The 56,397-nt window shown below is 68.9% G+C and carries 57 protein-coding genes (2 of these 57 cut by a window edge); 32 read left to right on the top strand and 25 right to left on the bottom strand.

The window, feature by feature from the left end; all coding sequences use genetic code 11:
* Positions 1-2,883, top strand: the 3' portion of a protein-coding gene (smc, locus tag ACFVM3_RS09690; RefSeq protein ID WP_378437228.1) for a chromosome segregation protein SMC. 717 nt of this gene lie to the left of the window's left edge; only the last 2,883 of its 3,600 coding nucleotides appear in the window; the start codon falls outside the window, past its left edge; the stop codon is at positions 2,881-2,883.
* 71 nt (positions 2,884-2,954) lie between these two features.
* On the opposite strand, the gene ACFVM3_RS09685 is transcribed toward smc, so the two are convergent.
* Both ACFVM3_RS09685 and ACFVM3_RS09680 read right to left on the bottom strand, forming a co-directional pair.
* On the bottom strand, positions 2,955-4,538 hold the full coding sequence (locus ACFVM3_RS09685; protein ID WP_378437226.1) for a sodium:solute symporter: 1,584 nt from the start codon (positions 4,536-4,538) through the stop codon (positions 2,955-2,957).
* Positions 4,539-4,547: 9 nt separating this feature from the next.
* Complete coding sequence (locus tag ACFVM3_RS09680) at positions 4,548-5,756, bottom strand: anhydro-N-acetylmuramic acid kinase (RefSeq protein WP_378437224.1); 1,209 nt, start codon at positions 5,754-5,756, stop codon at positions 4,548-4,550.
* 152 nt (positions 5,757-5,908) lie between these two features.
* On the opposite strand from ACFVM3_RS09680, the gene ftsY reads away from it, so the two are divergent.
* A complete protein-coding gene (ftsY, locus tag ACFVM3_RS09675; protein WP_378437222.1) occupies positions 5,909-7,216 on the top strand; it encodes a signal recognition particle-docking protein FtsY in 1,308 nt (435 codons plus the stop codon).
* 29 nt (positions 7,217-7,245) lie between these two features.
* On the opposite strand, the gene ACFVM3_RS09670 is transcribed toward ftsY, so the two are convergent.
* The gene (locus tag ACFVM3_RS09670) at positions 7,246-8,022 is read right to left on the bottom strand and encodes an IclR family transcriptional regulator (RefSeq protein WP_126733446.1); all 777 of its coding nucleotides are present in this window, start codon (positions 8,020-8,022) and stop codon (positions 7,246-7,248) included.
* Between the two features lie 103 nt (positions 8,023-8,125).
* On the opposite strand from ACFVM3_RS09670, the gene aceB reads away from it, so the two are divergent.
* Both aceB and ACFVM3_RS09660 read left to right on the top strand, forming a co-directional pair.
* Entirely contained in the window at positions 8,126-9,703 is a 1,578-nt protein-coding gene (aceB, locus tag ACFVM3_RS09665; RefSeq protein ID WP_378437220.1) for a malate synthase A, read from the top strand.
* Between the two features lie 4 nt (positions 9,704-9,707).
* Positions 9,708-10,904: a DUF6986 family protein gene (locus ACFVM3_RS09660; RefSeq protein ID WP_378437218.1), complete on the top strand. Its 1,197-nt coding sequence runs from the start codon at positions 9,708-9,710 to the stop codon at positions 10,902-10,904.
* Between the two features lie 59 nt (positions 10,905-10,963).
* Here the strand turns inward: ACFVM3_RS09660 and ACFVM3_RS09655 are convergent, their stop codons facing one another.
* The gene (locus tag ACFVM3_RS09655; protein ID WP_378437217.1) at positions 10,964-11,272 is read right to left on the bottom strand and encodes a hypothetical protein; all 309 of its coding nucleotides are present in this window, start codon (positions 11,270-11,272) and stop codon (positions 10,964-10,966) included.
* Positions 11,273-11,640: 368 nt separating this feature from the next.
* Between ACFVM3_RS09655 and ACFVM3_RS09650 the strand changes: the two genes are divergently transcribed.
* Entirely contained in the window at positions 11,641-11,886 is a 246-nt protein-coding gene (locus tag ACFVM3_RS09650; protein WP_340687303.1) for a hypothetical protein, read from the top strand.
* 134 nt (positions 11,887-12,020) lie between these two features.
* Entirely contained in the window at positions 12,021-12,470 is a 450-nt protein-coding gene (locus ACFVM3_RS09645) for a hypothetical protein (RefSeq protein WP_378437215.1), read from the top strand.
* Positions 12,471-12,632: 162 nt separating this feature from the next.
* Here ACFVM3_RS09645 and ACFVM3_RS09640 read toward each other — a convergent pair whose 3' ends face one another.
* The 5 genes from ACFVM3_RS09640 to ACFVM3_RS09620 all read right to left on the bottom strand — a co-directional run bounded on the left by ACFVM3_RS09640 (position 12,633) and on the right by ACFVM3_RS09620 (position 17,140).
* Complete coding sequence (locus tag ACFVM3_RS09640) at positions 12,633-13,874, bottom strand: DUF222 domain-containing protein (protein ID WP_378437214.1); 1,242 nt, start codon at positions 13,872-13,874, stop codon at positions 12,633-12,635.
* A gap of 228 nt (positions 13,875-14,102) precedes the next feature.
* Entirely contained in the window at positions 14,103-14,582 is a 480-nt protein-coding gene (locus ACFVM3_RS09635) for a GNAT family N-acetyltransferase (RefSeq protein WP_378437212.1), read from the bottom strand.
* 9 nt (positions 14,583-14,591) lie between these two features.
* Positions 14,592-15,197 (bottom strand): DsbA family protein, encoded by a 606-nt coding sequence (locus tag ACFVM3_RS09630; protein WP_378437210.1) that lies wholly within the window; start codon positions 15,195-15,197, stop codon positions 14,592-14,594.
* Between the two features lie 36 nt (positions 15,198-15,233).
* A complete protein-coding gene (locus ACFVM3_RS09625) occupies positions 15,234-15,716 on the bottom strand; it encodes a MarR family winged helix-turn-helix transcriptional regulator (protein WP_378437208.1) in 483 nt (160 codons plus the stop codon).
* 2 nt (positions 15,717-15,718) lie between these two features.
* Positions 15,719-17,140, bottom strand: a complete 1,422-nt coding sequence (locus ACFVM3_RS09620) for a PucR family transcriptional regulator (RefSeq protein WP_378437206.1) — start codon at positions 17,138-17,140, stop codon at positions 15,719-15,721.
* Between the two features lie 136 nt (positions 17,141-17,276).
* On the opposite strand from ACFVM3_RS09620, the gene ACFVM3_RS09615 reads away from it, so the two are divergent.
* From ACFVM3_RS09615 to ACFVM3_RS09585, 7 genes are read left to right on the top strand one after another with little or no spacing between them, the layout of a single operon-like run.
* Positions 17,277-18,146, top strand: coding sequence for an FAD binding domain-containing protein (locus tag ACFVM3_RS09615; protein ID WP_378437205.1), 870 nt, complete (start codon positions 17,277-17,279; stop codon positions 18,144-18,146).
* Entirely contained in the window at positions 18,137-18,607 is a 471-nt protein-coding gene (locus ACFVM3_RS09610) for a (2Fe-2S)-binding protein (protein ID WP_378437203.1), read from the top strand. The genes ACFVM3_RS09615 and ACFVM3_RS09610 overlap by 10 nt, the downstream gene beginning before the upstream one ends.
* The gene (locus ACFVM3_RS09605) at positions 18,604-19,953 is read left to right on the top strand and encodes an 8-oxoguanine deaminase (protein ID WP_378437201.1); all 1,350 of its coding nucleotides are present in this window, start codon (positions 18,604-18,606) and stop codon (positions 19,951-19,953) included. The genes ACFVM3_RS09610 and ACFVM3_RS09605 overlap by 4 nt, the downstream gene beginning before the upstream one ends.
* The gene (gene pucD, locus ACFVM3_RS09600; RefSeq protein ID WP_378437199.1) at positions 19,950-22,232 is read left to right on the top strand and encodes a xanthine dehydrogenase subunit D; all 2,283 of its coding nucleotides are present in this window, start codon (positions 19,950-19,952) and stop codon (positions 22,230-22,232) included. Before ACFVM3_RS09605 ends, pucD begins: the two co-directional genes overlap by 4 nt.
* 32 nt (positions 22,233-22,264) lie before the next feature.
* On the top strand, positions 22,265-22,759 hold the full coding sequence (locus ACFVM3_RS09595) for a nucleoside deaminase (protein ID WP_192740924.1): 495 nt from the start codon (positions 22,265-22,267) through the stop codon (positions 22,757-22,759).
* A 36-nt stretch (positions 22,760-22,795) separates the two neighbouring features.
* A complete protein-coding gene (locus ACFVM3_RS09590) occupies positions 22,796-24,238 on the top strand; it encodes an NCS2 family permease (protein ID WP_378437197.1) in 1,443 nt (480 codons plus the stop codon).
* Positions 24,229-24,600, top strand: coding sequence for a gamma-glutamylcyclotransferase (locus tag ACFVM3_RS09585; protein ID WP_378437195.1), 372 nt, complete (start codon positions 24,229-24,231; stop codon positions 24,598-24,600). The genes ACFVM3_RS09590 and ACFVM3_RS09585 overlap by 10 nt, the downstream gene beginning before the upstream one ends.
* A gap of 42 nt (positions 24,601-24,642) precedes the next feature.
* On the opposite strand, the gene ACFVM3_RS09580 is transcribed toward ACFVM3_RS09585, so the two are convergent.
* Together ACFVM3_RS09580 and ACFVM3_RS09575 are read right to left on the bottom strand one after the other, a co-directional pair.
* The gene (locus ACFVM3_RS09580; RefSeq protein ID WP_378437194.1) at positions 24,643-25,332 is read right to left on the bottom strand and encodes a hypothetical protein; all 690 of its coding nucleotides are present in this window, start codon (positions 25,330-25,332) and stop codon (positions 24,643-24,645) included.
* 102 nt (positions 25,333-25,434) lie between these two features.
* The gene (locus ACFVM3_RS09575; RefSeq protein WP_378437257.1) at positions 25,435-25,986 is read right to left on the bottom strand and encodes a TetR/AcrR family transcriptional regulator; all 552 of its coding nucleotides are present in this window, start codon (positions 25,984-25,986) and stop codon (positions 25,435-25,437) included.
* Between the two features lie 171 nt (positions 25,987-26,157).
* Here ACFVM3_RS09575 and ACFVM3_RS09570 point away from each other — a divergent pair, with 171 nt between their 5' ends.
* Positions 26,158-27,663 (top strand): alpha/beta hydrolase, encoded by a 1,506-nt coding sequence (locus ACFVM3_RS09570; RefSeq protein ID WP_378437192.1) that lies wholly within the window; start codon positions 26,158-26,160, stop codon positions 27,661-27,663.
* Positions 27,664-27,735: 72 nt separating this feature from the next.
* On the opposite strand, the gene pucL is transcribed toward ACFVM3_RS09570, so the two are convergent.
* Genes pucL through ACFVM3_RS09550 form a run of 4 tightly spaced genes read right to left on the bottom strand, consistent with a single transcriptional unit; the run spans position 27,736 to position 29,961 of the window.
* Positions 27,736-28,614, bottom strand: coding sequence for a factor-independent urate hydroxylase (gene pucL, locus ACFVM3_RS09565; protein WP_378437190.1), 879 nt, complete (start codon positions 28,612-28,614; stop codon positions 27,736-27,738).
* Positions 28,615-28,620: 6 nt separating this feature from the next.
* A complete protein-coding gene (gene uraH / locus ACFVM3_RS09560; RefSeq protein ID WP_378437188.1) occupies positions 28,621-28,938 on the bottom strand; it encodes a hydroxyisourate hydrolase in 318 nt (105 codons plus the stop codon).
* Complete coding sequence (uraD, locus tag ACFVM3_RS09555; protein WP_378437186.1) at positions 28,935-29,426, bottom strand: 2-oxo-4-hydroxy-4-carboxy-5-ureidoimidazoline decarboxylase; 492 nt, start codon at positions 29,424-29,426, stop codon at positions 28,935-28,937. Before uraD ends, uraH begins: the two co-directional genes overlap by 4 nt.
* 58 nt (positions 29,427-29,484) lie before the next feature.
* On the bottom strand, positions 29,485-29,961 hold the full coding sequence (locus ACFVM3_RS09550) for a helix-turn-helix domain-containing protein (RefSeq protein WP_125673209.1): 477 nt from the start codon (positions 29,959-29,961) through the stop codon (positions 29,485-29,487).
* Positions 29,962-30,065: 104 nt separating this feature from the next.
* Here ACFVM3_RS09550 and allB point away from each other — a divergent pair, with 104 nt between their 5' ends.
* Both allB and alc read left to right on the top strand, forming a co-directional pair.
* On the top strand, positions 30,066-31,394 hold the full coding sequence (gene allB / locus ACFVM3_RS09545) for an allantoinase AllB (protein WP_378437184.1): 1,329 nt from the start codon (positions 30,066-30,068) through the stop codon (positions 31,392-31,394).
* Between the two features lies 1 nt (position 31,395).
* Positions 31,396-32,412: an allantoicase gene (gene alc / locus ACFVM3_RS09540; RefSeq protein WP_378437182.1), complete on the top strand. Its 1,017-nt coding sequence runs from the start codon at positions 31,396-31,398 to the stop codon at positions 32,410-32,412.
* 68 nt (positions 32,413-32,480) lie between these two features.
* Here alc and ACFVM3_RS09535 read toward each other — a convergent pair whose 3' ends face one another.
* From ACFVM3_RS09535 to ACFVM3_RS09500, 8 genes are read right to left on the bottom strand one after another with little or no spacing between them, the layout of a single operon-like run.
* Positions 32,481-32,657, bottom strand: a complete 177-nt coding sequence (locus ACFVM3_RS09535; RefSeq protein ID WP_378437180.1) for a hypothetical protein — start codon at positions 32,655-32,657, stop codon at positions 32,481-32,483.
* A 34-nt stretch (positions 32,658-32,691) separates the two neighbouring features.
* Positions 32,692-33,168, bottom strand: a complete 477-nt coding sequence (locus ACFVM3_RS09530) for a CoA-binding protein (protein WP_378437178.1) — start codon at positions 33,166-33,168, stop codon at positions 32,692-32,694.
* Positions 33,165-34,454: an O-acetylhomoserine aminocarboxypropyltransferase/cysteine synthase family protein gene (locus ACFVM3_RS09525; protein ID WP_378437175.1), complete on the bottom strand. Its 1,290-nt coding sequence runs from the start codon at positions 34,452-34,454 to the stop codon at positions 33,165-33,167. Before ACFVM3_RS09525 ends, ACFVM3_RS09530 begins: the two co-directional genes overlap by 4 nt.
* Positions 34,455-34,508: 54 nt before the next feature.
* Entirely contained in the window at positions 34,509-35,690 is a 1,182-nt protein-coding gene (locus ACFVM3_RS09520; protein WP_378437174.1) for a hypothetical protein, read from the bottom strand.
* A gap of 24 nt (positions 35,691-35,714) precedes the next feature.
* Complete coding sequence (locus tag ACFVM3_RS09515; RefSeq protein ID WP_378437172.1) at positions 35,715-37,085, bottom strand: hypothetical protein; 1,371 nt, start codon at positions 37,083-37,085, stop codon at positions 35,715-35,717.
* Positions 37,082-37,546, bottom strand: coding sequence for a hypothetical protein (locus tag ACFVM3_RS09510; RefSeq protein WP_378437170.1), 465 nt, complete (start codon positions 37,544-37,546; stop codon positions 37,082-37,084). The genes ACFVM3_RS09515 and ACFVM3_RS09510 overlap by 4 nt, the downstream gene beginning before the upstream one ends.
* Entirely contained in the window at positions 37,543-39,036 is a 1,494-nt protein-coding gene (locus ACFVM3_RS09505; RefSeq protein ID WP_378437168.1) for a hypothetical protein, read from the bottom strand. The genes ACFVM3_RS09510 and ACFVM3_RS09505 overlap by 4 nt, the downstream gene beginning before the upstream one ends.
* Positions 39,037-39,046: 10 nt before the next feature.
* Positions 39,047-39,856, bottom strand: coding sequence for a hypothetical protein (locus ACFVM3_RS09500; RefSeq protein ID WP_378437166.1), 810 nt, complete (start codon positions 39,854-39,856; stop codon positions 39,047-39,049).
* Between the two features lie 347 nt (positions 39,857-40,203).
* Between ACFVM3_RS09500 and ACFVM3_RS09495 the strand changes: the two genes are divergently transcribed.
* Positions 40,204-40,503, top strand: coding sequence for a helix-turn-helix transcriptional regulator (locus tag ACFVM3_RS09495; RefSeq protein WP_378437164.1), 300 nt, complete (start codon positions 40,204-40,206; stop codon positions 40,501-40,503).
* A 207-nt stretch (positions 40,504-40,710) separates the two neighbouring features.
* On the opposite strand, the gene ACFVM3_RS09490 is transcribed toward ACFVM3_RS09495, so the two are convergent.
* Together ACFVM3_RS09490 and ACFVM3_RS09485 are read right to left on the bottom strand one after the other, a co-directional pair.
* The gene (locus ACFVM3_RS09490; RefSeq protein ID WP_378437162.1) at positions 40,711-41,325 is read right to left on the bottom strand and encodes a (2Fe-2S)-binding protein; all 615 of its coding nucleotides are present in this window, start codon (positions 41,323-41,325) and stop codon (positions 40,711-40,713) included.
* Entirely contained in the window at positions 41,325-42,185 is an 861-nt protein-coding gene (locus tag ACFVM3_RS09485) for a putative RNA methyltransferase (RefSeq protein ID WP_378437160.1), read from the bottom strand. Before ACFVM3_RS09485 ends, ACFVM3_RS09490 begins: the two co-directional genes overlap by 1 nt.
* A gap of 175 nt (positions 42,186-42,360) precedes the next feature.
* On the opposite strand from ACFVM3_RS09485, the gene ACFVM3_RS09480 reads away from it, so the two are divergent.
* The 15 genes from ACFVM3_RS09480 to rplS all read left to right on the top strand — a co-directional run.
* On the top strand, positions 42,361-43,755 hold the full coding sequence (locus tag ACFVM3_RS09480; protein WP_378437158.1) for an ammonium transporter: 1,395 nt from the start codon (positions 42,361-42,363) through the stop codon (positions 43,753-43,755).
* Positions 43,752-44,090: a P-II family nitrogen regulator gene (locus ACFVM3_RS09475; RefSeq protein WP_020630602.1), complete on the top strand. Its 339-nt coding sequence runs from the start codon at positions 43,752-43,754 to the stop codon at positions 44,088-44,090. Before ACFVM3_RS09480 ends, ACFVM3_RS09475 begins: the two co-directional genes overlap by 4 nt.
* Before the next feature lie 9 nt (positions 44,091-44,099).
* Positions 44,100-46,415, top strand: coding sequence for a [protein-PII] uridylyltransferase (locus ACFVM3_RS09470; protein WP_378437156.1), 2,316 nt, complete (start codon positions 44,100-44,102; stop codon positions 46,413-46,415).
* A 100-nt stretch (positions 46,416-46,515) separates the two neighbouring features.
* Positions 46,516-46,908, top strand: coding sequence for a hypothetical protein (locus ACFVM3_RS09465; RefSeq protein ID WP_378437155.1), 393 nt, complete (start codon positions 46,516-46,518; stop codon positions 46,906-46,908).
* Between the two features lie 50 nt (positions 46,909-46,958).
* Positions 46,959-47,807, top strand: a complete 849-nt coding sequence (locus ACFVM3_RS09460; RefSeq protein WP_378437153.1) for a Ku protein — start codon at positions 46,959-46,961, stop codon at positions 47,805-47,807.
* 264 nt (positions 47,808-48,071) lie between these two features.
* Positions 48,072-49,649, top strand: a complete 1,578-nt coding sequence (locus ACFVM3_RS09455) for a pentapeptide repeat-containing protein (RefSeq protein WP_378437151.1) — start codon at positions 48,072-48,074, stop codon at positions 49,647-49,649.
* Positions 49,650-49,727: 78 nt separating this feature from the next.
* A complete protein-coding gene (gene ffh / locus ACFVM3_RS09450) occupies positions 49,728-51,269 on the top strand; it encodes a signal recognition particle protein (RefSeq protein ID WP_378437149.1) in 1,542 nt (513 codons plus the stop codon).
* A gap of 3 nt (positions 51,270-51,272) precedes the next feature.
* Positions 51,273-52,346, top strand: coding sequence for an amidohydrolase family protein (locus ACFVM3_RS09445; RefSeq protein WP_378437147.1), 1,074 nt, complete (start codon positions 51,273-51,275; stop codon positions 52,344-52,346).
* 45 nt (positions 52,347-52,391) lie between these two features.
* Positions 52,392-53,141 (top strand): CPBP family intramembrane glutamic endopeptidase, encoded by a 750-nt coding sequence (locus ACFVM3_RS09440; protein WP_378437255.1) that lies wholly within the window; start codon positions 52,392-52,394, stop codon positions 53,139-53,141.
* Between the two features lie 57 nt (positions 53,142-53,198).
* Positions 53,199-54,005, top strand: a complete 807-nt coding sequence (locus ACFVM3_RS09435; RefSeq protein WP_378437145.1) for a CPBP family intramembrane glutamic endopeptidase — start codon at positions 53,199-53,201, stop codon at positions 54,003-54,005.
* A gap of 157 nt (positions 54,006-54,162) precedes the next feature.
* Complete coding sequence (gene rpsP / locus ACFVM3_RS09430; protein ID WP_005154724.1) at positions 54,163-54,609, top strand: 30S ribosomal protein S16; 447 nt, start codon at positions 54,163-54,165, stop codon at positions 54,607-54,609.
* Positions 54,606-54,845 carry an RNA-binding protein gene (locus tag ACFVM3_RS09425; RefSeq protein ID WP_003103110.1) on the top strand — a complete coding sequence of 80 codons (240 nt, stop codon included), beginning with the start codon at positions 54,606-54,608 and terminating at the stop codon, positions 54,843-54,845. The genes rpsP and ACFVM3_RS09425 overlap by 4 nt, the downstream gene beginning before the upstream one ends.
* A gap of 16 nt (positions 54,846-54,861) precedes the next feature.
* Positions 54,862-55,374, top strand: a complete 513-nt coding sequence (gene rimM / locus ACFVM3_RS09420; RefSeq protein ID WP_378437144.1) for a ribosome maturation factor RimM — start codon at positions 54,862-54,864, stop codon at positions 55,372-55,374.
* On the top strand, positions 55,374-56,138 hold the full coding sequence (gene trmD, locus ACFVM3_RS09415; protein WP_378437142.1) for a tRNA (guanosine(37)-N1)-methyltransferase TrmD: 765 nt from the start codon (positions 55,374-55,376) through the stop codon (positions 56,136-56,138). The genes rimM and trmD overlap by 1 nt, the downstream gene beginning before the upstream one ends.
* A 160-nt stretch (positions 56,139-56,298) precedes the next feature.
* Positions 56,299-56,397, top strand: the start of a protein-coding gene (rplS, locus tag ACFVM3_RS09410; RefSeq protein WP_005154717.1) for a 50S ribosomal protein L19. The gene runs 270 nt beyond the window's last position; 99 of the gene's 369 nt are visible here — the first part of the coding sequence; it begins with the start codon at positions 56,299-56,301; its stop codon lies beyond the right edge, outside the window.

Genomic DNA, 56,397 nt, shown 5'->3' with positions numbered 1-56,397 from the left:
GGCATCGCCAAGGAAGAGGCCGACGAGCGTGTCGCCCGTCAGCGTCGCGCCGAAGTCGAGCAGGCGCTGGAGATCGTCGCCGCCGAGGAGGCCGAGCTCGAAGCGTCGCTCGCCGAGGACGCGCCGAAACTGGCCGCCGCACAGGAGACTTGGTACAAGCTTTCCGCGTTGACCGAACGGTTGCGCGGCACCGTGCGGCTCGCGCTGGAGCGTCAGCGGCACCTGTCGTCCGACGTGCAGCAGGCGAGCACCGGCCGCGACCCCGACGAGCTGCTCGCCGAGGCCGAGCAGGTCGCCGAGCGGGAGCAGGAACTCAACGAGGCCGTCGCCGAGGCCCGGATGGTGCTTTCGGAGACCGTCCAGCGGCGTGAGCAGCTCGAACACCTCGTCCAGGCCGCCGAGCGGGCGCATATGGCCGCCGTCCGCGCGATCGCCGACCGCCGGGAAGGGCTCGCGAAGCTCTCCGGTCAGGTCGAGGCGTTGCGCAGCAAGAACGGCGCCACCTCCGACGAGATCGACCGGCTCACCGTGTCACTCGAAGAGGCCGCCGAGCGGGCGGAGATCGCTGTCGAGGAACTCGAAGAGGCCAAGGCCGCGGGTGGCGTCGAGGAATCCGACGATTCCGACCTGCAGGCCCATCACGACCGCGCGGTGGAGGCCAACAACGCCGCCAAGGCGCGGGTCGAGGAACTGGTCAAGGCCGAGCGGGCCGCCGAACGCGAGATCGCGTCGGAGAAGGCCCGTGTCGAGGCACTGTCGATGGGCCTGCGGCGCAAGGACGGCGCGGGGGCTCTGCTGGGCGCGCAGCATGAACTGCCGGGCCTGCTCGGTTCGGTGGCAGCCCTGCTCACCGTCGAGGCGGGCCACGAAGTCGCGCTGGCCGCGGCGCTCGGACCGGTCGCCGACGCGGTCGCGGTCAACGGTGGCGAAGACGCGCTCGCCGCGCTGAAGTTCTTGAAGGACAACGATTCCGGCCGCGCGGGCATTCTGCTCGGCGGGCTGGAGTCCACTGTGGACACGAGTGGCTGGCCGTCGCTGCCCGAGGGTGCGCGCTGGGCGCGTGAAGTCGTCACCGCGCCGCCCGCGTTGCGGTCCGCCGTCGAGCACGCGCTGGACCGAGTGGCCATTGTGGACGGTCTGGAGTCCGCGCGCCGTCTCGTCGAGGTGTATCCCGAAGTCAGTACGGTCACGCCCGAAGGCGACGTCTTCGGCGCGCGCTGGGCGGTCGGCGGGTCCGCCCGCAGCGAGAGCGTCATCGAGGTGCAGGCCGCGGTCGACGAGGCGAGCGATCGGCTGAGCGCCGCCGAGCGCGCGCTGGAACGCACCGCCGCGGAACTCGAAGGCGCCCGCGCCGGACAGGCCGCCCGTCGCGAAGAGGTCGGCAGGGCAAAGGAAGCGCTCGGGGACGCGAAGGTCCGCAAGGCGCGCTCGTCCGAGCGCCTGAACCGGATGCAGCAGGCCGCGCGTGCCGCGCAGGCCGAAATGGACCGGCTGAGCAACCAGCGCGCCAAGGTCGAGCAGAGCCGCGAAGAGGCGATGCGGCAGCTCGCCGAACTCGAAGAGCGGCTGGCCGCCGTCGCCGACCAGGAGGTCGACGAGGATCCGGACACCGCCGAGCGTGACCAGGCAGCCGAAGACCTCGGCACGGTCCGCCAGGAGGAGATGGAATCCCGGCTCGCGCTGCGCACCGCCGAGGAACGCGCGCGGAGCATCCAGGGCAAGGCCGAGTCGCTCCGCCGGGCCGCTCACGCCGAGCGGCAGGCGCGCGAACGCGCCGAAAAGTCCAGGGCCGCCCGGAAACGCGGCGCCGAGATCGCCAACGCGGTGGTCAACGGCGGTGAGATCGCGCTGGAGCGCATCGAGGTCTCCGTGCAGCGCGCCGCCCACGAACGGGACGAGGCGCAGGCGCGGCGGCAGTCGCGGGAGACCGCGCTGACCCAGGTCCGCAGCAAGGTCCGCGAACTGACCGGCGAACTGGAGAAGCTCACCGACGCCGTCCACCGCGACGAGGTGCTGCGCGCCGAACAGCGGCTGCGGCTCGAACAGCTCGAAACCAAGATCGCCGAAGACTTCGGCATCGGTCTCGAGGACCTCGTCGCCGAGTACGGCCCGGACGTCCCCGTGCCGCCGAGCGCGGGGGAGATGGCCGAGTACGAGGCCGCCAAGGAACGCGGCGAGGACGTCACTCCGCCGCCGCCCATGCCGTTCGACCGCGACACCCAGGCACGCCGGGCCAAGCGCGCGGAGAAGGACCTGAGCCTGCTGGGCAAGGTCAACCCGCTGGCGCTGGAGGAGTTCGCGGCGCTGGAGGAGCGGTACAAGTTCCTCTCGACCCAGCTCGAAGACCTCAAGGACACCCGCAAGGACCTCGAAGCCGTCATCAAGCAGGTCGACGAAAAGATCCTCGAGGTCTTCGCGTCGGCGTACGAGGACGTCGCGCGCGAGTTCGAGACGGTGTTCAGCGTGCTGTTCCCGGGCGGTGAGGGGCGCATGGTGCTCACTCAGCCCAACGACCTGCTTTCCACCGGTGTCGACGTCGAAGCGCGCCCGCCGGGCAAGAAGGTCAAGCGGCTCTCGCTGCTCTCCGGTGGCGAGAAGTCGCTCGTCGCCGTCGGCATGCTGGTGGCGATCTTCCGCGCCCGGCCTTCGCCCTTCTACGTCATGGACGAGGTCGAGGCCGCGCTCGACGACACCAACATGCGACGGCTGATCGGGCTGCTGGAGCAGTTGCGGGACTCTTCGCAGCTGATCATCATCACCCACCAGAAGCCGACCATGGAGATCGCAGACGCCCTGTACGGCGTTTCGATGCAGGGCGACGGCATCACGAAGGTGATCTCGCAGCGGCTGCGGACGTCCGAAGAGGACCCGGTTCCCGCCTAGCGCGTGCTATGAAAGGTCCTTTCCTTGCAAAATTTGCAAGGAAAGGACCTTTCATAGCGTTCGGGGAGGGGCTAAACCGGCGTCGACTCCTTCACGTCCGGTTCGGCCAGCGGGTCCACGCTCCCGTGCCGCAGCGACAGCAACCCGCCCACCACGAGCGTGATCACCACACCGCACAGCGTGTACCAAGGCCACGCCAGCGCCACGGTGTTCCCGGAAACCTTGCTGAAGTCGACACCGATCAGGCTGCCGTCCGGTTTGTTGAACTTGACGCCCAGGATGATGAAGGCCATCACGATCACCGTCGACACGAACGCCACGATCGCGTCCGCCTGCCGCGCCCGCTTGATCAGCAGGCCCAGGAGGAACGCGCCGAGCAGCGCGCCGTAGGTGTAGCCGGTGATGCCGAGTGCCTGCACCACGATCGGGTCGGCCGAGGTCTTGTTGGAGGAGGCGAACAGGCCCGCGCACAGGATCAGCGCGCCCGCCCAGACGATCGTCCAGATCCGGCCGTGCTTCAGCCGGTCGGCTTCCGGGAGTTCCCGGCCGATCACCCGTTCGTAGACGTCGGTCACCGTGGACGATGCCAGCGCGCCGAGCGACGAACTCAGTGCGGCGGCGAGGATCCCGGCGATCACGAACCCGGACAGGCCGCTCGGCAGGTCGTTGACGATGAAGTTCGCGAACAGTTCGTCCTTGTTGGCCAGCCCGAGTCCTTCCGGCTTCGGCTTCGTCGGGGCGAGACCGTTGTACAGCACCCACAGCAGCACACCGATGAACAGGAACAGCGCGAACTGCAGGAACACCACGAAACCACTGGCCACCAAGGCCTTCCGCGCGGCGCGCAGATCGTTGGTCGCCTGGAGGCGTTGCACGATCAGCTGGTCCGAACCGTGCGACGCCATCGAGAGCACCGCGCCACCGATCAACGCGGTGAAGAACGCGTACTGGCCGGTGAGCATGTTCGACGAGAAGTCGAAGAGCTGGAACTTGTTGGCGTCCACGGCCTTGCCGAACCAGCCGTCGGGCAGCCTGCCGGAGATCACCCAGATCACCACGACCGCGCCGAGGACGTACCAGAGCATCTGGATCGCGTCGACCCAGACGACCGCGCGGACCCCGCCGAAGAAGCTGTAGAGCACCATCGCGATACCGAGGCCGACCACGATGGTCCAGTACGAGACGTTCAGGCCGTAGGCCGCCATCACCACCTTGATCGGGATCGCGGTGGCGAACAGCCGGATACCGTCGGCCAGGGTGCGAGTGAGCAGGAAGGTCACCGACGCGGTGCCCTGCAGCCCGCTGCCGAAGCGTTTGCCGAGGAAGGCGTAGGCGGTGACCAGGTTGCCCGCCACGTACCGCGGCAACAGCACCATCGACACCACGATCCGGCCCGCGATGTACCCGATCGCCAGTGCCAGGTACGTCATCCCGCCGTCGCCGGGCGTGGCGATGTAGGCCACCGTCGGCACGGAGAGCACGGTGAGGGTGGACGTCTCCGCGGAGACCACCGAGAGGCAGGCCACCCACCAGGAGATCTTGCCTTCACCGACGAAGTAGTCGGACCCGGATTTCTGTTTGCCGCCGATCCAGACGCCCAGCAAGGGCATGCCGACCAGAAAAAGCCCGATGATCGCGAGGTCAAGTGCGCGCATCCGTATCTCCTATCGCTCGCCGGTCTTCGCCGCCACCCGTAGCCGGGTCACGGTTGAGCTGTGCGGGGCGGGGAGCCGCAGGGGGCCCGCGCCCGGGGTGATGCTGCCGAGCAGCCGGTCGCCGCGGGCGCCGGTCGCCGACGGGAGGTTCCCCGGGACGCCGGACCACGTCAGCCAGCCGAGCAGAATGGTCAGGTATGCCTCTTTGCCCGCGCGGGGCAGCCCGTGGTCGTCACTGGTCTTCAGCGCCGTATCCGGCAGGTTCCTGGTGAGCGTGGCCATGAGCGCCGGGTTGTCGGCACCGCCGCCGGAGACGATCAGCGTGGCGATCGAGTGGCGACGGCATTCCGCGGCGATGGTCACGGCGGTCAGTTCGGTCAGCGTCGTCAAGAGGTCTTCCGCGCCGACCGGCGGGAGCCCGTCGAGCGCCTCGTCGAGATACGTGCCGTGGAACAGTTCCTTGCCGGTCGACTTCGGCGGCTCTGCCGCGTAGTACGGGTCGAGCAGGAGCTTCGCCAGCAGGTCGGGCCGTACGTTTCCGCGCAGGGCGAGCGCTCCGTCGACGTCGGCACGCAGTCCGGTGACGCGGTGTGCGGCGATGTCCATCAACGCGTTGCCAGGACCGGTGTCGTAGGCGAGGACGTCGCCGTCGGCGGGGACCACGGTGATGTTCGCGATCCCGCCGATGTTCAGCGCCGCGACCGGACCGGAAGCGGCCATTTCCCGTAACCACAACGCGTCCAGCGTGCTGGCGAGCGGTGCGCCGTGCCCGCCGGCGGCGACGTCCCGGACGCGCAGGTCGGCCACGACCGGCAGCCCGGTGCGTTCGGCGATCCACGCCGGGTTCCCCAGTTGCAGCGTCCCACGCGCGACGCCGTCTTCGATCCAGTGGAACACCGTCTGGCCCAGCGAGGCGACGACGTCCGCCTCGCCGCGGGCCAGTTCCTCGACCCCGCGAGCGGCCGCCTCGGCGAAGGCCTGGCCCACCAGGGTGTCGAGTTTCGTGAGCTGTTCGGCGTCGCAGGGGCTCGGCGGCAGGGCGGCGAGCAAGGCCTCGCGGAGCTCATCGGGATAAGGGACTTCCAGTTGGCCGAGCGGGGAGAGCACCACGGTGTCCCCGTCGGCGTGCAGTTCGGCGGCCGCCACGTCGATCCCGTCGATCGATGTGCCGGAGATGAGCCCGATCACCCGGACCCCAGTGCCGGAAGAAACCGTCATTCGGAGTGGTCTAGCCGTCGGTCCGGAGATCGCGCAAGCCGGACCGTTTCTTCTTGTCCGAAATGAGTCCTATCCAGTGGATGCTTGACAAGATCGGCTTCCTTCCCGTGGGGCGTCTGAGCGCGACGGGGTGCGGATGCGAGGATGGCGCCGTGTCGAGTACCCCCTGGTTCTGGATCGTTGTCGTTGCCGTCGTGGTCCTGGTCGCCGTTCTGGTGGCCGGGCTGTTCATCGCGCGCCGCCGCCGGATCAGCCTGGACGAGTCCAAGGCTGCCGATGTCGTCGAGAAGCCGAAGGGCGGCGGCTATACCGCGACCGGCGGGATCGCTCTCGCCCCCGGCGGCGAGAAGACCGAGGAAGAACCGGAACACCCGGTCGAGGATCGCCCGGAGACCGACGGGCAGCCCGCCGTCGGAGACGACGCGGCGGTGCCGAGGGATTCCGCGCAGCGCACGGTGCGCGACGTCGAACTCCCCGAGCCTGCCGAGGAAACCGCGCCCGCGCCCGCTCCCGCCGACGAGATCGCCCCGGCCTCCGGCCGCTTGGAGCGGCTGCGCGGCAGGCTGGGCAAGTCCCGTTCGGTGTTCGGGCAGAGCCTGCTCGGCCTGCTGGGCGCCGGTGATCTGGACGAGGATTCCTGGCAGGACGTCGAAGACACGCTGCTCATGGCGGACCTTGGTGCCGCGACGACCACCGAGATCGTCGAGCGTCTTCGTGACGAGCTGAAGCGCCGCGCGGTGCGGACCTCCGAGGAGGCGCGCGCGGTGTTGCAGGAGGTGCTGACCTCCGCCCTGTCGACCGACGCGGTCCGGGCCGTCCGCGCGCTGCCGCACACCGTCGACGGGGTGAAGCAGCCCGCCGTGGTGCTGGTCGCCGGGGTCAACGGCACCGGCAAGACGACCACCACCGGCAAACTCGCCCGGGTGCTCGTCGCGCAGGGGAGCACCGTGGTGCTCGGCGCGGCCGACACCTTCCGCGCCGCCGCGGCGGACCAGCTCCAGACGTGGGCGGAGCGGGTCGGCGCGGAGGTCGTGCGCGGCAAGGAAGGCGCGGACCCGGCGGCGGTCGCCTTCGACGCCGTCAAACGCGGCACCGAGGTGGGCGTGGACGCGGTCCTGATCGACACCGCCGGCCGTCTGCACACCAAGACCGGCCTGATGGACGAGCTGGGCAAGGTCAAGCGAGTCGTCGAGAAGCAGGCGAAGGTCGACGAGGTGCTGCTGGTGCTCGACGCCACCACCGGGCAGAACGGGCTGATGCAGGCTCGCGTGTTCTCGGAGGTCATCGACGTCACCGGCATCGTCCTGACCAAACTGGACGGCACCGCGAAGGGCGGCATCGTCTTCCAGGTGCAGCGCGAACTCGGCGTGCCGGTCAAGCTGGTCGGTCTCGGGGAGGGGCCGGACGATCTGGCGCCGTTCGAGCCGGGCGCGTTCGTCGAGGCTCTGCTCAGCAGCTAGCGGATGTCACTTGAGCTTGGCGACCAGGCTCAAACGGTGACCCCGTCCTTCGAAAGGGTCGATCCGAGCGAGTTCGCGATCCGCTGGACGACGGGCGCGATCCGCTCGACGGCTTCCATCGTGAGCCGTCCCGAAGGCCCGGACACCGAGACGGCCGCGGGCACCGGCGCGCCCGGCACCGCGACGGCCACGCATCGGACGCCCAGCTCCTGCTCGGCTTCGTCGAGTGCGTAACCCTGCTGGGCGATTTTCGCCAGCTCGCGCAGGAGCGCGTCCTGGTCGGTGAAGGTGTGCTCGGTGTAGGAGGGCATACCCGTCCTGGCGAGCAGCGCCGTGACGTCGTCGGACGGCAAATGCGCGAGCATCGCCTTCCCCACGCCGGTGCCGTGCGGCAGGAGACGCCGTCCGACCTCGGTGAACATCCGCATCGAGTGCTTCGAGGGCACCTGGGCGACGTACACGACCTCGTCCCGCTCCAGGACGGCGAGGTTCGCGGTCTCGCCGACCTCGTCGACCAGCTCCGCGAGCAGCGGCCGCGCCCACGAGCCGAACTGCATGCTGGCGTTCTCACCCAGCCGGATGAGGCGGGCGCCCAGCGCGTACCGGCGGTTGGTGTTCTGCCGGACGTAGCCCAGGTCCACCAGCGTCCTGATCAGCCGGTGGATGGTCGGCATCGGCAACCCGGACAGGGTCGCCAGCTCCGAAAGGCTGGCCTCCCCGCCGGTGTCCGCGAGATGCTCGAGGAGCTCGAAGGCCCGCTGAAGGGACTGGACGCCGCCGTCGCGCCCGTTCTTCTCCGCTGCCACCGTGGTACTCCTTACGTCGGCGTTGATGTTCCGCTATGCAGAAACTATAGTCCGTCATGTAAAACCGTAGGGACGTTATCTTTCCGAACTCGGGGTGTTACTCATGTCTGAAGCTCAGGTGCTCGGCGATCCGGTCGAGCGCGGGGACGAAATCCTCACGCCGGAGGCGCTCGCCTTCCTCGCCGGCCTGCACGAGGCCTTCGCCGCCCGCCGCGACGAGCTGCTGCAGGCCAGGAGCAAACGCCGCGAGGAGGCCAGGACCACCGGCAAACTCGACTTCCTGCCGGAGACCAAGGAGATCCGCGAGGGCGACTGGAAGGTCGCCGAGGCCCCGCCCGCGCTGCGCGACCGCCGTGTCGAGATCACCGGCCCCACCGACCGCAAGATGACCATCAACGCGCTGAACTCCGGCGCCAAGGTCTGGCTCGCCGACCTCGAGGACGCCAACACGCCGCACTGGGCGAACGTCGTCTCCGGTCAGGTCAACCTGTACGACGCGGTCCGCGAGACCATCACGCTGGAAAGCGGCGGCAAGAGCTACGCCCTGCGTGACGACGTCGAGCACGCGACCATCGTCGTCCGCCCGCGCGGCTGGCACCTTGACGAGCGCGGCCTGTCCTTCGGCGGGCGCCAGGCCGTCGGCGCGCTGGTCGACTTCGGCCTGCACTTCTTCCACAACGCGCAGGAACTGCTCAACCGCGGCAAGGGCCCGTACTTCTACCTGCCGAAGATGGAGAGCCACCTCGAAGCCCGGCTCTGGAACGACGTCTTCACCCACGCGGAGAAGACGCTCGGCATCGAGCACGGCACCGTCCGCGCGACCGTGCTGATCGAGACCATCCCGGCCGCGTTCGAGATGGAGGAGATCCTCTACGAACTGCGCGAACACGCTTCCGGTCTCAACGCCGGCCGCTGGGACTACCTGTTCAGCGTCATCAAGTACTTCCGCGACGCCGGCGAGAAGTTCGTCCTGCCGGACCGCAACTCGGTCACCATGACCGCGCCGTTCATGCGCGCGTACACCGAACTGCTGGTGCGCACCTGTCACAAGCGCGGCGCGTTCGCGATCGGCGGGATGGCCGCGTTCATCCCGAACCGCAAGGACCCGGAAGTCACCGCCGCGGCGCTCGACAAGGTCCGTGCCGACAAGAGCCGTGAGGCCGGCGACGGCTTCGACGGCTCCTGGGTCGCGCACCCCGGCATGGTGGACATCTGCCGCGAGGAGTTCGACAAGGTCCTCGGCGAGAAGCCGAACCAGCTCGACCGCACCCGCGACGAGGTGTCCGTCACCGCCGACCAGCTGCTCGACGCGGCTTCGACTCCGGGCAGCGCCACCGCGGCCGGGCTGCGTGCCGCCGTCGACGTCGGCATCCGCTACATCGCCTCCTGGCTGGGCGGCAACGGCGCGGCGGCCATCCACAACCTGATGGAGGACGCCGCCACCGCGGAGATCTCGCGTTCGCAGGTGTGGCAGTGGGTGCGCAACGGCACGCAGCTCGACACCGGCGACAAGGTCACCGAGGAGCTGGTGCGCGGTGTGCTGGCCGAGGTCCGCGGTGAACTCGCCGCCGAGATCAAGCCGGAGCTGCTGGAGCCCGCCGTCGAGCTGTTCGAGCAGGTCGCGCTCGCCGACGAGTTCCCGGACTTCCTGACCCTGCCCGCCTACGAACGGATCAAGTAGACAGATGGGGAACGGGCGGCTCACCGAGGACGTTTACACCGCCGCTGACGCGCGCCTCGCCAAGGCCGACGCGCGCGTCGCGGCCAAGTACCCCGGCGAGCCGCCCGGCCGTCAGCCCGTGCACACCGTGTACGTGCCCGCGTCGCAGTACAAGACGCGGCTCGTGGCGGACTGGGGCAAGCAGGCGCTGCGGGTCTTCGGTGAGCACGCCGACCAGCTTGGCCTGGACGCGGACATCGCCGACCGGGTCCGGACCAAACTGCTGACCGAGCCGATCGAGGATCTGCGGATCGACTTCGAGGACGGTCTCGGCAGGCCGGGCGACGACGAAGAGGACGCCATCGCGCTCGCCGCCGGGCGGACCCTGGCCGTCACAGGCGGCACACCGTTCGTCGGCATCCGGTTCAAGAGCTTCGAGCAGGCGACCCGCCGTCGCGGCATCCGCACGCTCGATCTCTTCCTGGCCGGGTTGCTGGAAAGCGGTCCGCTGCCGGAAGGTTTCGTCGTCACGCTGCCGAAGGTGACCGCCGTCGAACAGGTCGAAGTGGCGGCGGATGTCCTGGAGCGTCTCGAAGCCGCGTACGGGTTGCCGGAGGGCGCGCTGCGGTTCGAAGTCCAGATCGAGACGGCCCAGTCCATTGTGGACATCGACGGGACGGTGGCGGTCCCGAGGATCATCGAAGCCGCGCGCGGCCGGTGTTCGGGCCTGCACTACGGAACCTACGACTACAGTGCCGGGCTCGGGATCAGCGCCGAGTACCAGAGCATGGAACATCCGGCCGCCGATTTCGCCAAGCAGCTCATGCAGGTTTCGGCCGCGGGCACCGGGGTCCGGCTTTCCGACGGCTCGACGAACAAGCTGCCCGTCGGCGACGCGATCCTCCCTGCCTGGCGCGAACATCTGCGGCTGGTGCGGCGATCGCTGGAGCGAGGTTTCTACCAGGGCTGGGATCTGCATCCGCATCAGCTGCCGACCCGGTTCGCCGCGACGTACGCGTTCTTCCGCGAGGGTTTCCCGGCCGCGCTGGGCCGGTTGCGGGACTACGCGGACCAGACCGGGCGCGGTGTGCTCGACGAACCGGCGACCGCTCAGGCCTTGGCGAGTTTCTTGGTGCGCGGGCTGGATTGCGGAGCCGTGGACGTGGGGGAGCTTTCGTTCTCCCGGGCGGAATTGGACGGCTACGCGCGACGGACCGTGTGAGGAGCGGCTGAGCGAGCGCCTTTCGTGGCAGGCGTTCGCTCAGCCGCTGCTCGCCGGTGTCAGTCGGACTTCGCGACGAGCACCAGCATGGCGAGCTGGGCCGCGACCGTTCCCGCCGTCGCCCACGCCGGAAAGGTGGCCGGAACCACCTGCAACGTGAGCGCCGGGCCGAGTACGGCTCCGAGCACCAACAACGTGTTCAGGATCGTCGCGAGGAGCCGACGGGTTTCGGTGGCGGGCACCGCCGCTTCGGCCTTCAGCTCGGTCGTTTCGATCCTTATCCTGGCGAGCGGGGTCGGTGTCTCGTCCCAGCTCTGTACTGCTTCCACGGGCGCGGTCTCTCCCGGGCCCTCGATTTCGGCAGCCATGCGCATGCCCTTTCCGACCCAGTCAGGCGAGCCGGGATTGGCGCGTCAAGCTGGGGACCACTTTCATCGCGGAGGCGACTTCCCAGCCGCCTCCGTTTCCCCTCACATCTGCGGCTCGCGAACTTCCCTCCAGTTCGCACGCCGCGTTCCTCCTGCCAGACCGGCGAAGTGAGTGGTCGCACTTGCCGTCCGTCGCATGGACGGATGCCGATCCGGTTCGGCCCCGGAGGGCCGAGACCCACTGTAGGACCGTCGTGAGGAAGGCCGCAACCCATCTCGCACATTTTCGGTGTGGAAAGCGTGGTTAACATGTGTCCTCTGTGTCAGCATGGACAGGCGGCTCTTCGCCGCAGGGGAAGGGAGCGGATATGCCATCGGTCGAGGAGACCGCGACCGGCCGCCCCGCGGTGGTCGATCGCGTCAACGTCGCGCTGATCGCCGAGGCGGTCGACGCGCTGGGCAAACTGCAGGAGCGCACCGGATTGAAGAAGGTCGACCTGGTCAACCGCGCGCTGTTGGTCTACGAGTTCGTCGACGCGGAACTTCGCGCGGGCAAGCAGGTCGTGCTGCGGGATCCGGACGGCCAGGACCAGCTGGTCAAGATCTTTCTCTGAATCAGCCGTGATAGGCCGCGAGTACGTCGTCGAGTGAGAGGCGAACACCAGCACTCCGGAACGGCGGGCGAGGCCGGCCAGGCGTTCGCGGGCCTCGGTGAAGACCGGCAACAAGGAGGGGGCTGTGTGTTCCCATGGATGATGCGGCGCATCGGCGGCGGATCCTGATGGCTCAGGGCTATGAACGCGTGTATGTCGAGAATGAGTACTGGGATGGTCCAGTGTCAGGCGTGGCCGACGTGGATGGTGTGCCCAGTTATTTTCAGAGCGCGTATTTCGCGGGCGAGGATGAGGCGGATTCGGGTGAGTTCCTGATCTGGCCGATCGCCCGATCCACGCTCGAGGCGGAGATCGAGCATTACCTGATCTTCGCGGAGTGGCTGTGCAACGGCCAGGTCGGTCCCCATCCCGGTAGCCCGCCGAAGAATGTTCGCTTCGGCGAACTCGATGAGATCTTGGCGCCGCTGCGCAGAGTTCCGCGAACGCATCGGAGGAGGGTCGCGTCCTGGGCTTCCTTCGACGACGATCGTTACCGTCTCGACGGGCCTGGGTATCTGGTCCGGTGGAGCCAGAAATCACCGTGAGCGAACTTCGGTGGTTCTCGGGTTCCTTGGGATTCGCGTCTTGGGTGTGGGCGGTCCTTGTTTGTGTATTCGGGGCGGGTAGTGAAGGAGTCCTTCGCGGAGTGCCTGGGTGTGGGCATGCCGAGGGGCCCGTCGCCGGTGGCCGACGGGCTCCTTGGGGGTTCAGCGGTGGTGCAGGGTGTTGCGGCGGGGTTGCCGGAGCGGATCTCGATATTGGGGTGGGATGAATTCCGGTAACCCGTCGGTGGCCATGCGGACTTCCCAGTCGCCGTGGTGGATCAGCCGGTGGTGGAATCCGCAGAGCAGCACGAGATTCCGGAGATCCGTCGGCCCGCCGTCTGACCAGTGCACGATGTGGTGAGCGTGGCAATTCTTCGGTTTGCGATGACATCCGGGGAACGCGCAGCCACCGTCGCGGATGTTCAACGCCCGGCGTTGGCCCGGGGTGACGAACCGCCGCAGCCGCCCCACGTCGAGGGGCTCTCCGGCGGCGCTCATCACGACCGGCAGCATGAGGCAGTCGCAGGCGGCCAGCCGCGCTTCGCGGGCGGTCATTGTGCCGACGAAGTCCAGGCACGCGGTCCCGAGACCCGACTTCAGCTCCTCGAGGCCGATGGTGACGTTCACCAAGGTTCGGTAGCCGCTGGTGCCCGGCTGGTCCGGGCACGCGATCGCCAGGTCGAGGATGTCGACCCAGGCATCACCCATGCGCTCGCACTTCATCCGCAGGTCCGCCTGCCCGAATTCATCGACGGGCCGCGGCTTCGCATACGCCTCGAGAGCAGCCTTCGTCCGGGCACCGGTCTCGTCATCGAGCAACCCGGTCAGCTTCCAGAACCCGTCCTTGCGGCGCTCCAGGGTGATCTCCCGGCGCGGCTCCTTGGGTTCCGGATCCTTCGGCTCGTTCCCGTCGGGGTCCAGCAACCCGAGCAGGTTCGCCTCAGCCTCCGCCAGCTGGCGAGGACCGGCGTCCCGCGCGAGATTCGCGAGGATCTTCTCCGCGTTCGGCTGATCCTCAGCGGGGAGTTTCTTCAAGATCTCCAGGATCTGATCGATCCGCTCGTCTCCAACCAGACCCTCCGCGGCGACCGCGGCGGTGGCGGGTGCGGCAGGCGAAACTTCGGTGCCATCCAAGGCACGGGTCGGGTTCAACGCGAGCGCCCGCTTCACCACCGGACCTGCTTCACCGCGCGACAACCCCGCCACATCCGCAAACCACGCGGCCGTCGACCCGTAGCCGTACAAGTCCTTGACGCCCCGAGACTCGATCTCCGCCAAGTACCGCCCCAAACTGGCAGTGGCCATCCGAATCACCCGCAGAGACTGCTGCACACCATGGGCAAGCTCCAGCTTGCCGGCGCGCCACAACTCCTGCGGCAACTCGGGGAGCAAGGTCTCGGACACCCCTCAATAATACCGCAAAATAATCGAACATGCGTTCGTAATTTTAAGCGACAAGAGAAACGCGTGAACAACACTGAAGGGTGATCCGCTCAGGATGGCGTGAACACGCTGAGGCATCGAAAGCGCATCCGGGCTGGCGGGCTCAATTCCCGGTAAAACCGATAACGATCCATGTTGCTGGCAAAGCGCCCGAAGTCGGCCGCAATTAGTCGACTAATTGCGAAGGTCTCAAGCGACCGTTTTCGCATAACGCAGGCAAGGCACGGAAATCAGTCCCTCCGGGCCGGCGACCCGATTGTCGAACTCGCCCTCGTCGACCCACCCGCACCGCTCATAGAACCGCCGCGCCCGCGCGTTCCCCGGCGCGACGGCGAGCCAGGCGCGTGAATGCCCGCCGGTGCTCACCAGTCGTTCGGCTTCCGCGAGCAGTACTCCGGCCACTCCGCTCCCGCGGTGTTCCGAAGAAACGTAGACCTGTTCGACCTCGTCACCGACGACCATCACGAAACCGGCCACCTCGCCGTCCAGTGCGGCGACGGTCGTGTCGCCGATGCGGTCCGCGGCCCGCTCCCAGAACGATTCGCGGGTCCGGATCCGGACGAGAGCGTCGGGCACGTTGCCGAGATGTCCGTCCTGCCAGCCGTGGTACCAGATCTTCGCGACGGCGTCGGCGTCCGCGGGTGTCGCCGGTCGGATCGTCAAAGGCACGCGCGAAGTCTAGGAAACCAGCGCGCCGATCCGCCGCTCCACTTCCTCCGCGCTCGCGTTTCCGGAGACCAGCGTCACGATCCGTTCCCCGGGGAAGTCGGCCAGCAGGGTGGGATAGCCGGTGACACCCAATTCCCGTGCCCGCCGGAAATCGTCCGCGGCGGAGACCTGGTCCAGGGCGGCCTCGACGGCGTCCCCGTCCAGGCCTGCTCGCTGCGCGACCACGCGATAGGTCGAGGTCTCGGACAGGCTCAGCCCGTCGAGGTAGAAGGCCTCCTGTAGCAGCGCGGCGAGCCGCACCGCGCGGTCCGGCGCGACCTCGCGCAACGCGGCCATTCCGCAAGCGGCGGCCTCGGAGTCCATGACGAACTCCCCGTCCGCGATGAGCCGTTCGTAGCTCTCCCCGAACGGCGCGCCGGTCCGGCGGGTGATCTCGGCGTTGGCGCCCCGGACGTAGCCGAACTGCCGGATCGGGACGCGGCGCCCGCCGAGGAACAGGCCGCCGGACACCACTTCGACCGGCAGATCCGGATGCCGGTGCGCGACGTCGGCCATGGTGCGGGCGAACCCGTACGACCAGCCGCAGTACGCGTCGAAGACATAGATGAGCTTCATGACCGGACTCAACGATGTCTGACTGGTCAGATATTCCTACCGGAGTTTGGGGAGTGCGTCACGGGCCGAGTGGCTGAGCGTCCGGAGGTCCTGCGCGAACCGTTCGCGGTGGTCGGCGGGCAGCGGGTCGAGGAACAGCCGCTGGATGTTCTCGACGTGCACCCGCGCGGCGCGCACGGTCGTCTCCTCGCCTTGCTCGGTCAGCCGCACGAGTTGCACGCGACGGTCCTGAGCATCGGAAGAGCGGATGACGAGGCCGAGGGTGGTCATCCGGTCGACCAGCCTGGTCGCGCCACCCGTGGTCAGCACCTGCTCCTGCGCGATCGCGCGCATGCTCATCCCGGCTTCACCCGACCTGCCGACGATGAGCAGGACCTCGAACATCAGGTGCGAGATCCCGCATTCGGCCTCCAGCGCGCGGCCGAGCAGGTATTCGAGCCGGTTCGCGGCGCCCATCATCCGGCCGAAGGCGACCACGCGCGGGTCGTAGGCGGCTTCTTTCGCCGTGGTGATGCCCATTTTCAGCTCCCTGCCGACAAGGCCAAATAGACGTCGAGCTGTTCGGTGAACTCGGTCAGGTCGGTGCCGAGCAGTTCGCTCGCGCGCCCGATCCGGTATCGCAAGGTGTTGACGTGGACGTGCAGCGTCCGCGCCGCCCGCGTCGGCGAGCCGGAACATTCGAGGTAGACGCGCAGGGTGTGCACCAGATCGGTGCCCTGTTCGGCGTCGTAGCTCAGCAGCGGGCCCAGCACCCGCCGCCGCAACGCCGCCCGCAGGTCGTCGGGCGCGCCCGCCAGCAGCAGCCGGTGCATGCCGATCTCGCCGCCGGGGACGACCTCGATCGTGCCGGGTCGTTCCGCCGCCACGGCCAGCGCGTAGCGCGCGACCTCTTTCGCGCCTCGCAGCACGGAAACCGGAGAACGGTCGCTGACGCCGATCAGCACCCGGCGGCACGGCAACAGGGATTCGACGCCGGTCAGGGTGTCGGTCACCGTGGCAGGCCAGTCCTCCGGCCATTCGCCGTCGTCCTCGGCCAGCGCCCAGGTGGTCTCCCCGGCGGGGCCGACGAGCGCGCCCGGCGGCAGGAGTTCGGTCAGGATGCCGCGTGCCGCTTCGGATCCTTCGGTGCGCGCGACGACGACCCGCAGATCGCCGCGCAGCCCGGTCGCGGTCAGAGCCGCGTGCGGATCACTTCCCTCGTCGAGCGCGGCGAGCAGCGGTTCGAGCACCCTGTCGGTGACGGCGCGGACCTCGTCCGCCCGCGTGCGCGCGAGCCCGATCAGCCCGGCGAGTTCTTCGGCGATCTCCGCCTGCGAGGCGGTCAGCCTGCCGCCGATCGCGAGCAGCCACGGCAACGCGTGCCTGCCGCCGACAGGCCGGACGGAGACGTCGTCGGCTTCCAGGGAACGCCCGCCCGCGGCCACGAACCGGCGCACGAGATCCGACGGGGTGCCGACGGGCACCACCCAGCAAGGGAGGCCGATCTCGCCGCGCGCCCGCTCCAGAAGGGCCTCGACCGACGAGTCTTCCGTCGCGGCCGAAAGCAAACGCTTGCGCGCGCCTTCCGCGGCCGCGGCCAGTGCCAGGACGACGCGTTCGGTGACCACCGAGAACGACAGGTCCGCCGGCACCTCCAGCAACGGGATCCCATGGCGCGTACAGGCTTCGACGAGGTCTTCGGGGATGCCGTCGGAGTCGGCTCCGGACGCCGCCAGCGCCGCCGCCCCGGCCTTCGCGAGCGCCGCGACGAACGCCTCCGAGTCACCCGGCCCGCGCCACCACAGCAACCCGCTCAGGACGAGTTCGCCCGCCGACACGTACCGCCCGGGATCGGACAGTTCCGTGACGTAGATCCGGGACACCGGACGGTCGAGCAAAGCCGTCCCGGCGCGTACGCGCAAGCGCAGCCCGGGTAGCGCGAGCAGAGTTTTCACGGTCGTCATCAGGTTTGTAGGAAAGCACAAAACGACCCGGCCGTGCAGGGGCGATTTCATGCTTCGGCACCGTTGCCGCCATACGGGCACAGGGCGTCTACTGAGTCAGCCGTCACATATCGCCGCCGAACCGAGGAGCCCGAGAGTGGATTTCCTGCGCCCCAGCTCGCTGACCGAGGCGCTCGCCGTCAAGGCCGAGCGGCCCGACGCGGTGCCCATCGCGGGCGGCACGGACGTCATGGTGGAGCTCAACTTCGACCACCGCCGCCCGGACGCGCTGCTCGATCTCAACCGGGTTACCGAACTCGCCGAATGGACGGAGACCGACGGCAGGATCCGCCTCGGCGCCTCGGTGCCCTACGTCCGGGTGATCGCTGAGCTGGGTGAAGTTCTGCCCGCGCTGGCCATGGCGTCGCGCACCGTCGGCTCGCCGCAGATCCGCAACCGGGGCACCGTCGGCGGCAACCTCGGCGCCGCCTCGCCCGCGGGGGACACGCATCCCGTCCTGCTCGCGCTCGGCGCCGAGGTCGAAGCCGCGTCCGTCCGCGGCACCCGCCTGATCCCGGCCGAGGAGTTCTACCTCGGCGTCAAACGCAACGCCCTCGAACCCGACGAGCTGATCACCGCGGTGCACCTGCCCGCCGAGGCAGGCCCGCAGCAGTTCGCCAAGGTCGGGACGCGCAACGCGATGGTCATCGCGGTCTGCTCGTTCGCGCTGGCGCTGCACCTGGACACGCGCGAAATCCGCGCGGCCGTGGGTTCGGCGGCGCCGACCCCGCGCCGCGCGACCGCCGCCGAAGAGTTCCTCGTCGCTGAACTTCCTTGGGCCACCAAGGCTTCGATCACGGATTCCGTCAAACGCCGGTTCGGCGAGCTGGTCTCCCAGGCGGCGTCGCCGATCGACGACGTCCGCGGCAGCGCCGACTATCGCAAACACGCGCTGTCCGTCCTGGCGCGGCGAACGCTGACCTGGGCGTGGAACGACTTCCAGAAGGGTGAACGCGAGTGCGCGTGAACGTGACGATCAACGGCGAATCCCGCCAGGCCGACGACGTCTGGGAGGGCGAAAGCCTGCTGTACGTCCTCCGCGAGCGGCTCGGCCTCCCGGGCTCCAAGAATGCCTGTGAACAGGGCGAATGCGGCTCCTGCACGGTGTATCTCGACGACGTCCCGGTGTGCTCGTGCCTGGTCGCGGCCGGTCAGGTCGAAGGCCGCGAGGTCCGCACCGTCGAAGGGCTCGCCGAGGGCGACAAGCTGGATCGCGTCCAGCAGTCCTTTGTGGACGCCGGTGCCGTCCAATGTGGCTTCTGCACGCCGGGCCTCGTGGTCGCGGCGCACGATCTGCTCAACCGCGTCGAGAACCCCGCCGACGAGGAGATTCGTGAGGCACTGGCGGGGAACCTCTGCCGGTGTACCGGATACGAAAAGATCCTCGACGCCGTCCGGCTGGCCGCGACCAGGGGAGAGACCCCGTGAAGACCGTCATCGAGAACGCCGCGATCGCCACGGTCGACGGAGCGGGCACCGAGCACGCCTCCGGCCACGTCGTCATCGAGAACGACCGGATCGCGGCGGTCGGCCCGGGGAAGGCGCCCGACGGCGAGTACGACGAACGCGTCGACGGCTCCGGCTGCCTGGTCACACCCGGTCTGATCAACACCCACCACCATCTCTACCAGTGGGCCACGCGCGGCCTCGCCGCCGACCACACGCTCTTCGAGTGGCTGGTCGCGCTGTACCCGATCTGGGGCAGGCTCGACGCCGAGATCACGCACGCGGCGGCCACGGCAGGCCTGACGCGGCTGGCGACCACCGGCTGCACCACGGTCGCCGACCACCACTACGTCTTCCCGCGCGACGGTGGTGACCAGGTCGAAGCCCTCGCCGCCGCCCGGATCCGGGTCGGCGTGCGGCTGCACGTCGTGCGCGGCTCGATGGACCGGGGCGAGTCCCAGGGCGGGCTACCGCCGGACAACCTCGTCGAGGAGACCGAAGTCGCGCTGCTCGGCACCGAGGCCGCGATCGAGCGGTTCCACGACGCCTCCGCGGGCGCCCATCTGCAGATCGCGGCCGGCCCGTGTTCGCCGTTCTCGGTGAGCGAGCGGCTGATGACCGGCGCGGCGGAATTGGCGCGCCGCAAGGGCGTCCGGCTCCATACGCACCTCGCCGAGACAGTCGACGAGGAGAAGCAGTGCCTCGCCGAAGTCGGCTGCACCCCGGCCGAGTACGCCGACAAACTCGGCTGGCTCGCCGACGACGTCTGGCTCGCGCACTCGATCCACCTCGCCCCGGAGGCGATCCGGCGGATGGGTGCCACCGGTACCGGCGCGGCGCATTGTCCGACGTCCAACGGGCGTCTCGGCGCCGGGATCGCCCCGGTCCGGCAGCTGCTCGACGCCGGAGTGCCGGTCGGGCTCGGCGTAGACGGTGCCGCGTCCAACGAATCCGGTGGCCTGGGCGAGGAACTGCACCAGTCGTTGCTCCAGGCCCGCCAGCGCGGCGGACCCCGTGCGCTGACCACACGCGAGGCGTTGTGGATGGGCACGATGGGCGGAGCGCGCTGCCTCGGTCGTCAGAAGGACCTGGGATCGATCGAGGTGGGCAAGCTCGCCGACCTCGCGGTCTGGAACCTGAACGGCCTGGACTACGCCGGGATCACCGACCCGGTCGCCGCTCTGGTGCTCGGCACGACCCCACCGGTCGAGCGGTTGTACGTCGGCGGCGCGACCGTCGTCGAGGGCGGAACGCTGCGCGACGAATCCGAAGACGAGATCGCCCGTGAGCTGGCCGTGGCCAGTGCGCGGCTGAGGGAGACGGTATGACCACCACTGAAGTCTCCAAGCAGACCACCGGCAACGGGGTGGGGACGAGCCCGCAACGGCCCGACGGCACGGTCAAGGTCCGCGGCGAATTCGCCTACTCCTCGGATCTGTGGCACGAGGACATGCTGTGGGGCGCGACGTTGCGCAGCCCGCATCCCTACGCGCGGATCACCGGCCTCGACATCACCGAAGCCCTTGCGGTACAAGGGGTGTACGCGGTGTTGACCCACGAAGACGTGCCCGGCGTGAACAAGTACGGCCTGGAGCACGCGGATCAGCCGGTGCTCGCCGTCGACGTCGTGCGCTACCAGGGCGAGCCCGTCGCGCTCGTCGCCGCGGACCATCCCGAGACCGCGCGCCGCGCGATGAAGCGGATCAAGGTCTCCTACGAGGTCCTCGAACCGGTGACGGATTCCGAGAAGGCCGCCGCCGGCGAGGGAGCCGAGCTGCACCCCGGCGGGAACGTCGTGCGGTACGCGAAGATCCGGCACGGCGACCAGTCGGTGAAGGCTGACGTCGTGGTGTCCGGGGTCTACGAGGTCGGCATGCAGGACCAGGCCTTCCTCGGGCCGGAGTCCGGCATGGCGATCCCGGACACCGAAGGTGGTGTCGATCTTTACGTGGCCACGCAGTGGCTTCACGTCGACCAGCAGCAGATCGTGGCCGCGCTGGGGCTGCCCAAGGAGAAGGTGCGGCTGACGCTGGGCGGGGTCGGCGGCGCGTTCGGCGGCCGCGAGGACCTCTCGATCCAGGTCCACGCGTGTTTGCTGGCGCTGCACACCGGCAAGCCGGTGAAGATGGTCTACAACCGCGAGGAATCCTTCTACGGTCACGTGCACCGCCACCCGGCGAAGATGTACTACGAGCACGGGGCCGACAAGGACGGCCGCCTCGTCTATGTCCGGGCGAAGCTGTACCTGGACGGCGGCGCGTACGCCTCGTCCACCGGCGCGGTGGTCGCGAACGCCGCCACCCTCGGCGTCGGACCGTACAATGTGGACAGTGCTTCGGTCGACTGCTGGGGTGTGTACACCAACAACCCGCCTTGTGGCGCGATGCGCGGCTTCGGCGCGGTGCAGGCGGGCTTCGCCTACGAGTCCCAAATGGACAACCTCGCCGAAGCCTGCGGCCTCGACCCGGTCGACATCCGGATCCGCAACGCGATGGCCGAAGGCAGCGTCATGCCGACCGGGCAGATCGTCGACTCGGCCGCCCCGGTCGCCGAGCTGCTGGAACGCCTGCGCGCCAAGCCGTTGCCGGTCACGCACGAGGAACTCGACCTGCGCCGCATGCCCGGCGGCGTCTCCAACACCACGCACGGCGAGGGCGTCGTCCGCGGTGTCGGCTACGCGGTCGGCATCAAGAACATCTGTTTCTCCGAGGGCTTCGACGACTACTCGACCGCCCGTGTGCGGCTGCAACTCGTCGGCGGCGAACCCGCGGCGACCGTGCACACCGCCGCCTGCGAGGTCGGCCAGGGCCTGGTCACGATCATGCAGCAGATCGTGCGGACCGAACTCGGCATCGACCAGGTGACGATCCTGCCGATGGACACGAATATCGGCAACGGCGGTTCGACGTCGGCCTCCCGGCAGAGTTACGTCACCGGTGGCGCCGTCCAGGCGGCGTGCGCCGCGGTGCGATCCGGGCTGCACAAGCATCTGGCGGGCAAACTCGCCGCGGACGGGAAGCTGAGCGTCGTCGCGAACAAGGTCGTCTCCGCCGACGGCAGCGTGCTCGCGGACCTCGCCGACGTCCTCGGCGACGAGGTGTTCGACGAGACCGTGGAATGGCGGCACCGGCCGACCGTGCCCATCGATCCCGAGACAGGGCAAGGGAACGCGCACGTCCAGTACGGCTTCGCGGCACACCGCGCGGTCGTGGACGTCGACACCGAACTCGGCCTGATCAAGGTCGTCGCGCTCGACTGCGCGCAGGACGTCGGCAAGGCGCTCAACCCGCAGGCGGTGCTCGGCCAGATCCAGGGCGGTTCCGCGCAGGGGCTCGGGCTCGCGGTGATGGAGGAGATCCAGACCGACGGCGGGAAGATCCGCAACCCGTCGTTCACCGACTACCTTATTCCGACGGTGCTGGACATGCCGCCGATGGACATCGACGTCCTCGAACGGCCCGACCCCAACGCGCCGTATGGTCTGCGCGGGGTCGGGGAACCGCCGACGATCTCGTCCACCCCGGCGATCGTCGCGGCCATCCGCGCGGCCACCGGGCTCGCGCTGCCCCGCGTCCCGGTGCGCCCGGAGCACCTCACCGGCACCTGATATCCGTACTTTTCCGAGCTAGGAGCACATCCGTGGGTACCCGTCTGTCCATTTCGGAGTCCGACGAGCAGAAATGGCTCGCCGAAGCCGTCCAGCTGGCCACCTCGAACGTCGAGCGCGGCGGCGGACCGTTCGGCGCGATGATCGTCCGGGACGGTTCGGTGCTGGCCACCGGGACCAACCAGGTGACGCCGACGCTGGACCCGACGGCGCACGCCGAGGTGGTCGCGATCCGCGCGGCCTGCCAGGCGATCGGCGACTACAAACTCGACGGCTGCGTCCTCGTGACCTCCTGCGAGCCCTGCCCGCTCTGCCTTTCCGCCGCGCTCTGGGCACGCGTCGGCAAGGTCGTCTACGCCGCGGACCGCCACGACGCGGCCGAGGCGGGTTTCGACGACCGCGAGTTCTACGACCTCTTTTCCCGCCCGCGCGAGACCTGGTCACTACCCGTCGGCCAACTGTCCCTTCCGGACTCTTTCGCGCCTTTCCAGGCCTGGCTGTCGAAACCCGACAAGAAGGCTTACTGAGCGAATCTTCCCGCCCCACAACGTTGTGGAGTAGGCATGACCCAATTAGGTACCGAGCGTCCCCACCTGCCCTCGCCCGAGCCGGGGCGGCTGTCCGGGCTCGACCGCTGGTTCAAGATCTCCCACCGCGGCAGCACGATCGGCCGAGAGGTGCGCGGCGGGATCACCACGTTCGTCGCGATGTGCTACATCGTGCTGCTCAACCCGCTCATCCTCGGCGCGTCGGCCGACATCACCGGCGCGAAGCTGACCACCGAGGCGATCACCACCGCGACCGCGCTGGCGGCCGGCGTCACCACGATCCTGATGGGACTGGTCGGCAATGCGCCGCTGGCGCTCGCGGCCGGTCTCGGCGTCAACGGTGTCGTGGCCTTCCAGATGGCTCCGGCCATGACGTGGGCGCAGGCCTTCGGGCTCGTCGTCCTCGAAGGATTCTGCATCGTGTTGATGGCCGTTTCCGGGATCCGCGAGCGGATCATCAACGCGATCCCGATGGCGCTCAAGGTGGCGATCACCGTCGGCATCGGGCTCTACATCGCGCTGGTCGGCCTGGTCAGCGCGGGATTCGTGACCAGGACACCGGATTCGGCGCAGTCGACGGTGCCGGTGCGGATGGGGATCGCCGGCCATCTCGAAGGCTGGCCGATCGCGATCTTCTGTCTCGGGTTGCTGCTGATGATCGTGCTCGTGAGCCGCGGGGTGCCGGGCGCGGTGCTGATCAGCATCGCGGTCGCGACCGGGCTCGCGGTGCTGGTCAACAGTGTGTTCCACGTCGAAGGCTGGGGGCTGGTCGAACCGAAGGTGCCCGACCAGGTCGTGGCGCATCCCGATTTCAGCCTGCTGGGCGATATCGACCTCTTCGGCGGGTTCGGTTCGGCGGGCGCGGTGACGGCGGCGGTGTTCCTGTTCACGCTGGTGCTGTCCGGGTTCTTCGACGCGATGGGCACGATCACGTCCGTCTCGGAGGAGGCGGGGCTGGTCAAGAACGGCAAGGTCGAGGGGATGGGCCGGATCCTGCTGGTCGATGGCGCGGGCGCGCTGGCGGGCGGAGTCACCGGGTCGGCGCCGAACACCGTGTTCCTCGAATCGGCCGCAGGCGTCGGTGAAGGCGCGCGGACCGGGCTGGCGAGCATCGTCACCGGCGGGCTGTTCACCGCCACGCTGTTCCTGACGCCGATCGCGGCCATCGTCCCGGCGCAGGCCGCGGCGCCCGCGCTGGTGGTCATCGGCGGGATGATGATGGCGCAATGCGCGCGGATCCCTTGGCGGGACCTGGATTTCGCGATCCCGGTGTTCCTGACCATCGCGCTGATCCCGTTCACCTACTCGATCACCAACGGGATCGGCGCCGGGCTGGTCGCCTACGTGCTGATCAAGATCTGCAAGGGCAAGATCCGCGAGATCGGCTGGATCCTGGGGATCCTGGCCGCGGTGTTCGGGGTGTACTTCGGGATCGAAGGGATCATGTCGTGGTTCTGATGTTCCTCAACGGTGGCGGGATGCGCGGCGGACCGCTGCACGAACAGTTGCAGGGCGCGCCGTTGTGCTGCGTGGCCCGATCCGCGCCCAAGTATCACTACTACTCCGTGGGCGACCGGTTCCCGGCGATGCACGAAGGCGGCTCAGCGTCCGTCGTGGGCGAGGTCTACGACCTGCCGCTCGCGGTGCTCCGGGATCACCTCGTCCCGGCCGAACCACCGGAACTGGAGCTGGGCGTCATCGAGCTGGAGGACGGTGCGGCGTGTCTCGCCACCGTCCTGCGTTCGTCCTATGTGGACTCTCCGGAGCTGACCGACATCTCCGAGGTGGGGGACTGGCGGGCGTATCTGGCGTCCCGCTAGTGGTTCTGTGAAGGCCTCCCACGGGGAGGCCTTCACAGAACGTCAGAGCACGAAGACGAGGTCGCTCGCCGCCGGGTGGAACATTTCGGGCGCGCCCGCGTAGAAGGCCCGCCAGACGCCGGGCTTACGGTGTTCGGCCGAAGCCGTGAAGGCCCAGGTGGTGCCGTTCCAGGTGGCGGTGACCGTCGCCGCCGTGGTCCAGCGGTAGGTGCTGAACGAGAAGTACTGGAGTTCGACCGGGATCGGGTTCGCGGTGTACCGGCCGGGGAACTCGATGGTGCCGGAGCCGGTCACGGCCTTGGCCGCGTCCCGGCCCGCCGCGAACGACGTGATCTTCGCCGGGTGGAGCACGACGATCTTCGCGGTGTCGGCGCCCGAGTTCGCGATCGACGGGTCGGTCGAGAAGAAGTCCGCGCGATAGTTGCCGGTGCGGATCGGGGTCAGCGTCGCGCTGTACGCGCCGACGGCGTCGGTGACCGGCTTGGCCTGCGCCTCACCGCAGAAACCGTTGAAGCAGAACGAGATGCCCACCTCCGCACCCGCGATCGGGGTGGCGTCGGCCTTGGTGAGCTTCCCGGAGACCGTGACGGTCTGCCCGGCGTCGATCCTGGTGCTGCTGGTGGTCGTGGTGAGGGTGGACGGCTGGACCTCGGCGGCGGTCGCGGGTACCGCGCCCGCGGTGAGCAGCGCGGCCGCGGCGATGGTGCCGATCACGAGCTTCCTGATGATCATGGGCTCCCCAAACGGATTCCGGTGTTGGCGACCGCTAGGTCGGCCGGAAGCCGTGGTGCGTTGCGGGAAAATCCCGGTGTTCAGGATTCCGCCGTCGGTGCTTCACGCATCCGGGAGCAACGTGCGCGCGTAGGCCACCGACGAGGCCCCCGCGACCTCGAGCGCTTCGGTGTTACGCAGCGAACGGCTCAACACGAACGCTCCTTCGAGACTGTTCACCAAAGCGATCGTGAGGCGCCGCGCCGCTTCGGGTTCGAGGCCGTACTTGCCCAGCTTCTCGGAGCCGGTCTCGATCCACGCCGTGAAGACGTCGGCCGTCGCGACCCGCAGCTTCTCGTTGGTGCTGGCGACCTCCAGCGCGACCGTCGCGATGGGGCACGCGTCGGCGTAGTCGGTCGCCTTCAGCGTCTCGGCGGCGCTGGCGAAACACGCCTCGATACCGTGGGCGAGGTCCGGCTCGTCGGCGAAGAAGATCTCGAACAACGCGAGGTACATCATCCCCGAGGTGCGGATGACCTCCTCGCCGAGCTGTTCCTTACCGCCGGGGAAGAAGTGGTACAGCGAGCCGAAGGGCGCGTTCGCCGCCTCGACGATCTGCTTCACCCCCGTGCCGGTGTACCCGTTGCGCCGGAGCAGCTCGGCGCCGGCGTTCACGATGCGTTCCCGCGTTCCAGTCACCCCGCCATGATAGAGCGTTCTATCAAGTTCCGGTGGTCCCTTCGACCTTGGTTCACCTTCCGGCGCTACCTGCGGTCGATGTTGGCCTGGTGTGGCCGGCCCTAGCGTCGTGATCCGTTGGGAAACCAGGGAAGAAGGGGGAAGAACATGAAGCGGCTCTTGGCCGTCGGGTTGCTCCCGGTGATCGTGGGCGGGTTGCTCGCCGGAGCCACCACGGCTTCGGCGAGCGTCCCGGCGCACTACGCCGACCAGAAGCTGGATTGGCATCCCTGCGCGGCGGAGGAACTGGTCACGTTGCCGCCGGGCACCGACATCAGCGGGCTCGAATGCTCGACGTTCCGCACACCCCGCGACTGGGATCGTGCGGGAGAGCGGCAGGACCTGACCATCGCCATCAGCAGGCTGAAGGCCACCAGGACGTCGACGGCCTCGTTGCTCACCAATCCCGGCGGGCCGGGCGGTCCCGGGCGTTGGTTCCCGGTGACGTTCCGCGGGCAGGAGAAACTGCGCGAGCACCAGGACATCATCGGCATCGACGTGCGCGGGACCGGCAAGAGCACCAACGTCACCTGCCGGGGTACGGCCGACCTCATCCGGCAGCTGGATCCGCGCGACCGGGATCCGCGCAATCTGAACCAGATCCTGGCCAATGCCGAGCACGTGGCCAGGTCCTGCCAGAGCGCCGGCGGCGAACTCGGGCCGCTGATCACCACGTACCAGACGATCAGGGACTTCGATCTGCTTCGCGACCTGCTCGGCCGCGAGAAGATCAACTGGGTCGGGTATTCGGGCGGCACCTGGCTGGGCGCGCACTACGCCCAGCAGTTCCCGCAGCGGACCGGGCGGTTCGTGCTGGACTCCGCGACGGAGTTCACCACGGACTGGCAGAAGACGTTCGACCGGCAGCCCGTCGGTTTCGAACGGCGCTGGCGGCAGGACTTCCTGCCGTGGATGGCGCGGTACGACGCGAAGTACCACTTCGGCACCAACGGCGAAGAGGTCCGGCAGAACTACGAGCGGGTCCGCTACGCCTTGTCCCGCAACCCGCTGAACGGAAGCGGGCCGATGGAGCTCGACACCGCCATCATCTACATGCTGTACAAGAAGGCGACTTTCCCGGCGCTGGCCGACCTGCTGGTCAAGATCCGGGACGCGATGGAGAACCCGGCGGCCATGGCCGAGGCGAAGGCCGCCGTCGAGGCGGCGGGTGACCACCCCGACGCGCAGGACGCCACCTTCTGGAACACCCTCTGTGGTGAGGGACGTTTCATCGGCACCCGCGAGTCGCTGATCCGCGCCTCACAGCGGAACCTCGATCGCGGTCTGCTCCTGGCGGGCGGCGGCACGCTGAACGCCTCGGTCTGCCTGTTCTGGGACAAGGAACCGCGTCCGCTGCCGAAACTGGACGGCAAGGGCGTCCCGCCGGTGCTGATCGTCCACTCCGAGCATGACCCGGCCACGGCGATCGAGGGCGCCCGAAAGGCGCACGCGGGGTTCGCGAACTCGCGCATGCTGACGGTGACCGGTGAGGGCGACCATGGGCTCTACGCGGACGGCAACCCAGCGGTGGACAAGATCGTGAACGCCTTCCTGGTCGACGGGGTCGTCCCCGCCGACCAGAGCGTCCCGGGTATGCCGCTGCCTGCTCCCTAGCGACACCGGTCGCGAAAGCCACTTTCGGGACGTCAGACGTCCCGAAAGTGCCTTTCGCGACGTGCCCCTGCCCTAGAAGGCGGCGAGGGTGTGCCAGGCCAGGCCCGGATCCTCGGCGTCGTCGCGCAGGACGACGCCCTCGATCAGGCCGTACGGGCGGTCGGCGGCGTAGAAGACCTCGTTGTCGTTCTTCAGCCCGAAGGGTGACAGATCCACCAGGAAGTGGTGCTTGTTCGGCAGCGAGAGCCGGACTTCGGCGACCTCCTCGCGTTCCTTGAGCACAGCTTCTCCCATCGCGTACAGCGTCTGCTGAAGGGAGAGGCTGTGCTTGTCCGCGAAGGTCTCCAGCAGGATCCGCCGGACTTCCGCGTGGCTCGTGGCCCAGTCGATCCCGTCGCCCTGGTAGCGCCAGCGCGCGGTCACGGCGGTCGCGAGGATCCGGTCGTTCGTCTCGGCCAGCGTCGTGTACTCGTCACGCGGGAAGCCGTGGAACTCCGAGCCGGTCGACTTGAGCACCACGAGATCGTCCAAACCGGACACCACCCAGGCCTGGTCGCCCTGTACGGTCACGGCGGTCGTCCGCTTCTCGCTGCCCGCCTGGGAGAACGCGTGGTCGTGGCCGGAGATGCGGTTCCAGCCGTGTTCGTCGATCAGGATCCGGGCGCCGGTGATGTGCTCGAACGAGCCGACGAAATGGCGGCCGAGCCGCAGCGCGAAGTCCTCGATCTCGCCGACCGGGGCTTCCTTGGCGAAGGCGTAGACGGTGTTCTTCTGGGTGTCGGTCGCGACGACGTCGGCGTTGTCGCCGGTGAGATGCGTGGCCGCGAGGTCGCCGCGCAGCGACGTCGAAACGGTGAGGTCCTTGAGGTGGTGGACGCTGCCTTCGCGCTGAACGGTGACGAGCCGGACTTCGGCCTTGCCGTACTGGTTGGGGCCCAGGGTGATGGCCACGGGCGATCAGCTCCCTCGATAGGTGGAATAGGCGAACGGGCTCAGCAGCAACGGCACGTGGTGGTGCTCGGTCCCGTCGGCGATGCGGAAGGTCAAGGTGACTTCGGGGAAGAAGGAGTCCGGGCCGAGGTGGGCGCCGGTGTCGAAGACCAGCCGGTAGACCCCGGGTTCCAGGGTGTCCGGGCCGAGGTCGCGAATCCGGCCGTCGGCGTCGGTCCGCCCGTCGGCTACGGGTTCGCCCGCGCCGGTTTCGAGCCGGACCCCTACGTTCGCGGCGGGCCGTCCCGCGGCGGTGTCGAGGATGTGCGTGGTCACGAGGCTCATGCCGTCACCGCCTTCTCCAGCCGCAGCGCGGCGATCCTGGCCAGCTCTTGACCGGCCACTTCGAGTTCCTTTTCGGGGTCGTTCGAGAGCCTCGAACGCAGGTTTTCCAGCAGTTCGGCGCCGCTCCGGCCGCTCGCGCAGACCAGGAAGACATGCCCGAACGTCGCTTCGTATTCGGCGTTGGCCGCGGCGAACTCGCGCGCCGCGTCACCGTCCACACCGGACTGTTCCGAGCGGGACCAGCCCGCTTCGGTACTCTTCCCGCCCGCTTTCTCCCCGATCCGGGGATGGGCGGCCATGGCGCGCCGGACCTCTTCGGGACGCAACGGGGTGAGCGCCTCGGAAGCGGCGAGCAGTGCGGCGAGATCGGCGTACGGGCGCCTGGCCAGCAGGGTCTCCACCCAGCGCGGGACGTCGAGGCAGGCGGTCAGCGCCGGCCGGACGTCCTGTGCGGGAGCCTCGTTGAACTCTCGAATGGTGAGCGGCACGGGAACTGACGGTACGGCGACGATTCCGCCGTCGTCAACATTTTGTTGAATCGACTCTTCAGTCTTGGTCCCGGTTGAGGTAGTTGTAGACCGTGAACCTCGTGACCCCCAGCGCCTCGGCGACGGTCGACACCGACTTGCGGAGGCCGAACGCGCCGCGTTCCTTGAGCAGCCGCACCGCGCGCTGCTTGGCGGCGCGGTCGAGGGTGTCGAGTTTGCCGCCGAGTTCGCGTTCGACGTCGCCGATGAGCCGCGCCAGCGCGCTGTGCAGTTCGACGGCTGGCTCGGTCGTTTCGTCGCCGACCTGCCGGAGCTGGAGCGTCACCCGGGTGGCGCCGCCGTCCAGTGCCGCCCTGGCGATGGCGGGGAGTGCGTCGAGAAGGGCGTCGGCGTCGCCGCGGACGAGGGTGCCGAGGGGGCCGAAATCGGCGGACAGGCCGGCGTCTTCCGCGGTGTCGCGGGCTTTGACGGCGTGTTCGGGTGGTGGACCCTCGCCGTGGAACGGTTCGCTGGTGAACTCGGCTTCTAACTGCACCCAGCGAAGGTAGCGCCGCCCGCGCTCGTTGACGAGCAGGGTGGCCGGAGTTAATGTCGGAGTGCGAAACCTCGATTCCACTCAGTGGAAGTTGGAGGCTTTTTATGGACTTGGTGATCAAGGCCGCGCGAGCGGTGACGGCCGCCGGGGAGGTACCCGCGACCGTCGGTGTCGACGAGGGCCGCATCGTCGCGGTGGAGCCCGCCGGAGCGGACCTGGACGGCGACCGGGTGCTCGAACTCGGCGAGGACGTCGTCCTGCTGCCGGGACTCGTGGACACGCATGTGCACGTCAACGACCCGGGCCGCACCGAATGGGAGGGTTTCGCTTCGGCGACCCGCGCGGCCGCGGCGGGCGGGGTCACCACGATCGTGGACATGCCGCTGAACAGCCTGCCGCCGACGGTCGACGTCGCGTCGCTGGAGGTGAAGCGCAAGACCGCCGAGGGGCGGGTGCACGTCGACGTCGGGTTCTGGGGCGGGGCGATTCCCGGCAACCTCGCGGATCTGCGCGGCCTTCACGAGGCCGGGGTGTTCGGTTTCAAGTCGTTCCTGCTGCATTCCGGCGTCGACGAGTTCCCGCCGCTGGACGCGCGCGGGCTCGAAGAGGCGATGACCGAACTGCGGACGTTCGACGGCATGATCATCGTGCACGCGGAGGACTCCGACGCGATCGACCACGCGCCCGACCCGCACGGCGAGAAGTACGAGGACTTCCTGCACTCGCGGCCGCGCGGCGCGGAGAACGTGGCGATCGCGCAGGTCATCGAGCTCGCCAGGAAGACCGGAGTCCGCGCGCACATCCTGCATCTGTCCTCTTCGGACGCGCTGCCGATGGTCGAGAGCGCGCGGCGCGACGGCGTCCGGCTGACCGCCGAGACCTGCCCCCACTACCTGAGCTTCACGGCGGAGGAGATCGGCGACGGCGCCACGCAGTTCAAATGCTGCCCGCCGATCCGCGAGGCCGGGAACCGCGAACTGCTGTGGAAGGGCCTCGCGGACGGTGTCATCGACTGCGTGGTGACCGACCATTCGCCGTGCACCCCCGAGTTGAAACGGTTCGACAGCGGTGATTTCGGGCTCGCGTGGGGCGGGATCGCCGGTCTGCAACTCGGCCTGCCCGCCGTCTGGACACAGGCGAGGCAGCGCGGGTTCGCCCTCACCGACGTCGTCCGCTGGATGGCCGAACATCCGGCCGCGCAGGCGGGGATGCGGCGCAAGGGACATCTCGCGCCGGGTTACGACGCCGACTTCAGCGTGTTCGCGCCCGACGAGGCTTTCGTCGTCGACGTCGCGAAATTGAAGCACCGCAACCCGGTCAGCGCCTACCACGGACGGCCGCTCGCCGGTGTCGTCCGGAGCACGTGGTTGCGAGGCGAGGAGATCACCGGTGAAGACCCGGCAGGCGTTCTGCTGACCCGGGGTGACTGCTGAGATGGAGGATGCCGTGAACGACCGTCCTGAGTGGACAGCCCGGCCCGATCTGGCCTCGCGCAAGTTCGGCGGGACCGTGATGTGGGCGACGGACGAGTTGTTCGCCGAGAAGGAGAACCTGGTCAATCCCTGGGTTCCCGCGCATCGGGCGGAGACCTTCGGTCCCAAGGGGCAGGTCTACGACGGCTGGGAGACCCGACGGCACCGCGAACCCGGCGACGACCAGGCCGTCGTCCGGCTCGGCCTGGCCGGCGCGATCACCGGCGTCATCGTCGACACCGCGTTCTTCAAGGGGAACTACCCGCCGTTCGTCTCGGTCGAGGCGTGCGCCGTCGACGGCTATCCCAACGCCGCCGAACTGGCCGAAGCGGACTGGGACGTGCTGGTGAAACGCGGCGCGGCGGCGGGCCACACGGAGAACTTCTTCGAGATCGGCGGAAGCAAGCGCTACACGCATGTCCGGCTGACCATGCATCCGGACGGCGGGGTGGCCCGGCTGCGGGTGCACGGCACGCCGATCCCGGATCCGCGGCTGCTCGACCTCGGTGCGCTCGACCTCGCCGCGCTGGAGAACGGTGCGGTGGTCACCGGCTGCAGCGACATGTTCTATTCCTCGCCCAACAACCTCTTCTCGCCGGGGCTCGCCGCGCATCAGGCCGAGGGCTGGGAGACCGCGCGGCGCCGGGACGACGGGAACGACTGGGTCACGGTGCGCCTCGCCGGCGCGGGCGTCGTCCGGTTCGCCGAACTGGACAACAGCAACCTCAAGGGCAACGCGCCGGGCTGGGCGTCGCTGAGCGGCCGGGACGGTGACGGCGAATGGGTCGAACTGCTGCCCAAGACGCGGTTGCAGCCCGACACCCGGCACCGGTTCGCGCTCGCCGAGGGGCCTGAGGTGACCGAGGTCCGCCTCGACATCTATCCCGACGGCGGGATGGCGCGCCTACGGCTCTTCGGGGCGCTCTCGGAGCGCGGCCGCGCGGATCTCGCTTCGCGTTTCGAGGCCGCTCGCCCCTGACGCGTTTCGTCCTCTGAACGCGGCAGTTGGCATCGAGAACTACCGCGTTTAGAGCACGAAATGCGGAGTCAGGGGCGAGCGCCGGGCCGGTTCAGGTACGCGGAGAGCAGCGAAAGGACGGTGCCGATCGAGAAGATCGCGGTGAGCCACCAAGCGCCGCCGATGGACAGGTTCCACACCAGGGCACCCACCATGAGCACCGCCATGACGATGTTCCTGATCTGCAGCGGCGTCGGTTTGGCCATGCCGCCACCCTCTCACGGGCAGCGGTCGCGCTGGTCAGGGGGCGGACTGGCGACGGGAGCTGATCACACCGGTGTCGAACCCGGCGAGGTGGAGCCCACCGGCGAACCGGGCGTGCTCGATCTTGACGCAGCGGTTCATCACCACGTCCAGGCCTGCCTCTTTCGCGCGGTCGGCGACAGGCTCGTGCCATAGGCCCAGTTGCAGCCAGAGCGTGCGCGCTCCCGCCTTGACGACCTCCTCGGCGACGCCGGGGAGGTCGTCGTGCTTGCGGAACACGCTGACCAGGTCGGCCTCGCCGGGCACGTCGGCCAGCGACGGGTACACCGGGCGCCCGAGGAGCTCGTCCAGCCGCGGATTCACGAAGTTGACCTCGTACTTGCTGGAGGAGAGCAGGTACGTCGCGACGAAGTAGCTCGGCCGCGCCGGGTTGTTCGAGGCACCGACGATGGTCACCGACCTCGTCCGCGAAAGGAGGCGGCGGCGTTCGACCGCGCCGACGTCGTAGGTCATCCCGCCACCGCCTTGCCGAGCGCCTGATCGAGGTCCCACAGGATGTCATCGACGTCCTCCAGCCCGACCGACAGGCGGATCAGATCCGCTCCCACGCCCGCCGAGCGCAGCTGGTCTTCGGAGAGCTGCTGGTGGGTGGTCGACGCCGGATGGATCACCAGGGTCCGCGCGTCCCCCACGTTCGCCAGATGCGACAGCAGTTCGACGGAGTTCACGAAGGTTTCCCCGGCCGCGCGGCCACCGTCGACGCCGAAGGAGAACACGGCGCCCGGACCGGCGGGCAGGTACTTCTTCGCGCGGTCGTGGTGGGGATGATCCGGCAGGCCCGCGTAGTTCACCCACGCCACCCGGCTGTCGTTCGCGAGGTATTCCGCGACGGCTCGCGCGTTGGCGACGTGGGCGTCCATCCGTTGCGGCAGCGTCTCGACCCCCTGCAGCAGGAGGAAGGCCGAATGCGGGGAGAGGACCGCGCCGATGTCGCGCAACTGCTCGGCGCGGAGCCGGGTGCAGAACGCGTACTCGCCGAAGTTCTCCCAGTACTTCAGGCCGCCGTAGCTCTCGACGACCTCGGTCATCCGCGGGAACTTCCCGTTGCCCCAGTCGAACTTCCCGGACTCGACGACCACGCCGCCCAGCGTGGTCCCGTGCCCGCCGAGGAACTTCGTGGCCGAATGCAGCACGATGTCCGCGCCGTGCTCGATCGGGCGGCACAGGTACGGCGTCGCCAGCGTGGCGTCGACGACCAGCGGGATGTCGTGCGCGTGCGCGAGCTCGGCCAGCCCGGCGATGTCGGCGATCCCGCCGCCGGGATTGCCGATGACCTCGGTGAAGATCAGCTTCGTCCGGTCGGTGACGGCGGCCGCGTAGTCCTCGATGCGGTCTCCGTCGACGAAGGTGGTCTCGATACCGAAGCGGCGCAGCGTCCCGGTGAGTTGCGTGACCGTCCCGCCGTAGAGCCCGCCCGCCGACACGATGTGGTCGCCGGACTCGGCGAGGGCGGAGAAGGTCAGGAACTCCGCGGCCTGGCCACTGCTGGTCGCGACCCCGCCGATGGCGCCTTCGAGGCTGGCCAACCGCTCCTCGAAGGCCGCGACCGTCGGGTTGCCGAGCCGGCTGTAGATGTTGCCGTACTTCTGCAGCGCGAACAGGTTCGCCGCGTCGGCCGCGTCCTCGAAGACGAAGCTCGTGGTCTGGTAGATGGGCACGGCGCGGGCGCCGGTCGCCGAGTCGGGCGTCCCGCCCGCGTGCAGGGCGCGGGTGCGGAAACCCCAGGTGCGTTCACTCATCGCGCCCGACGCTACCTCGCGTCCCACCCCGTGGCCATCGTTCCCAGTCCGTGGCTACTCGCGGTCCAGGGTGATCACCGTGCCGGGGCGGTGGCCGTTCCGGCGCGGGGTGACCGGACGGGGCTCACGGGAGACCGCGACCCCGGCCGGCCGCTGCCGGTCGACCGGCAGGACCTCTCGGGAGTTCGTCCGGTCGGCCAGCCGCAGGGACTGCGCCGAGGTCAGCCACTCTTCGGCGGGCTCCGCGATTTCGAGCAGCAGCGCCTCGAACTCCGAGCGGGTGGTTTCGAGGATGTGCGGTGCCGCGAGCCACCGCAGCACCTGACGTCCGGTGACCGCCATCCGCTGGCGCGGCGAGGACACCAGCCGCTGATCGAAGTAGCGGATCAGCACCTCGTCCACGGTGTCCCACGCGTTGGCCGCGCCGAACAGATCCAGCACGTCCTCCGAGCCGAGGATCTTGAACGCCTCGGTCAGCAGCTGCATGACCTCCACCCGCAGCACGTTCAGATGGCCGTACGAGGTAAACTTCAGGTTGTTCCGCAGGTCGAGACCGCTGCGCCGGACGACCGCGACACTGCCGAAGCTCGGGTCGTACGCGCGTTCGCGGACGACGTCCGAGATCCGCTTGTCCCGCCAGAACAACGCGACCTGGTTGCTGAACTGCGTGAACAGCTGGTGGAAGTCGGTGTTCGGCCGCGAGTTCGCCGAACCGAGCCCCTTGCCGTAGCCGAGCACCCGCCGATACGCGCTGACGCGGTCCCGCCGGGTGTAGCGCAGGACGTCCCGCCGGTCGAACCGGTACAGGCCGAAGGCGCCGGGGCCGTCCGAAAGCCGGATGGCGCCGCCCTGGAACAGCTCCTGCAGCTTCTGCACCACGCGGAACACGCCGATCCGTTCGTGCTGGTACAGGTAGTACAGGTCGCCGACCGCGATGACCCGTTCCGAAGCGACCGTCTCGTCGTAGGCGTCGACACCCGGCGGCATCGCCGTCGCGCCGAGATCCGCGGCCGAACCGTCGCCGAGACCGACGAGCTGCGCGATCCCGCCGTCCGCGGGCCCCGGTTTGCCCCGCTGCTCGGCCTCGACCGCGGTGAGCATGTCGTCCAGCTGTTTGAGGACCGCGTCACCGAGTTTCGGATCGCTGCCCAGTTCGTTCGCGAGCTTCCCGGCGACCTGGCCGCGCAAGGCCGCGACCCGGTCGAAGAGTTCCCGGTATTCCTTTTCCGTGCCCATCGTCTTCCTCCCGTACGGGTCCGGCTACTGCCCGGTCCGCTTGCGCGTGGTCCGGGGTTTCGGCGGTTCCTCCGCCTCGGGTGGTGCCTGCCCTTCCTGACCGCCGTGCCCCTCACGGAGTTCGGCGACCGACGGCACCGGCGGTGTCCGGCCGGGCGGCGGCGTGAGCTGCGGGGTGGGCGGCGCGGGCGGGTTCGGATCGGCCGACGACGGCGAGCCTCCCCGCCCGATCGGCTCGGCGATCCGGACGACCTCCTGGAGGTGGTCGTCGAGTTCGTCGATGGCCCGCTGCACACGGGAACTGAAGAAGCCAGGGGGAAGCGACGCGCGGAAGTTGCCAGGCACGTCCCCGTTGGAACCGCCGGTGCTCTGCCGGGGAAGGTTCGCCACGATCCGCTGCAGCCGCGTCGCGATCTGGAGGAAGGACGTGCCGACACCCTCCTTGCCCGCCGACTCGATCAGCTTGCCGCCCTCGAAGGTGGCGAACTCGCGGATCCAGCGCAGCAGCCCGCCGAGCGACATCGTCCCGCCCTGCGGGTCGGGGACGCGGAGCACTTCGAGGTCCTCCTGCTGGACGAAGACCGACCGCAGCATCGCGACGACCTCGTCGACCTGCGACGCCGTCGCGGACAGCAACCGGGAGAGGGCGACCACGGCGGGCCCGAAGAACGGCTGGCCGCCGGCGGGCTGCGAGAACGGGTCGATCTTGTCGCGTGCGTCCTGCCAGCCCCTGAACAACGAGACCACCCAATCCGTCAGCGTGATGAATGAGGTCTGGATCCGTTCCTCTTCGATCGTGTTGACCTTGCCCGAGACCAGGCCGAACTCGTCCCGCAGCCGGCCGAGGTGCCCTTGCGTGCGGTCCCCGGCGCCGACCGCGAGACCGCCGTTCCCGAGCAGGAGCAGGAAGAGCTGATCGACCCTGGCCACGCGGATCAGCGGGCTCTCCAGCTCCTGCCGGATCTGTTCGAGATCGTGCCGGACGAGCGCGCGGAAGCCCTCGGCGTTCTCGGGATCCGCGTCCGTCCTCAGTGGACGGAGCGAATCGAGGAGCGCCAGCGAATCCTTGACCGCGCTCCTCGCCCTGGCGGCGAGCGAGGCCTGGCCACCGGTGACGGCGCCGAGGTCGGCCTGGATCGCGTACCCGCGTGGAGTCCATTTCGCCTCGGTGTGTCCCTGGACCTCTTTCAGCTCGAAGCTCCCGGTGAGCGCGGCCACGAACCCTTTCGTGTCGCCTTCACGCCATTTCCAGCCGAGCATGTCGCTGATCGTCTGTTCGGCGAGTTTGCCGGGTGCCGCCGCCTGCGGTGGGTACTGCCCGGTCGACAGCGGATACGCGCTGTCGATGTCCTGTGCGCGCGGCAACGTCGCGCCGCGGTCGTCGTTGATCGTCATCGGGTCGCCCCACATCCCTTGAATTCGGCCAGTTCCACTGCTTCACGCCAGCACCGCACCATCACGTCCTCCGCCGAGGACAGGGCGGTGGCGCATTGGTCAACCCCGGCGTGGAAGCTCTTCGCCCAGCCCCGCCATTCCTGTTCCCGTCCGTGCACCGCGCGCAGCAGCCCGGAGACCGCGTGGTGCGAACGGCAGTGCCCGTCCACCCGCCGCCGCAGCTTCAGCAGCGACGACGCCGTGGTGTGCAACGATTCGGCGCTCACCGGGCGCTGTGTCGCGCGCGTGGCCGCCTCGACCTCTCCGGTGCCGTCCAGGACGACTTCGGCGAGGTGATCAGCCGCGGCGAGCCCGACACCGGCGGGCCGGTCTTCGGCGACGCTGATCTCCAAGGCCCGCCAGCACGCGGCCACCTGGTTCACTTCCTTGCCCAGCCGGGAGAATTCGGTGTGGAGCGTCATCTCGCCCTCCTACCGAGTTCTTCCATGAAGAAACCGAAAAGCCGTTTCGGTGGCGCCATCCGCTCGTCGAGCGCGAACCGGACCGCGCCGATGAGGAACCGTTCCGGCACCACACCCGGGGACACCCCGTCGGCCAGTCTTTCCGCGGCTTCTTCGATCATCGCCTGTTCCTTGGCTTCGAACCGCAGCACCTTCGCCAGCGGGCGGTGACCCAGCGAAGGGAACGACGTGAAGCACATCGCGTCCACCACCGTGGGAATCGCCTTGTCCGCCGTCCTCAGCAGCGCCGGCGGCGCGTTGACCAGCTTCGCCCGCGGATACAGCCTGTGCCACAGCGACGCGTAGGCCTCCGCGTGCCGCGGGAAACCCATGCGTCGCAACAACTCCACCGAGATCTTCGCGCGGAGGTACGGCACCGGGTGGACAGCCCGTGGGGCGAACCCCGTCGTTTCGAGTTCGGTGCGCCCGATGACGTCGAACAGCGAACCGACGACCGCCGGGCCGCCCAGCAACAGCGCGGACAGGTCGGCGAACGTCTCCCGGTTCCACCTGACCCAGACCGAGGTCACCTCACGCGGGACCCCCGCCTCGACGAGCCGCGCCGCCACCTGGAGCGGGATCGCCCTGGCGAGGCCCAGATCGTTCTGCAGGTTGTGACTCACCTCGTGCAGCACCGCGCCGAGCGTCCACGGGTTCACCAGCCGGTGGTACGGAAGCTGGATCAGCGGGAAGGGATTGAGCCGGTTTCCCAGGCGCCGCAAGGGGATCCCGCGACGCGAGGTGGCCGGGCCGGACCCGGTGCGCAGGTAGCAGAACGGTGGCGGGGTCGGGATCGACCGCCAGCGCCCGATCCCGAGGTAGGCGTACTGATAGCAGTCGAGCGCCACCCGGTCACAGGCCACCAGCCACGGGGCGAACGCGCCCTGCCGCTGGTTGAACAGATCGAGGTAGAAGTCCCACACCCGCTCGGTGGTCCTGACCCAGCGCTGCGCCCGGGACTTCGCCCGCAACAGCCGCGCGAGCTCGGCCTGGCCCCGCCGCGCCACCGCCTCGTCCGCGGCATGGTGTACCGCGTTGGTCGCGGAGTACAACGGTTTCCGCAAGGTCGCCATCGTCCGGTTGACCGCCGCGAGGTGTGCCCGGCTCGGGCCGGTGGCCGGGTCACCGAACTCCGACCAGCGGAACGGCCGCAGCGCCTCCAGATGCCGTTCCACGTTGGTGGCCTGGGACAGCAGCCAAGCGGTCAGCTCGTCTTCGCCGGACGGCCTCGCCCGCCGGAACCCGGTGGACGAGGCCGCTTCACCGGATGCCGCGGGCAGCGCCTCAGAGCGTGTTGGCGGAGCTGAGGTTCTGTCCGGGAAAGCGGCCCTGCGGGTGAACCCGCCCCGGCCGTAGGCCCCGCTATCGCGGTGGCAGGGCGCCTTCAGCTCCTTCGCGACCTGATAGGCCAGGTCGCGCCCTGCCGACGTCGATCGCGGACGCGGGTTCACCAACAGAGACTCAGCGGCGGCGCGCACGGCCGCGCGCCTTGCCACGACGGGCGGCGCCCGCCCGGGCCCGGGACTGTGTCCTGCGCCCGCCGCGGGCGGCGGGGCGACGGCGGCGCTGCTGGGGACGGCCGCGACGGCGCTGCTGGCCCCGGCGGTTCGCGGGCGCGTTCTGCGCGCTGTTCACGGTGTGGCCGACCAGCCTGCGCGTGATGTACCTGGCGTTGATCGGGCGGCCATCGGCGTACCGGCGCCCGACGTCGCGCGCGGTGCGCCCGATGATCTTCGGGATGTGCCGGACGGCGCGACGGGTCGCCGGGTTCCGCCACAGCTTGCGCCCGAGGTTGACCGCGCCGCGGATCAGCTGCGGACCGTGCTTGATGATTTTCGGCGCCGCCCATTTCGCCGCCTGGAACGCCAGCGGCGCGAGCGCGCCGAGGAAGGCCTCCGCCTCGTCCTCGGTCTCGGCGTTCTCCGCCTGGAAGGCCAGCTGCGCCATCATTTCGGCGTCGGGGTAGACGCGCCGCGCCGGATGCGTGAAATCCTCGTCCTCGGACTCCAGCTCGAACTCGTCCTCGAGTTCGCGGACGACGGCCTCGAACTCGGACTCGAATTCGTCTTCGTCCTCGTACTCGCCGTAGACCTCGTCCTCCAGCTCGTCTTCGAGCTCCCTGGCCAGACCGCCGAGCTCGTCTTCGAACTCGTCCTCGTCCTCGAATTCGCCTTCCAGTTCGTCCTCGAGTTCGTTTTCGAACTCGGCCTCGAGTTCACGGCTCAGCTCGTCTTCCAGCTCGCCGTCCACTGCCGCATAGCCACGGCTCATAACCGTTCTCCTCTGCTCCGGTGAAAATCCGCGATCGCCGGCGCGGTGCGTCGGTGAGCACGCGTCCGACACTGCCCGTGCACCGTGAGCACCGGTAGTCACACGTTCCTGCGTGACATGAATCGACTAGTTCGTACTTGTCACACAAATCGACGATGCGCTTTTCCTGTCGGAGGGGTTTGCTAGAGAGGGAGGGAGACCTAGAGGGGGGAGGCCGGTCTATGTCCACGAGCCCGGTGATGGGATTTCCTGCTTCATCGATACACGACCTCGCACGGCAGAAGGCGGCGGTCGTCACGGAGGACGAAGCCGTACGAAGCCTGGCGAGATCACTCGTCAGACGTGTCATGGAACTGAACGACGGTGCCACCGTGCAGCGGAAGCCACTGCTCGACGTCACCGAGCACGGCGTCCGATGCCTGCTCGTGCCGGTGGCGCCGGAGCCGCACGACCTGCTCAGCCCGCGCGAGCACGAAGTGGCGCGCATGGTCGGCCGGGGCTATACGAACAAGCAGATCGCCGGTGTCCTGGAAATCAGCCTGAACACCGTTTCCGCGCATATGCGCCGGATCTTCACCAAACTGGGGGTCGGTTCCCGTGCGGCGATGGTGGCCGCGCTGACCGGTGAGAATCTCGCCGCCGTATGAACGACGACGGTGCGCGCGGGTCGTGAGCGCCCCAATTCCACGCCATCCCCAAGTACATGAAGGGCCCCTTCCTGTAGCTAGGCGCAAGGAAGGGGACCTTCATGTACTTGGCAGGGTGTGAAGGTCTCGTGAGGGGAACTTTGGGGGACGCTGGGTCCCTCAAGGAGTCCTTCACGGAACGGTGACCAGAAAACCGAAACCAAAGCGCTAACCGAGCGCGGCGCGCAGCCGCCGGTCCCGTTCCTCAGGGGTCTGCCGGGGGCAACTGGTGCACTTCGGGTTGCCCGCTTCGTAGATCAGGCAACAGGAAGCACGGCGCACCACGGTGTTCCGCCCGATCCGGGTGAACCGCGGCTCCGGCATCCCGAGGCCGATCGCGGCCACGAGCGGTGCCGCCAGCTCGATCGCTCGTGCGGTGTCGCCGGTCCACAGCAGGCGGTTGCCGATCGAATCCGTCGCGATCGCCCCGAGCGCGCGCGGATTCGCTCCCGTGACGGCCGAAATGGTGCCGATCGCCGTGCTCAGCGTCCCGGCGAACGCGGCGCCGAGTTCGGCGAGGCCGCCGTCGAGGAGCCGTGACGACCGGGCGCCGGTGAAGCGGCCGTCCGGGACGAGGTCGATCGTGACGGCGTCGAGCGACGGGTCCAGCGGCGCGCCACGTACGAGCGACTCGACGGAGGGCGCGACGAGAACGGAAGACAGCGAGTACCACCAGATCGTGCCGAGCACTTCGGGCCGCGAGCAGCCGTAGAGTTTCGCGGCGCCGCCGATGCGGGCGCTGACCCATGCGGCGTCGGCGAGCAGGGTCGCGGGTGCCTCCATCAGGGCACCGGCCGGTACAGCGTGACACTGAACGAGGTGGTGACGTCCACCGGCGCCTCGATCGCGTCGAGGCGTTCGCGGCGGCCGTCGCGGTGGAGGTGGTGCGCGCTCGGTCCCATCTCGACGACCTGGCGAATCCGGGCGGGCGTCAACGTCACCCGCTGGGTGACCTCGTGCCGGTCCACCCGGGTGAAGAGTTCGCCGAGCGTGTCCTCCAGTCGCGCGTCCTTGCCACCGTCGACGGAGATCACCAGGTCGCCCAGTTCCCTGAGGTGTCCCGGGTTCGGCGTCGCGACGACCAGCAACCCGTCCGAGGTGAGGACACGGTGGAACTGCGGGGCGTTACGGGGCGCGAAGACGTTGAGGATGAGTGACGCGCTCGAGTCGGCCACCGGCCAGGGTTCCCACAGATTCCACACGGCCGCGCCCGCGCGCGCGTGTGCGCGAGCGGCGCGGCGCAGGGCGACGGCGGAGACGTCGAGCGCCAGTCCGTACGCGGCGGGGACGGCGTCGAGCACGTGCGCGAGGTAGTACCCCGTGCCCGCGCCGGCGTCGATGACCATCCCGTCCTCGATGTGGTCCGCGGCCACCTTCGCGAGGGCGTCGGCGAGAGGCAGGTAAGCACCGGAAGAAAGGAGGTCGACGCGAGCCGCGACCATCGGCGCGGTGTCCGCCGTGCCTGCCGGGATGCGCGCGTGCAGAAGATTGACGTAACCCTGCTTCGCTACGTCGAACGAGTGGCCTCTCCCACAACGCACCGTGCGGTCGGTTACCCCGACCGGGTCACCGCAGACCGAACACCGCAGCGACCGGACGATCTCCGGTGGCAGTGGGTCATGGCCGGATACACGTGCGTTCATGGACCTATTCGACCACGAGGTTTCGCAACCGGACAGAACGCACCAGGTCTCCGGAAACCTGGCCGTAACAACGCCGTACCGACAGTTCACGCGGGTGAAACCTGAATCGCCGCCCGAGGAAACACCGCGGTCCAAAGATTCCTGCGCAGTACACCCCAGGCACGGGAGGAAGATTGTGCTGAACGCAGGAGACACCGCATGGGTGTTGATCAGCGCCGCGCTGGTCATGCTCATGACACCGGGATTGGCGTTCTTCTACGGCGGCATGGTCCGCGCGAAGAGCGTCCTGAACATGTTGATGATGAACTTCATCGCGCTCGCCGTAGTCGGTGTCCTCTGGACGCTGTACGGCTTCACGATGGCGTTCGGCAACGACATCGGCGGAGGGTTGCTCGGCAACTTCGACTTCGCGGGTCTTTCGACCATCTCAGGCAAACTCGCCGGGTTCGCGACCGCCGCGACGAGCACCACGCCCGAGGTCGCCTGGCCCGGCGCGGACGCGCTGCCGTTGTTCGCCTTCGTGATGTTCCAGCTGATGTTCGCGATCATCACGCCCGCGCTGATCTCCGGTGCCATCGCCGACCGCGCCAAGTTCTGGGGCTGGACGCTGTTCGTCGCGGTGTGGGTGACCGTCGTGTACTTCCCGGTCGCGCACTGGGTGTTCTCGTTCAACGGTTTCATCAGCGCCGATTCGGTCGGCGGCTGGATCGCCAACCAGCTCAAGGCGCTCGACTTCGCGGGCGGTACCGCGGTCCACATCAACGCCGGTGCGGCGGGCCTGGCGCTCGCCATCGTGCTCGGCAAGCGCAAGGGCTGGCCGAAGGGCACCGGACGTCCGCACAACGTGCCGTTCGTGCTCCTGGGCGCCGCGCTCCTGTGGTTCGGCTGGTACGGCTTCAACGCCGGTTCGGCGCTGGCCGCCAACGACCTCGCCGCCGTCGCGTTCACCAACACCACCGTCGCGACCGCCGCCGCCATCCTCGGCTGGCTGATCGTCGAGCAGATCAAGGTCGGCAAGCCGACCACCCTCGGCGCCGCTTCCGGTGCCGTAGCGGGTCTCGTCGCGATCACCCCGGCGGCCGGTTTCGTCAGCCCGCTGGGCGCCATCGCCATCGGCCTCATCGCCGGTGCCCTGTGCGCGCTGGCGATCAGCCTCAAGTTCCGCTTCGGTTTCGACGACTCCCTCGACGTCGTCGGTGTCCACCTCGTGGGTGGTCTCGTCGGCACGCTGCTCATCGGTTTCTTCGGCACCACCAGCGTCAACTCGCTCGGCGTCGACGGCCTGTTCTACGGCGGCGGCCTCGGCCAGCTGGGCAAGCAGGCGCTCGCGGCGGCCGTCGTCCTCGGCTACTCGTTCGTGCTCACCTTCGTCATCGGCTGGGTGATCAAGAAGCTCGGCGGGTTCCGCGTCAGCGCGGAGGACGAGGTCAGTGGTATCGATGAGGCCCAGCACGCGGAGAGCGCGTACGACTTCACCGGATCGGGCGGCGGCCTCGGCCAGCCGAGCTCCATCCCGGTCAAGTCGTCCACCGGAAACGCGGCCACGAAACTCGAGGAGAGCAAGGCATGAAGCTGATCACCGCGATCGTGAAGCCGTTCACGCTCGACGACGTCCGCTCCGCGCTGGAGCAGCTGGGCGTGCTCGGCATGACGGTCAGCGAGGTGCAGGGCTACGGCAGGCAGAAGGGCCACACCGAGGTCTACCGGGGTGCGGAGTACTCCGTGGACTTCGTGGCGAAGCTGCGGGTCGAGGTCGTCACCGACGATTCCAACGTCGAGAAGGTGCTCGACGCGATCACCACGGCCGCCCACACCGGCAAGATCGGTGACGGCAAGATCTGGGTGACGCCGGTGGAGACGGTCATCCGGGTACGCACCGGCGAGCGCGGCTCGGACGCCCTATAGGCGTCACGGATGGCCGACGGGGGTGAACTGGTCAAGGCCACCGAGCGGTTGCTCGAGGGCAGGCACGGGAGGCTGGGGGCGACCGCGTTGCGGGCGGCCCTGGTCGACCTCTACGAATTCTGGTTGGGCAAGGGCGCTTCGGCGGCCGGCGTCGACACCGCTGAACCCGGTGTCGCGCTGGCCGCCGTCGGCGGCCTGGGGCGCAGCGAGCTGGTGCCCTTCTCCGATCTCGATCTTTTGTTGCTGCACAACGGAAACTCGCGGGTCGGCGCGATCGCCGACGCGATCTGGTATCCGTTGTGGGACGCCAAGATCGGTCTCGATCACTCGGTGCGCACCCCGGGTGAGGCGCTGAAGGTGGCCTCCGAGGATCTGCGGACCGCGATGGGGCTGCTCGACATCCGCCACATCTCCGGGGACGCCGAGATCACCGCCAGGCTGGCGGCCGCGGCGAGGGACCAGTGGCGGCGGACCGCCCGGAAACGGATGGACGAACTGTCGGACGCGGTGCGTCAGCGCTGGGCCCGCAGTGGCGAGATCGCGCAGTCCGCCGAGCCGGATCTCAAGCACGGCCGGGGCGGGCTTCGTGACTTCGCCGTCCTGGAAGCGCTTGCGGCGGCACAGCTGACGGCGAGACCCGGCGAGGAACTGCTGGCGGCGAAGAGCCTGCTGCTCGACGTCCGGACCGAACTGCGCCGGGAACTCCGCCGGGAACGGGACATCCTCAGCGCTCCGGAGGCCGAGACGGTCGCGGGCGAGCTCGGGTTCGGCGACCGGTTCACCTTGGCGCGCAAGCTTTCCGGTGTCGGCAGGACGATCGCGTACGCGGTGGACGTCGCGCTCCGGTCCACTGTGGAACCGCCGAAGGCGCGGTTCGGGCGGCGGCCGGTACGGACGCCGCTCGACGAGGGTGTCGTCCTGCACGGGAGCGAGGTCGCGCTGGCGCGGGACGCGGTGCCCGCCAAGGATCCCGCCCTGCTGCTGCGGGTGGCCGCGGCGTCGGCGCGGATCCGGAAACCCATCGCGCATGGGACCCTACGGGCGCTCGCCGACACCGCGCCCGAACTGCGTGCGCCGTGGCCGGCCGACGCCCTCAAGGCGCTGGTGGAACTACTCGGCGCCGGTGAGGGACTCGTCGACGCCGTGGAGGCGCTGGACCGCACCGGCCTGTGGGCGCGCCTGTTCCCCGAATGGGGCGCGGTGCGGGATCTTCCGCCGAGATCGCCGGTGCATTCCTGGACCGTCGACCGGCATCTCGTGCGGGCCGCGGTCGAGGCGTCGAAACTGACGACCACCGTTTCGCGGCCGGACCTGCTGCTGATCGGCGCGCTGCTGCACGACATCGGCAAGGGCCGCGACACGGACCATTCCGAACTCGGCGCGAAGATCAGCGCACAGGTGGCGGCCCGGCTCGGGCTGCCGGAGGCGGACGCGGCACTGGTCGCGGCGATGGTCCGGCATCACCTGCTGCTGCCGCACACCGCGACGCGGCGGGACATCAGCGATCCCGCCACGATCCAGCGCGTGACGAAGACGCTCGACGACAACCTCGTCCTGCTGGAACTGCTGCACGCCCTGACGACGGCCGATTCGCTGGCCACCGGGCCCGGCGTGTGGACCGACTGGAAGGCGCGCCTGCTCGCCGAACTCGTCTCCGGTTGCGAAGAAGCCTTGCACGGCAAGGGTTTTGTGCCGCCGGAGCCGATGGGCGCCGAACAGCGGGAGCTCGTCGCGGAGGCCGTCGCGTCCGGCCGTGGCGAGGTGCGCATCACCTCCGCGGGCAAGGTCGTGACCGTGGTGCTGGCGGTCCCGGCCCGTGCGGAACTGCTGGCGCCCGCGGCCGGCGTGCTCGCGCTGAACTCGCTCGAGGTCCACGCGGCGGTGCTGCGCGGGCACGACGGGGGACGGGCGGGAGTCTTCACGGCGTCGCCGAAGTTCGGCTCGCTGCCCGACGTCACCCTGTTGCGTGAGCAGTTCGCGCGGGCGGTGGCCGGGACGCTGCCGCTCACCCAGCGGCTCGCGGCGAAGGAACGGGACTACGGCGGAGGGGAGACGCCGTCCGCGGGAGCGAAGGTGATCTGGTTCGACGACGAGACCAGCGGGCACGACACGGTCGTGGTCGAACTACGGGCCGCGAACCGGATCGGGCTGCTGTACCGGGTCGCGGGCGCGCTGCGCCGGTGCGAGGCCGAGGTGCGCTGGGCGAAGGTGGCCACGCTCGGTGGCGCCGTCGTCGACTCGTTCGCCGTCGCGCCGCGGGCGGGCCGCGTCGACCAGGAGTGGCGGTCGAGGATCGAAGCCGCGCTGCTTGCGGCCGCTTCCTGAGCCCGCGGGCCGGGAACGGGGTGTCGCGCGAATCGCGGAGGGTAGCGGTGGCAGGATGTGCGCGGTCGAGACCCGAAGGAGCCGGAGGGGCGGTGAGCACGTGCTCGACCACGAGCAGGACTCGCCCGGACCGCAGCGGATCACGCTTCCGCCGACGGTCGTGGCCTCCCATCTCCGTGCGTGCGCGGACGATCTCGCCGTCTCCCTCACCGCGTCCGGTACCGCCGCGACCGTGCCCGAGCTGCTCAAAGTGGTCCGGCACCTCGTCGCGGGGCAGCAGGCCCTCGCCATCGCGCTCGAAGGCATGGCGGGCCGGGTCGAAGGGGGAGGCGGAGGCGCCTTGGCCACCGCCCCGATGGTCGACGTCGAGGTCGTCGCCGAAGTGCTCCGTGCGGCGGCCACCGCTGTCGACTGTTCGGCCGAGGCACTCGCCGAATCGCGTCCCTCGTTCGAATGTGTGAGCGAATCAGTCGCCCCTGACACCCGTTTGTAGCTGTCCCGCCCCTTCGGCGCGTGGATACGCTGACCAGGCGGAGGTGGGCCATGCGAGCGGTGTGGAAAGGCACGATCGGATTCGGGACCTACGCCATTCCGGTGAAGGCGTACAGCGCGACCGAAGAGCACAACGTCCCCCTCCACCAGGTGCACGAGCCCGACGGCGGCCGGGTGCGGGTCAAGTGGGTCTGCGAGGTCGACGGCGCGGAGGTGCCCGCGCCCGAGATCGCCAAGGGATATCCCGTCCCCAACGGCGACGTCGTCCTGCTGACCGCCGGGGATTTCGCGTCGCTGCTCCCGCCGACCACCCAGTCGATGGACGTCGTCGGCTTCACCCCCGCCGAGCAGGTCGACCCGATGTACTTCGCGCGCAGCTACTACCTCGAGCCGGAGCCTGCCGGTACCAAGCCGTACGTGCTGTTGAGCGAGGCGCTGCAGCAGTCCGGGCGGATCGCGATCGTGAAGGTGACCTTGCGGCAACGCGAAACGCTGGGCGCCCTGCGCGTGCGGGACCAGGTGATCCTGCTCGAGACGATGCTGTGGCCCGACGAGATCCGGCGGCCCGACTTCCCGTTCCTGCACGAGGACGTCGACCTGCGGCGCGGTGAACTGCGGAACGCGGTTTCGCTGATCGAGGACCTCACCCGGGATTTCGACCCCGGCCGGTACACCGATCACTACCGCGAGGCGCTCGAAGCGCTCATCCAGGCCAAACTGGACGGCGATGACGTCCTTCGGCCGACCGCCGCCGAGCAGTCCGAAGGCGTGACGCGGTTGCTGGCGGCGTTGCAGCAGGGCCCGGTCGAGAAAGCCCAGGAAGCGGCGGACAAGGCGCGCGAGGCGCGGACGCGGGCGAAGCGGGCTTCGTCGTCGGCGTCGTCGGCCAAGACCAGTTGAGTAGATCTACTCAGGGGGAGTTGGGGGTCTTCACGCTGCCGTGACCCCAGGGGGACCGGGCATGGTTATGTCATCGCGCGGAGAGAGCGCGGGCAGCGAATCGCCTGGTACTGGGGGTCCGGCGATACCGAGTCCCGCGAAGCTCGCCAAGTGTGCTTACGGTCGGCTCGCGGGGAGGCGAGCCTTCCGTAGGGGCTCCGGTACCGGTCTGCGAGGGGCGATCGGTCCCGGAGCCCTCTTTTTTGCGCTAGAAAGGCGAGTGTGATGAATCCATGGGGCGATTGTCAGATCGACGAGTGTGCCGCTATCCGCTTCGGCGACTTCGATCGTTGCCTTGCTCATCTGGAACCAGGCGATCTGGATGCAGCTCTGGCTGGACTCAAGCCTGGCGACGACGTCGACCTGCGCGCGACCGTGCTGTCGAAGGAGCTGGTCGGTCGCTTGCTGCGTGCCGTGCGAAACACAGATGCACGACCGAGCTTCGGCCGTGCCGATTTCACTCTCGCTCGCTTCCCTGATAAGCGCACGGATTTCAATGATGCCGTCTTCGCTTCGGTCACCTTCAATGACGTGATCTTCAGTGATCACCTCAACTTCGAGGGAGTCGACTTCGGGCAGTTCTGCTCCTTCGTGGGAGCGCAATTCTCCGCGAACACGAGCTTTGTGCAGTCCCGGTTTGGCGAACTTCTCGTTCGTCATGCGAAGTTCGGACCGGTTCAATTTCGAGATGTGGTTTTCGAAGGCCCAGCTCTCTTCACTGAGGAAACAGAATTCGCCGGCCCGGCAAATTTCGCGGGGGCCACTTTCGCCGGGCCGGTCGAGTTTCAGCGGACAAGGTTCGCCAGTGGCGCCTGGTTCACCGAGGCAAGATTCCATACTGATCCGGGTTTCGACACCGTACGATTCGAGGGAGATTCCAGCTTTGCGGGGGCGGAGTTCGAGCGAACGGAACGAATCGGACCTCTGCTGGCTCGCGACCTGAGCTTCTCGCGCGCCGTTTTCCAGAAGCGGGTGATTGTCGAAGCGGTGGCTACCACGTTGAACTGTGCCGAGGCCACTTTCCGCGAAGGGAGCACCCTGGCGCTGCGCGGTGGCGAGATCGATCTCGAGCGGGCGGTGTTCGGCAAGCCTTCAACAGTCAGTGCCGCCGACCGGCCGTTCTTCGTGGATGAGCCGTCTGCGGCGATGCTCAAACCGAGTCTGTTGTCGATCCGCGGCGTGGATGTCGCGGATCTCGTGCTCACGGACATCGACCTCGCGGGCTGTCTTTTCGCCGGCGCGCACCATCTGGACAAGCTTCGTATCGAAGGCGACTGCGAGTCCGGCACCTTGAGACGGCGGCAGGCCCTCGCCGAGGAACGCGCCTGGCGTGCCGACAGAACCGCGCCCGTCGGCCCCCGCCGCATCGTCGATCTCTACCGCCAGCTCCGCAAGGCGCAGGAAGACAGCAAGAACGAACCCGGCGCCGCTGACTTCTACTACGGCGAGATGGAGATGCGCCGCCACAGCCCGGCCACCCCGTGGTCCGAGCGCGTCATCCTTCACCTCTACTGGCTCGTCTCCGGCTACGGCCTTCGCGCTCTACGAGCCCTGGCGACTCTCGCCGTCCTCATCGCTCTAGTCACCGTCGGGTTCTGGCTAGGCGGCTTCAAGACCACGCCAGCCTTCGGTGACACCTTGATCTACGTCGCCCAAAGCACCGTTTCGCTCGAAACGAAACTGGCGTCGCTGCCAAAGGACCTGACGCCGCTCGGAGAGGTCCTGCGGCTGGTCACACGCGTTCTCGGGCCGCTGCTGCTCGGCCTGACCCTGCTGGCCGTGCGCAACCGCGTCAAACGCTGACCTCGGACACCGACTACCCTGGAAAGCCGCCGGTCCGTACCGGCACGCCACAACGACCCAGCTGGAGCGTGCACACCCGTGTTCGACACCCTCTCCGATCGGCTCACGTCCGCCCTGCAGACGCTGTCTCGCAAGGGCAGGCTCTCCGACGCCGACATCGACGCCACCGCGCGAGAGATCCGTATCGCGCTGCTCGAGGCGGATGTCGCGCTGTCCGTGGTCAAGGACTTCATCGCCCGGATCAAGGAGCGCGCCAAGGGCGCCGAGGTGCACGGCGCGCTGAACCCGGCGCAGCAGGTCATCAAGATCGTCAACGAGGAACTCGTCACCATCCTGGGCGGCGAGACCAGGCGGCTCACGTTCGCGAAGAACCCGCCGACGGTCATCATGCTCGCGGGTCTGCAGGGTGCCGGTAAGACGACGCTCGCGGGCAAGCTCGCGATGTGGCTGAAGAAGCAGGGCCACGCGCCGATGCTGGTCGCGTGTGACCTTCAGCGCCCCAACGCGGTCACGCAGCTGCAGGTCGTCGGTGAGCGGGCCGGGGTCGCGGTCTTCGCGCCCGAGCCGGGCAACGGCGTCGGCGACCCGGTCGACGTCGCCCGCCGCGCCATCGACGAGGCCAAACGCGCGCAGCACGACATCGTCCTGGTCGACACCGCCGGCCGTCTCGGCGTCGACGAAGAGCTGATGAAGCAGGCCGCGGACATCCGCGACGCCGTTTCGCCCGACGAGACGCTGTTCGTCGTCGACGCGATGATCGGTCAGGACGCGGTCACCACGGCCGAGGCGTTCCGCGACGGTGTCGGCTTCACCGGTGTCGTGCTCACCAAGCTCGACGGTGACGCCCGCGGTGGTGCCGCGCTGTCGGTCCGCCAGGTCACCGGCCAGCCGATCCTGTTCGCCTCCAACGGTGAGAAGCTCGAGGACTTCGACCTCTTCCACCCGGACCGGATGGCCAGCCGCATCCTCGGCATGGGCGACGTGCTCAGCCTCATCGAGCAGGCCGAAGAGCATTTCGACCAGGAGAAGGCCGAGCAGACCGCGGCCAAGCTCGGCAGCGGCCAGCTCACCCTCGAAGACTTCCTCGAGCAGATGCTCGCGGTCCGCAAGATGGGCCCGATCGGCAACCTGCTCGGCATGCTGCCCGGCGCCGGGCAGATGAAGGACCAGCTCGCGCAGGTCGACGACAAACAGCTCGACAAGCTGCAGGCGATCATCCGCGGGATGACCCCCGCCGAGCGGGCCGATCCGAAGATCATCAACGCCTCGCGCCGCGTCCGGATCTCCAAGGGCTCCGGCGTCGCCGTCCGCGACGTCAACGACCTGGTCAACCGGTTCTTCGAAGCGCGCAAGATGATGGCGCAGATGGCGGGCCGGTTCGGCTTCGGCGGCGGAGGCGGCGGCAGCAAGAACCGCAAGGGCAAGAAGGGGAAGAAGGGCAAGGGGCGCGGCCCGACGCAGCCCAAGGTCCGCGGTGGGTTCCCCGGCGGCATGCCGATGCTGCCTCCGGGCGGAATGCCCGGCGCCGGCGGCGGGATGCCCGACCTCTCCCAGCTCGGTGGCATGAACGACGTACCCGGGTTCGACCCGAAGAAGTTCAAGCTGCCGAAGGACAAATAGCCCGTGGAGGCGCTGCACCTGGCCGGCGTCGTCCTGCCGGACGGCGAGCACCGCGAGCTGTGGGTCACCGGCGGCCGGATCACCACCGAACCGGTTGCCGGAGCGGAAACCGTTGTCCGGGAAGGCTTTCTGGTTCCCGGTCTGGTCGACGCGCACTGTCACCCCGGGATCGGGGTCGGCGGCGCGACCACCCTGGAAGAGGCCGCCGAACAGGCGATCACCGATCGCGACGCCGGGACGCTGCTGATCCGCGACTGCGGCCTGCCGATCGACGTCCGGCCGTTGCAGGAGCGGGCCGACCTGCCGCGGATCATCCGCGCCGGACGGCATCTCGCCCTGCGCAAGCGCTACATCCCCGGCCTCGGCATCGAACTCGAAGACCCTTCCGAGCTGCCGAAGGCGGTCGCCGAGCAAGCGCGTGACGGCGACGGCTGGGTCAAACTCGTCGGCGACTGGATCGACCGCGGAGCCGGCGATCTCGCGCCGCTCTGGCCCGACGACGTCCTCGCCGAGGCCATCGCCGCCGCGCACGCCGAGGGCGCCAAGGTGACGGCGCACGTGTTCGGCCAGGCCGCGTTGCCCGGCCTGATCGACGCGGGGATCGACTGCCTCGAACACGGCACCGAACTCTCGGCGGACCAGCTTGGCGTCCTCGCCGAACGCGGGATCGCGCTCGTGCCGACCCTGATCAACATCGAGAACTTCCCGGGTATCGCGGACAAGGCGGGCAAATACCCGGTGTACGCCGACCACATGCGGGCGCTGCACGCCGGCGTGGGGGAGATGGTCTCGACGGCGATCGAGGCGGGCGTCGCGGTGTACGCGGGAAGCGACGCGGGCGGCATGGTCGAGCACGGCAGGCTCGTCGACGAGATCGAGGCCTTGCACAAGGCGGGCATGTCCGCGGAGCAGGCGCTGGCTTCGGCTTCGTGGGCGGCCCGCGAATGGCTCGGCGTGCCGGGAATCGTCGACGGCGCTTCGGCCGATCTGCTCGTCTACCCGTCCGATCCGCGTGAGGATCTCACGGTGCTGCGGCATCCGAGCCATATCGTCCTGCGTGGCAAGATCTACGCCTGACCCGACTCCACCGGTGACCGGAGCGGCACTTAGCGTGGAGGCGTGGTGGACGACGGGCAGGCTCGCGAGCGTTTGGTGCTCGGAGCGCACTGGGGCTTCGTAGCGTTCTTCGCGGGCATCGCCGGATACCACCTCGTCACGCTCGTCATGAGCTTCGTGATGTCAGGCCGTTTCGGCGGCTACGACCCGCTCGAACTCCGTGACGTCGGCCCGCTGCTGATCCTCGCGTTCCTGCCCACCCTCGTGCTCGGCCTCGGCCCCGCGGTCGGCTCACGTGTTTGGGGGCAAGGGCTCCGCACGGACTTCGGGCTCAAGCCCACCTGGCGCGACGTCCGGATCGGGCTCGCCTGCGGGGCGGCCGCGCTCGCGGCCGGCTACCTCCTCAACCTGCTCCTGCTCGCCGTCTACGGGACCGACAGCGACGACAGGACCTTCTCCGACGTCTCGCCCGGCCCGATCACCGAGTTGTCGGGCACCACCGGCGGCGACACGATCTGGCTGGTGCTGGCCGCGGTCATCGTCGTCTTCGCAGCTCCGGTCACCGAAGAACTGCTCTTCCGCGGCACGCTGTGGAACGCCATGGGCTTCCACCGTCTGCCCTCGTGGGTGATCCTGCTGGTCACCGCGCTGGTGTTCGCCCAGTTGCACGGCGAGGCAGCGCGCACGATCGCGTTGTTCGGCCAGGGCATCGCCATCGGCCTCGCCCGTTATCTCTCCGGCCGGGTCAGCGCGTCCGTCATCGCGCACGCGGCCAACAACCTCCCACCGGCTGTATTGCTCTTCGCGGCGAGGTGATCGCCGGTCAAGGCGGTTAGAGTCTTTGAGTAACCGAACGATCACCGGAGGATCGGCGTGACCGTATCTCAGCCCAGGGAGCCGATCCCCGAGGCAGCGCCGCCGGATGACCTACCTGCCGGAGGTGAGGTGGCCGCGCCCGACACGCCACCGCCGCATCGCTGGGGATTCGGGGCCTTCCTTTTGGTGGAAGCCGTCCTGCTGGCGTCGGCGGCGTTCATCAGCGTCCTGCTCGGCGACGTCCAGCCCGGTCAGCCCCTGCCGATGCGCATGGTGCTGCTGGGCACCATGGTGCCGACGATGATCGCCGCCGGGGTCGCGCTGCTGATCACCCGCCTGCGTGGCAACGGTCCGTTCACCGACCTGCGGATCGGCTGGAGCTGGGCCGACGTCAAGGTCGGCCTCAAACTCGGCGTGCTGGGGCTCGGGTTCACCTCGCTCGCCGCCTACATCTGGACACAGGCCGTCGGCAACGAGAACGCGACCTCGGCGATCAGCGCGCTCGTGGAGGACCGGCGGATGTCGGTCTCGGCGGCCGTCGTCATGTTCATCTACCTGTGGCTGGTCGGGCCGATCTGCGAGGAGATCATCTACCGCGGTCTCCTGTGGGGCGCGGTGGAACGGCTCACCTGGCGCACCGAACGCTGGGGGAGGATCGCGGCGTTCCTGGTCTCCACGGCCGTTTTCGCGGCGAGCCACCTCGAACCGCTGCGCACCACGTTGCTGCTGGTGATCGCGATCCCGATCGGGCTGGCCAGGGTGTTCACCGGGCGGCTGCTCGGCAGCGTGGTCGCCCATCAGGTGAACAACTTCCTCCCGGCCGTCACCATCCTGCTCGCCTCGCTCGGGATAGCCGCGTTCTGACGCCCGGCCGGCGTCTGGCAGAATGTACGCTTGCCTGCTTTGGCCGGACCCTCTCACCGCGCCCGAGCTCACCCTTCGGGTGTGCGCAGCCGTGTCCCCACTCGGCTGGCGTGCGCCTTCCACATGCATCAGAGAGAACTGAGGAGTACCCACACCCGTGGCCGTCAAGATCAAGCTGCAGCGTCTCGGCAAGATCCGTGCGCCGTACTACCGCATCATCGTCGCCGACGCGCGCACCCGCCGTGATGGCAAGGCCATCGAGACGATCGGCAAGTACCACCCCAAGGAAGAGCCGAGCTTCATCGAGGTCGACACCGAGCGGGCCCAGCACTGGCTGTCCGTCGGTGCCCAGCCGACCGAGCCGGTCCAGCGCATCCTCGAGATCACCGGTGACTGGCAGAAGTTCAAGGGCCTGCCGGGCGCCGAGGGCACCCTGAAGGTCGCCGAGCCGAAGCCGTCGAAGCAGGACCTGTTCAACGCCGCGCTCGCCGCCGCCGGCGACTCGGCCTCCGCCGAGGCCACCACGCCGAAGAAGAAGTCCGCTCCGAAGAAGGCCGAAGCCGACAAGGCCGAGGCCGCCGAGGGTGACAAGGCCGAGGCGTGAGCTTCCTCGCTGATTCCCTCGAGCACCTGGTGCGCGGGATCGTCGACAACCCGGACGAGGTCCGGGTCGAGCTGCTGACCACGCGTCGTGGCCGCACGCTCGAGGTGCACGTGCACCCCGACGATCTCGGCAAGGTGATCGGCCGGGGCGGTCGTACCGCGACCGCCCTGCGCACCGTCATGGGCGGCATCGGTGGCCGCGGCGTCCGGGTGGACGTCGTCGACACCGATCGCTGACCAAGGACACAACGGGATGGACGTCGTAGTAGGCCGGATCGCCAAGGCGCACGGAATCCGCGGGGAACTCGCGGTGGACGTGCGCACGGACTCGCCGGAACAGCGGTTCGCGGTCGGTTCGGCCGTCACGACGAAGCTGCGTGACGGCAGCAGCAGAAACCTCACCATCGCAGCCGCCCGCGAACACAGCGGGCGGCTGCTGGTGCGTTTCGAAGAGGTGCTGACCAGGGACGTCGCGGAGACCCTCCGCGGCGCGCTGCTGATCGCCGACACCTCGACGCTGCCGCCGACCGAAGACCCCGACGAGTTCTACGACCATGAACTCGAAGGCCTGCGGGCCGAACTCACCGACGGCACGGTCGTCGGCAAGGTGCTCGAAATCGTGCACTCGCCCGCCGGTGAGCTGCTGTCGATCGAGCACGACGGACGCGAGGTGCTGGTGCCGTTCGTGAAGGCGATCGTCCCGGCGGTCGACGTCCCGGGCGGCCGTGTGGTCATCGACCCGCCGGAAGGCCTGCTGGACGCCTGATGCGCCTCGACGTAGTCACGATCTTCCCCGAATACCTCGATCCGCTCCGCGCCGCGCTGCTCGGGCGCGCGATCGACCGCGGCCTCATCGAGGTCGGCGTGCACGACCTGCGGGACTGGACGCACGACGTCCACCGCGCCGTCGACGACGCGCCGTACGGCGGCGGGCCCGGCATGGTGATGAAACCGCAGATCTGGGGCCCCGCCCTGGACGACGTCTGCGGCGAGAACACCCGCCTCGTGGTCCCGACCCCCGCCGGGCGGCCGTTCACCCAGGCCATGGCCCACCAGTACGCCGCCGAGGAGCACCTCGTGTTCGCGTGCGGCCGCTACGAGGGCATCGACCAGCGGGTGATCGACGACGCCGCGAAGCGGATGCCCGTCGACGAGGTCTCCATCGGCGACTACGTGCTGGTCGGCGGCGAGGCCGCGGTACTGGTGATGGTCGAGGCCGTCGTCCGGCTGCTGCCCGGAGTCCTCGGCAACGCCCGCTCCGCCGAAGAGGACTCGTTCTCCGACGGGCTACTCGAAGGCCCCAGCTACACCCGGCCGGAGGTCTGGCGGGACCTGGCCGTACCGGACGTCCTGCGCTCGGGAAACCACGCGCTGATCGACCGCTGGCGCCGCGACCAGGCGCTGGAACGCACCGTGCGGCGCAGGCCCGAACTGATCGGGCGACTGCCGGACGGTAGTCTCGACAAGCACGATCTCGCCGTCCTCGAGCGGTTGCACGAGGACACCGGCCAGGCCGGGTCGAACGCCTGAGACCTGGTCTGCAATACTTGACAGGTTGGCGTGAGTGGACGCGCGGCTTCGCAGCCGGCGCCGTACACCGGAACGCCATCAGCCCCCGGGTAGGTCGCAGTGCCCGACACTGCGCGCCCAAGCTGCACGTAAGCCATACGAAGACGAGGACGGACCACCGATGAACACCCTGGACGCGCTGGACGCGCAGTCACTGCGTTCCGACATCCCGGACTTCCGACCGGGCGACACGCTCAAGGTTCACGTCCGCGTCATCGAG

Origin of the sequence: Amycolatopsis sp. NPDC057786 (assembly GCF_042797905.1) — a bacterium.
Classification (GTDB): domain Bacteria; phylum Actinomycetota; class Actinomycetes; order Mycobacteriales; family Pseudonocardiaceae; genus Amycolatopsis.
This window is presented reverse-complemented; position numbering and strand designations above follow the sequence as displayed.

What these genes read in the sequence shown, in the direction of transcription:
- ACFVM3_RS09490 (WP_378437162.1), bottom strand. Translation starts at nt 41,325, where the DNA reads ATGGAGGCACCCGCGACCCTGCTCGCCGACGCCGCATGGGTCAGCGCC.
- ACFVM3_RS09475 (WP_020630602.1), top strand. Translation starts at nt 43,752, where the DNA reads ATGAAGCTGATCACCGCGATCGTGAAGCCGTTCACGCTCGACGACGTC.
- ACFVM3_RS09485 (WP_378437160.1), bottom strand. Translation starts at nt 42,185, where the DNA reads ATGAACGCACGTGTATCCGGCCATGACCCACTGCCACCGGAGATCGTC.
- rimM (WP_378437144.1), top strand. Translation starts at nt 54,862, where the DNA reads ATGGACGTCGTAGTAGGCCGGATCGCCAAGGCGCACGGAATCCGCGGG.
- ACFVM3_RS09590 (WP_378437197.1), top strand. Translation starts at nt 22,796, where the DNA reads ATGACCCAATTAGGTACCGAGCGTCCCCACCTGCCCTCGCCCGAGCCG.
- ACFVM3_RS09510 (WP_378437170.1), bottom strand. Translation starts at nt 37,546, where the DNA reads ATGACGCTCCACACCGAATTCTCCCGGCTGGGCAAGGAAGTGAACCAG.
- ACFVM3_RS09630 (WP_378437210.1), bottom strand. Translation starts at nt 15,197, where the DNA reads ATGAAGCTCATCTATGTCTTCGACGCGTACTGCGGCTGGTCGTACGGG.
- ACFVM3_RS09680 (WP_378437224.1), bottom strand. Translation starts at nt 5,756, where the DNA reads ATGACGGTTTCTTCCGGCACTGGGGTCCGGGTGATCGGGCTCATCTCC.
- ACFVM3_RS09620 (WP_378437206.1), bottom strand. Translation starts at nt 17,140, where the DNA reads ATGACGACCGTGAAAACTCTGCTCGCGCTACCCGGGCTGCGCTTGCGC.
- trmD (WP_378437142.1), top strand. Translation starts at nt 55,374, where the DNA reads ATGCGCCTCGACGTAGTCACGATCTTCCCCGAATACCTCGATCCGCTC.
- ACFVM3_RS09455 (WP_378437151.1), top strand. Translation starts at nt 48,072, where the DNA reads ATGAATCCATGGGGCGATTGTCAGATCGACGAGTGTGCCGCTATCCGC.
- allB (WP_378437184.1), top strand. Translation starts at nt 30,066, where the DNA reads ATGGACTTGGTGATCAAGGCCGCGCGAGCGGTGACGGCCGCCGGGGAG.
- ACFVM3_RS09645 (WP_378437215.1), top strand. Translation starts at nt 12,021, where the DNA reads ATGGATGATGCGGCGCATCGGCGGCGGATCCTGATGGCTCAGGGCTAT.
- ACFVM3_RS09580 (WP_378437194.1), bottom strand. Translation starts at nt 25,332, where the DNA reads ATGATCATCAGGAAGCTCGTGATCGGCACCATCGCCGCGGCCGCGCTG.
- ACFVM3_RS09460 (WP_378437153.1), top strand. Translation starts at nt 46,959, where the DNA reads ATGCGAGCGGTGTGGAAAGGCACGATCGGATTCGGGACCTACGCCATT.
- ACFVM3_RS09495 (WP_378437164.1), top strand. Translation starts at nt 40,204, where the DNA reads ATGGAACTGAACGACGGTGCCACCGTGCAGCGGAAGCCACTGCTCGAC.
- ACFVM3_RS09570 (WP_378437192.1), top strand. Translation starts at nt 26,158, where the DNA reads ATGAAGCGGCTCTTGGCCGTCGGGTTGCTCCCGGTGATCGTGGGCGGG.
- ACFVM3_RS09515 (WP_378437172.1), bottom strand. Translation starts at nt 37,085, where the DNA reads ATGACGATCAACGACGACCGCGGCGCGACGTTGCCGCGCGCACAGGAC.
- ACFVM3_RS09535 (WP_378437180.1), bottom strand. Translation starts at nt 32,657, where the DNA reads ATGGCCAAACCGACGCCGCTGCAGATCAGGAACATCGTCATGGCGGTG.
- ACFVM3_RS09655 (WP_378437217.1), bottom strand. Translation starts at nt 11,272, where the DNA reads ATGGCTGCCGAAATCGAGGGCCCGGGAGAGACCGCGCCCGTGGAAGCA.
- pucD (WP_378437199.1), top strand. Translation starts at nt 19,950, where the DNA reads ATGACCACCACTGAAGTCTCCAAGCAGACCACCGGCAACGGGGTGGGG.
- ACFVM3_RS09470 (WP_378437156.1), top strand. Translation starts at nt 44,100, where the DNA reads ATGGCCGACGGGGGTGAACTGGTCAAGGCCACCGAGCGGTTGCTCGAG.
- alc (WP_378437182.1), top strand. Translation starts at nt 31,396, where the DNA reads ATGGAGGATGCCGTGAACGACCGTCCTGAGTGGACAGCCCGGCCCGAT.
- ACFVM3_RS09525 (WP_378437175.1), bottom strand. Translation starts at nt 34,454, where the DNA reads ATGAGTGAACGCACCTGGGGTTTCCGCACCCGCGCCCTGCACGCGGGC.
- ACFVM3_RS09660 (WP_378437218.1), top strand. Translation starts at nt 9,708, where the DNA reads ATGGGGAACGGGCGGCTCACCGAGGACGTTTACACCGCCGCTGACGCG.
- ACFVM3_RS09625 (WP_378437208.1), bottom strand. Translation starts at nt 15,716, where the DNA reads ATGGGCATCACCACGGCGAAAGAAGCCGCCTACGACCCGCGCGTGGTC.
- ACFVM3_RS09500 (WP_378437166.1), bottom strand. Translation starts at nt 39,856, where the DNA reads ATGAGCCGTGGCTATGCGGCAGTGGACGGCGAGCTGGAAGACGAGCTG.
- uraH (WP_378437188.1), bottom strand. Translation starts at nt 28,938, where the DNA reads ATGAGCCTCGTGACCACGCACATCCTCGACACCGCCGCGGGACGGCCC.
- ACFVM3_RS09520 (WP_378437174.1), bottom strand. Translation starts at nt 35,690, where the DNA reads ATGGGCACGGAAAAGGAATACCGGGAACTCTTCGACCGGGTCGCGGCC.
- aceB (WP_378437220.1), top strand. Translation starts at nt 8,126, where the DNA reads ATGTCTGAAGCTCAGGTGCTCGGCGATCCGGTCGAGCGCGGGGACGAA.
- ACFVM3_RS09650 (WP_340687303.1), top strand. Translation starts at nt 11,641, where the DNA reads ATGCCATCGGTCGAGGAGACCGCGACCGGCCGCCCCGCGGTGGTCGAT.
- ACFVM3_RS09685 (WP_378437226.1), bottom strand. Translation starts at nt 4,538, where the DNA reads ATGCGCGCACTTGACCTCGCGATCATCGGGCTTTTTCTGGTCGGCATG.
- ACFVM3_RS09530 (WP_378437178.1), bottom strand. Translation starts at nt 33,168, where the DNA reads ATGACCTACGACGTCGGCGCGGTCGAACGCCGCCGCCTCCTTTCGCGG.